Below are 57171 nucleotides of genomic sequence, written 5' to 3'. Positions count from 1 at the left end.
GCGGATCCAGACGGGCTCGCCGTTGACGACGAAGCGGAACGACGTGCCCTCCTCGTCGCGGTCCAGCTGCACCTCGATCGTGCGGAAGCCGATCCGCAGCGTCCGGCCGTCGACGACGGCGCCGCCGACGCGCGCCTCGACGTCCAGCAACGACAGCGGCTGCTCGCCGAAGCCGCGCGGCCACCACAGGGCCGCATCCTCCACGGAGAGCTCGAGCACCGCCGAGCGCTCCCCTACCGGCACGGTGACGGAGGCGGTCACGCCGTCGACGCTCGCCGTCAGCTCCACCTCGTCCTCCGTCGTCCGCTCGAGATCGACGTGCACGGCGACGCGGCCGGTCGTCCCGTCCACCGTCACGACCGGGCGGACCGCGGCGAGCCGCACCTCGCTCCAGGCGTGCAGCGAGACCGGCTTCCACATCCCGACCGAGGCCGCGTCGAGCCCCCAGTCCCAGCCGAAGTTGCAGGCGGCCTTCCGCAGCGCGTTGAAGGGGTGCGAGTAGGTGTGCGGGCGATAGCCGATCTCGAGGCTCGCCCGGTCGGCCTCCGCGATCGGCGAGGCGAAGCGGACGACGAGGTCGTTGTCGCCCTCCACCAGCAGGCCGTCGACGGCGAAGCGGTAGCTGCGGTGCTGGTTGCGGGTGCTCGCGACGACACTCCCGTTCAGCACGATCGTCGCGACCGTGTCCAGGCCCTCGAAGACCAGCTCGTGCCGGTCGTGCCCGTCGGGCGACCAGGCGAAGACGGAGGAGTACTCCCAGTCGGTCTCGCCGATCCAGGTGACCTTCTTCTCGTTCTGGTCGAGGTACGGGTCGGGGATGAGGCCCGCCGCGAGCAGGTCGGTGTGCACGAGTCCGGGGACGGTCGCCGGGACCGTCGCGCCCGCGATCTCCGCGGGGATCGGGCCGCGGAGCGCGCGCACGCTCCAGCCGTCGTGCAGGGGGCGGAGGGTGGCCGAGAGTCGCTCGGTGCTGGTGTGGGTCACTTGGTGGCTCCTGAGGTCAGTCCGTTGTAGATGAAGCGCTGGAGGAAGAGGAAGGCGATGAGCGTCGGGACGATGACGAGGATCGTGCCGGCGGCGATGACCTCCCACTGTGCTCCGAAGGGGCCCATGAAGCGGAAGAGCGAGGTCGAGATGACCCCGAGATCCTGCGAGGGCATGTAGAGGAAGGGGATGTAGAACTCGTTGTAGACCGCGATCCCCTTGATGATCACGACCGTGGCGATCGCCGGCTTCAGCAGCGGCAGCACGATCCGCCAGTAGACGGTGAAGCGGCTGGCGCCGTCGAGCATCGCCGCCTCGTCGAGCGAGACCGGGATCGACTGCATGAACTGCAGGAAGATGTAGATCGCGACGATGTCGGTGCCGGTGAAGAGCAGGATCGCCGACCAGCGGGTGTTGAAGAGGTCGAGGGCGTTGATCACCTGGAAGGTCGCGACCTGGGTCGTCACCGACGGCACGAGGGTCGCGAGCAGGAAGAGGCCCGTCACGAGCCGGCGCCCGCGGAAGCGGAAGCGGTCGATCGCGTAGGCGGCCATGGTGCCGATCAGGATCGTGCCCGCCACCGACACCAGCAGGATGATCCCGGTGTTGAGGAACCCGGTCACCATCCCGCCCTGACTGAAGGCGATCGCGAAGTTCTCGAGGTTGAACCAGTTGCTCGGCGGGACGAGCGGACCGGTGCTGCGGTACTCCGTCGACGTCTTGAAGGCGAGCATGAAGATCGTGACGATCGGCACCAGCGCGAACAGGCAGGCGACGATCAGCGACGTGTACTTGCCGATCGCGCCGAGCATCGAGCCGCGCCGGGGCCGGCGGGAGCCGCGCGGGGCGGGGGTCACGGGCAGGCCGGTGACGGCCTCCGCCCGGGGCTGCGTGGTGGTCATTCCTGGCCCGCCTTCTCGTCGGGGAACACGCGGCGCTGCACCGCGGTGATGATCAGCACGATCGCCAGCAGGACGACGGCCATCGCCGAGGCGAGGCCGACCTTCGAGTAGCGGAAGGCGGTGTCGACGGTCTGGATCACGAAGGTCTCCGACCCGTTGGCGCCGCCGGTCATGATGTACGGCATCTCGAACGCCGACAGGGCGCCCGCGATCGCGAGGATGAAGGACAGCCCGAGGATCCGCCGGATGCTCGGCACGATGATGTAGCGGAACTTGTCGAACGACGTCGCGCCGTCGATGTCCGCGGCCTCGTACTGCTCCTCCGGCACCGACTGGATCGCGCCGAGGAACAGCACGAAGTTCAGCCCCATGTAGCGCCAGACCGAGGTCGCCGCGAGCGAGACGTTGACGACGGACGGGTCGCCGAGCCACTGCGGGGTGTCCTGCACGCCGAAGGCGCCGAGCACCGCGTCCAAGGTGCCGTCGGGGCGGAAGAAGTAGAGGAACATCAGCCCGATCGCGACGCCGTTGATCAGGTACGGGAAGAAGATGACGCCCTTGAAGAAGTTGCGGAACCGGGTCTGGAAGCTGAGCAGCGTCGCGAAGAACAGCGCGAGCCCGAGCTGCGCGACGGCGCCCGCCAGGTAGAAGAGGCTGACGAAGAAGACCTGGAAGATCTCGGGCCGGGTGAAGATCTCGACGTAGTTCTCCAGGCCGACGAACGTCTTGTCCGGATCGAGGCCGTCCCAGTCGGTGACGCTGTACCAGAACATGTTCGCGACCGGGATGTAGGTCAGGACGACGAGGAACGCCAACGGCACGGCGAGGAACAGCCAGGGCGTGCTGCGGCGCCCGGTCAGCCGCTGGCGGCGGCCGGAGGGCCTGTCGCCGCGACGGCCGCCGCCGGCCCGCTTGCTCGCTCCGACCTCGAGGGGCGGAGCGTCGGTGATCGCCATGTCGATCCTTTCGGCATCCCGGGGAATGCGGTCGTGAGGGGGTGGGGAGGGGCGACCCGCGGGGTGGCGGGTCGCCCCCGGAGCGGAGGACCAGGCGGTCGCTACTCCGCGACGTCCGCGCGGGCCGCGGCCCAGCGCGAGTTCAGGTCGTCGAAGAGCGACTGCTTGTCGCCGTCGCCGGCGCCGCGGGCCGCGTCGATCAGCTTCTGGCGGTAGGAGTTGCCGAAGAGGTCGATCTCGGCCTCGTTGGCGATGTCGTTGATGACGGCCTCCTTGCCCACCGGGTCCGGAGCGAGCTCGAGGTAGGTCACGCCGAGCGCGTCGAAGTCGGCGAGGGTGTCGGGCGCCGGGTCCGAGATCACCGGGCTGATCGCGCCCTGGCTGGCGGCGAAGCCGGAGTCCTCGGTGAACCAGTCGATCCAGGCCCGGGCGGTCGCCTTGTTGTCGGAGTTCTTGTTGATCGCGAGGAACTTGTCCGAGGCGGTCACCGAGGTGAACGCGCCGTCCTGCGCCCACGGCATCGGCCAGAAGCCGATCGTGTCGCGCGGCTTCCCGGCCTTCTCGGCGGCGTCCTGCATCTGCGAGACGGCCCAGGAGCCGAGGACCATCGAGCCGATCTCGCCCTGGGCGAGGAGGTCCTTCGACTCCTCCCAGTTCGTGGTGGTCGGGTCGTCCTCGCTGAGGCCGGCGGCCACCGTGTCGTAGAGCAGACCGTCGATGTTGTACTGGTCGTTGCCCTCGGTCCAGGGCGCGTCGTCGGCGATCATCTCGGTGCGGACGTCCTCGCCCTGCACCGTGCCGAGGTTGCCCTCGATGGTCGCGAGCGGCCAGCCGTCCTTGTAGTTCGTGTAATAGGGAGTGACGCCGGTCGCCTTGATCGCCTCGAGGTCGGCCAGGTACTCCTCCTCCGTCTGCGGCGGGTCGGTGACACCGGCCGCGCTCCAGACGTCGCGGTTGAAGACGTAGCCCATCGCGGAGCCGAAGGTCGAGATGCCGTAGGCGGTGCCGTCGAACGAGCCCTCGTTCGTGAAGCGGTACTTCTCGGAGAGCTCGTCGGTCGAGCCGAGCGGCTCGAAGTAGTCCGCGTAGTCGTCCTTGGTGACGTTCGAGCTCGGGATGAGCAGCACGTCGCCGTAGTCCTTCGAGTTCAGGCGGATCTTGGTGTCGCCCTCGTAGTCGGTGAGCGCCTCGAACTTCACGGTGGTGCCGGGGTACTGCTCCTCGAAGGTCGAGGCGTAGTCGGCGAACGTGGTGTCGACGAGGTCGGTGCGGTTGGTCAGCACGGTGATCTCGCCGGCGGGCTCGCCGGAGTCATTGCTCGCGCCGGCGGAGCAGCCGGACAGCACGAGCGAGGCCGAGGCGGCGACGGCGGCGAGGCCGATCAGCGTGCTGCGGCGGGCGGGCGCCGGGCGGCGGGTGGTGGGTCGGTGCACAGGAGTTCTCCTCGGTGGGCCGTCGCCGCCTTCGGCGACGGGAGGTGGTGGTGGGAACGGAGGGGTGGTGCGGGGGTGGTGCGGGCTGCGGCTCGCGGCTAGTGGCGGCCGAGCCACCACTGCCAGAGGCTCGGCAGGTACTTCTTCACCAGCGACTCGAGCCACGAGGGCACGGAGGGCGCGGGGGCCGGAGTGGGCGACGGGGTCGCGGTGGGCGGGGTGGTGGGGGTGGCCGTGGGCGTCGCGGTCGGCGTCGCGGTGGGCGTGGCCGTCGGAGTCGCGGTGGGCGTCGGCGTCGCGGTGGGCGGAGCGGTCGGAGTGGGCGTCGGCGTCGGCGTGGTCCCCTCCGCCACCACGGTCTCCACGTCGTCGAGCACCAGCGAGCCCGCGCCCGAGCCGTTCACGTACAGCGCGTACTGCGTGACCGAGGTGAGGTCGAGGTCGGCCTGCGGCGCCCAGGCGGGCGGCGCGAAGTCCTCGAACGGGATCTCGATCCGCTGCACGCCGTCGGCGGACGGGGTGACCGTCGCCTCCCAGTACGCGCCGTTCGCGACGAACTGCACCGCGAGCGGCACCGCCCGGTCAGCGTCGACCGTGAGCGACAGTCCGGAGTAGCCCCACCAGTTCTGCGCGGCGTCGAAGGTCCGCACCGTTCCGGCGTAACCGGCCGTGCCGGTGTCGTAGTCGAAGCGGGCGGCGTTCGTGTCGTTCGCGGGGCTCGGCACCAGCGTCGGCGTGATGGTGCCGCCGCCGGTGTTCCGGACGTAGGCGGCCTGCAAAGCGGCGTCGGCGGCGTAGCCGTCGAAGTCCTCGACCACGACCGGCTCGGTCGGCAGCGCCGCCGTGCTGAAGGTCCGCGTCGCCGACGCCGTGGCGCCGAGCCCGTTCACCGCGGAGACCTGCCAGTAGTACGTCGTCTCCGGGTCGAGCTCGACCGGGGGCCGGTAGCTCGTGGCCGAGAGCCCGGTGGCGGAGACCAGCGGATCCGCGAGGTCGCTCGAGGTGGAGAGGACGAAGCGGTAGTACGCGGCGTCCGCGGCCGGCTCCCAGGAGAAGGTCGGCGTCGCGGTGACGTCCGCCGTGCCGTCGGCGGGCGCCCCGAGCGCGGGGGCCGCGGGCAGACCGAACGGCGCGGCGTTCGGGGAGGAGAGGCTCACCGATCCGATCTGCGGCGTCCACACCTCGCCCGCGCCCTGCGGCCAGGAGATCCGGAGCCGGTTCACGCCGGTCAGGTCGCGGACCGAGTAGGTGTACTCGCGCCAGTTCCCGGTGCCGCCGCGCGTCTCGACGGCGAGCGGCGTCCAGGTGGTGCCGTCCGCCGATCCCTCGACCGTGAGCGGGACGACCGGCTGGTCGGGCCAGTACCAGGCGGTGATGTCGGCGCCGCTGATGTCGTCGAAGGCGTACTCGAGGCTCGCCGGGTCGGCGCTGTCGCGCTTGACCCGGGAGGCGTCGCCGCCGAAGAGCGCCGGGTTGCCGGTGTCGAAGGAGAGGCTGCCGGTGTGGGCCGCCGTCCGGGAGAAGTCGTCCAGCGGGTCGACGAGCGCGACCTGCGCTGCGGCGCTCGTGATCGTCGCCCGCTGCAGCACGCCGGTGCTCCAGCTGACGCGCACCCGGTCGCCGGAGAGGCCGGTCGCGGCGACGACGCTCGCGCCGTCGCGCTCGGTGGTCGTGGTGGCGGCCTCGGTCCAGGTCGCGCCGTCGCTGCTCGTCGCCACGGTGACCGCGGACGGGTCCGAGACGACGAACTCCGCCGCGCCGATCCCGTCGCGCTGCCAGGTGACGCTCGCGGCGCCGGTCGCGGTGACGACACCGCCGGCGGGAGTCGGGGTGATCTCCGCGTTCTCGTGGCCGGCGGTCAGCAGCCAGCTCTGCAGCGGGTCGACCAGCACGGCACCGCCGGCAGCGGCGGCGACCGCGTCGGAGGCGGGACCGCGCTGGTCGTCGTCGCCCACCGGCACGACGCGGTAGCGCGCGCCGGCCGGGGAGTCGTAGTCGGTGACGGGCGAGGCCGACGCCGAGACGGCTCCGTCCGTGACGTCGCTCCACTCGCCGCCGGTCGAGCGCTGCACCAGGTAGCCGGTGGCGCCCGCGGTGCCGCGCCAGGAGACCTCGTTGATCCCGTAGTCCTGCTCGATCGCGGTGATCAGCGGGGCGCCGAGCTCGAGCTCGCCGGGCGTGCTGCCCGTCGCGGTGCCGTACTGCTCGATCGCGTCGACGCTCTCCTGCTCGCGCGGGGTCTCGCCCGGGTAGTGCAGGGTGAAGCCGTCGTCGTGCGGCACGAAGCCGCCGCGGTCGTTGTTGCCGAAGAGCGACCAGAAGAAGGTGCCCGAGACGTTCGGGTCGGCCGCGGCCGCGCCGAGGAGGTCCTCGCTCGCGGCCGTCGAGGCGTACTCGCCGGCGATGTAGACCTTGTCCGCGCCGGCGACCGTCGCGGCGTCGGCCGAGACGCGCTCGGCGGTCGGCGGGTAGTAGTGCACGTCGACGATGTCGAGGTCGGGCGCCGCGAGGGTGTCCGGGTCGATGTCGAAGCGGCGGCCGGCGGCGACGAGCTGCTCGGGCGCCTGCTCCTTGATGTGGGCGACCTGCGCGTTGATCCAGTCGAGGGTCATCCCCTCGAGCTCGTTGCCCAGCTCCCAGGCCATGATCGTCGGGTCGTCGACGAAGCGCGTCCCGGTGATCGTGTTCGTATGGCCGAGGATCACGTCGACGTAGTCCTGGTACGCGGCGATCGCGGCCGGGTCGGAGTAGAAGTCGGCCGACTCCAGCCCGAGCGGGGTCGTGAAGTCGCGGTGACCGCCGTGGTAGTACGCCCACTCGTCGGTGAGGGGCAGCACCAGGCGGATGCCGAGGGTGCCCGCGTAGGCGACGGCGAAGTCGATGGTGCGGAACGCCTCCTCGTTGTACTCGCCGAGGCGCGGCATCAGGGCCAGCGGGTCCTCGTCGTTCTGGCCGGTCGAGGTCATCATGTGCGAGCGGACGACGGTGACGCCCAGCTGCGCCGCGGTGTCGAGGGCGTCCTTGATCCGGAAGTAGGTGGGGTAGTCGACGCCGCCGACGTTCTCGTCGAGGCCGAGCCAGTAGATGTTGGTGCCGCTCGCGCGGAACCGCTCGCCGTCGAGGGTCAGGGCGCTGCCGTCGCGCTGCACGAACGCGGTGTTCTCACTCGTCCAGTCGGCGGCGGTCGCCGCTGCCGAGGCAGTCGGTACCGCGGCCGGCGCGAGGACGACCAGCGAGCCGGCCGTGACGGCCAGCAGGGCGGCTCCGGCGAGTGAGCGGCGCAGGGGGACCCGCGAGAACGCGGAGGGGGTGCGGTGGGCACGTGTCATGGGTTAGCCAGGCTCCTTCGACCGGTGACGTGTCTCGGCGCCGCAGCTGATCGGGAGTCGATCACCGCGGCGACGTGCCCAGAGTCGCTGATGCTCCTGCCCCGCGTCAAGTACAAAGATTAATAATTTATGTAAAGATCGGGCATGGCGAAACAGCGTCGACGCGACCGTCCCCGAGACTCAGGCTCCGTGGGACCCGGGCTGCGCCGGTGCGCTCGTCGTGCCGCGCGCCACCACCACGACCGGCGGGCTGGCGATCGATCCGCTCGCCGACTCGGCGATCTCGCTCAGCAGCTCCTGGCCGGTCAGCATGCCGATCACCTGCACGTCGTGCGAGACCGCCGAGAGCGGCGGCTCGCTCAGCTGGCACTGCGCGGAGTCGTCCCAGGCCAGCAGCGACGTCGCGCCCGGCACGTCGAGGCCGAGCTGCCGAGCCGCGTCGAGCGCGCCGATCGCCATCAGGTCGCTGTCCAGGATCACCGCGGTCGCCGGCTGCGACTCCTCCGCCAGCGAGCGCAACGCCCGCCCGCCGGATTCGCGCGAGTAGTCGCCCGAGCGCTCGACCGCCTCGAGGCCCCGCTCCGCGCACTCCCGGAGGAAGCACTCGCGCCGGATCCGGGTGTGCAGCAGCTCCTCCGGCCCGCCGACGTGCGCGATCCGCTCGTGGCCGAGGTCGGCGAGGAACTGCACCGCGTCGCGCATCGCGTCGTCGTCGTTCGTCCAGACTGCGCGCAGCTCGCGCGCCGCGGAGGGCGGGCCGACGATCACCGCGGGCAGCCCGAGCTCGCGCACCAGCGCCGGCCGCGGGTCGTCCACCTCGAGGTCGACGAGCACCACGCCGTCGACCTCGCCGTCGCGGGCCCAGCGCCGGTAGGTCTCGATCTCCGCGTCGCGGTCGGGCAGCACGTTGAGCAGCACCGAGTGCCCGGCCGGGCGGACCGCGTGCTCCACCCCCGCGATGAACTCGTGGAAGTACGGCTCGGCGCCCATGATCTCGGTGGCGCGGACGAGGGCGAGCCCGAGGGGCCGCGGCGGTCTCGGATCGGTCATGGCGGCTCTCTCTCGGACGGGCGGTACCAGCGTAGGCGCGGGCGCGGGCCGCGGCGCCCGGTCCCGTACGCTGGCGGTCGAGCGGTGAGGAGCAGGCATGGCGCGTCGTGAGGCGACCCCCGCGGCCCCGGGCAGCCGCGCCCTCGTCGTCGACCTGATCCGCTCCTCCGGGCCGATCAGCCGCGTCGAGCTCACCTCGGCGACCGGCCTGACCCAGCCGTCGATCTCGCTGATCGTGCGGAAGCTGCTGACCGACGGCATCGTCCGCGAGACCGGATCCACGGCCAGCGGCGGCAAGCCGCGGCAGATGCTCGAGATCAACACCCGGGCGCGGATCGGCGTCGGCGTCCAGCTCGGCTTCGAGTCGATCACCTTCGTGGCGACCGACGCCGGCGGCGGCGTGCTCGCGCGCCAGCAGATCCGCGGCGCGGCGCTCGCGGCCCCGGAGGAGGTCACCCGGCGGATCGTCGACGGCTACGCCGCGTTCGTCCGCGGCACCGGACTCGACCGCCGCACCATCGCCGGCGTCGCGGTCGTCGCCCCCGGCCCGATCGACCAGGCCGCCGGCCGCATCCTCGGCCCGCCCACCCTGCAGGGCTGGCGCGACTTCCCGCTGCGCGAGGAGCTCGGCGCCGGCTTCGGCATCCCGATCCTGCTCGACAACGACGCGGCCGCCGCCGCCATCGGCGAGTTCTGGAGCCGCGGCGTCTCGCGCCACGAGACCTTCGGCAGCATCTACATCGGCACCGGGATCGGCGCCGGCATCGTCCTCGACGGCGCGCTCTTCCGCGGCGCGAGCTCCAACGCCGCAGAGATCGGCCACATCACCATCGCGCCGGGCGGCCGCGAGTGCTTCTGCGGCAACATCGGCTGCCTCGAGCGCTACGCGGCGCCCTCCGTCGTGGTCGAGGACGCGGGAGCGCACCGCGGCTCGTTCGCCGACCTCGACCTCACCTTCGAGGTCGAGCAGAACGCCCGCGACTTCGACGTGCTGAGCCTCGCCGCGATCAACGGCCACCCCGCCGCGGAGGCGCTGCTGCAGCGATCCGCCGGGCACCTCGCCGACGGCGCCGTCACCCTCGCCAACCTCTTCGACCTCGACGCGCTCGTCCTCACCGGTCCCGGTGTCGCGATCGCCGGCTCGATCTACACACGGGCGCTGCGCTCCCGGCTGGAGGCCCGTCGCTTCGCCCGCCGCGCGCACCCGATCAGCGTCGAGCTGTCGGCGAACCCGCGCGACGCCGCGGCGATCGGCGCCTCCTCGCTCGTGCTGCAGAGCACGCTCTCGCCCGGCCACGGGCCCGTGCTGCACCAGCCGGCATGACCGAGGTCGTCACTCCGGGCGGTTCGGTGCGCGGCCGGGTGATCGAGACGCCGGACGGCGCGGCGCACTCCTTCCTCGGCGTGCCGTACCTGCGGGTGGCCGAGCGCTTCCGGCCCGGGGTGGCGGTGGAGCCGTGGGCGGGGATGCGTCCGGCTGTCTCGCGCGGGCCGATCGCGCCGCAGCCGTTCACCGACGCGCCCGTCTCCGAGCGGGACTCCCTGCACCTGAACATCTGGACGCCCGATCCCGCCGCCCGCGACCTGCCGGTCTTCGTCTGGGTGCACGGCGGCCTGCACATCGTCGGGTCGAACGCGGAGCCGCTCTCCGACGGCGCGCGCCTCGCCGCCGCAGGCCGGATGGTCGTCGTCTCCGTCAACCACCGCCTCGGCGCCCTCGGCTTCCTGACCCTGGAGCACCTGCTCGGCGCGGAGTACGCCGACTCCGCGAACCTCGCCCTGCTGGATGTCATCGGCGCGCTCCGCTGGGTGCGCTCGGGCATCGCGGCGTTCGGCGGGGACGCGTCGCGGGTGACGCTCGCGGGCCAGTCCGCGGGCGCGGTGCTCGTCTCGGCGCTGCTCGCCGCGCCCGCTGCCGCCGGGCTCTTCCAGCGGGCCGTGCTGCAGAGCGGGAACCCGGAGCGGATCGGCTCGCGGGACTTCGGCGAGGGCGTCACCGCCGAGCTGCTCGCGCTCCTGGGTCTGTCGCACGATCCGTCGCGGCTCCTCACGCTGCCGTGGGAGGACGTGGTCGGCGCCCAGCAGCGGCTGATCGAGCGGCGCTCGGCCGGCCATCCGAACCCGACGCCCGCCTTCCGCCCGAGCCTCGACGGCCGCGTGCTGCCCGCAGCGCCGGTGGATGCGGTCGCCGCCGGAGCCTCCTCGACGGTGGATCTGATCGTCGGCACGAACGTGAACGAGGGCTCCGGCTTCGTCGATCCCGGCGGTCCGGATCCGTCGCCGGACCTCCTCGAGCGCGAACTGACGCTGCTCCTGCCGCACTGGCCCGCGTCCCGCGGCCGCCGGACGGAGGCGTTCGCCGCCGCCCTCCGCGCCGACCTCGGCCGCGAGGTGTCCGGCGCCGAGCTGCTCGAGGCCTGCCTCGCCGAGACGATCTACCGGCAGCCCTGCCAGCGCCTCCTCGACGCCCGCGCCGGCGCGACCGGCTCCACCCGCGCCTACCTCTTCACCTGGGAGCAGCCCGCCGCCGTCGGAACCCGTCGCGCCGGCCACTCCCTCGAGCTGCCGTTCCTCTTCCGCACCCTCGACTCCGAGCCGGCCCGCACCGAGGTCGGCGACGCCGCCCCCGCGTCCCTCCGCGACACCCTCACCCGCTACTGGTCCGCCTTCGCCGCCACCGGCGCACCCGGCCCCGACTGGCCCGAGTACGGCGCCGCCCGCACGACCCTCCTCCTCGCGGAGTCCCCCCGCGTCGCCCACGCCCCCCGCGACGCCGTCCGCCGCCTGGCCGCGTCGTCCCGCCCGCCGACCCCCTGACCCCGCCCCTCCCCGCGCCCACCCTCCAGAAGTCGTCGTACCGGAGCACCCGCCACGACAACTCCTGCGGAGTTGAAGCGCCGCTACTCCACCGTGTCGATCACGTCGATCCGCCAGCGGCCGTCGAAGACGAGGCCGATCCGCACGCGGTGGATCAGATCCTTCTCCTCGGTGCTGCGGAACGTCTCCTTGCCGTTGGCGAGGATGCGGATGCCCGTCGTGTCCAGGAGCGCCCCGACGACGGCGTCGGAGCTCGAGTACGACAGCAGTTCCACCTCGGAGACGACCATGCTCCCGACCTGCCTGACCTTGCCCCGCGAGTACCAGCGCGCATCCGAGTCGAGACCCGGAAGCCCCTTCTCGGTCATCGCGCTCGCCAGCTCCTCCGGAATGCTCCGCGTGTAGCCCCGCTGGGCCCATTCGTCGTAGGCGTTCACGAAGGCCCACACGGCCTCGACCGGTCCGACGTCCTCGGCGCACACAGCTCCGTCCCTCCTCTTCCCCTCCTCGGCGAGGAGACGTGACGAGGGTGCCGCACTCCCAGAACGAGCCGCCGACGCAGGCGCGGAATCCTCGCTGAGGGCTCGGAGCAGAGATCACCTCGTGAGCGGGAAACTCCATGCTGACCAGGAGAGGTCACCTCGTCAGTGCGGGGAACTCCATGTCGACCAGGAAAGGCCACCTCGTCAGAGCGGGGAACTCCATGCTGATCGAGTAGCCCGCACAGCGGGCGTATCGAGATCCACCACCGTCAGAACAGGAGTCTGCAGACCCGCCCTCCTGGCGGCGCCGGGTCTCGATACGCCGCTGAGCGGCTACTCGACCAGCATGCGGCGGGCGGCTGACGGAAGGGCGACGCAGCCTCCGGCTGCTCCCCTCTCCTGCTGATCGAGTAGCCCGCGCAGCGGGCGTATCGAGATCCACGTGCATCAGAACAGGAGTCTGCAGACCCGCCCTGCGGACGACGGCGGGTCTCGATACGCCGCTGCGCGGCTACTCGACCAGCATGAACGGAACGCCGCCGCGCCCCTTGCCTCACATCCATGCTGATCGAGTAGCCCGCGCAGCGGGCGTATCGAGATCCCCGTGCACGAACATGAAGGGGACGCCGCCCCGCGCCTCACGCCAGCCCCGCGCCGCCGATCGCCAGCGACACGATCACCGTGAGCACCGTCGTCCACAGCACGATCGCGACCGCCTGCCAGAGCAGGACGCGGCCCTTCGCGACGCCGGCGCCGGCGAGCATCACCGCGGTGAAGTGGGTCGGCAGCAGCAGCGGGCCGAGCAGGCTCACCCCGGGGACGCCGTAGCGGGTGAACGCGCGCTGGAACTTCTCGCGGCGGGCGGTGGCGCGCTTCCGCGGCTTCCGACCGGTGATCGCCGAGCGGACGCCCGCGCCGAGCAGCACGAGCAGCGCCACGCAGAGGAAGTTGCCCGCGGCGGCCGACACCGCGGCGACGACCGGGTGGATCCCGCCGATGATGCCGATCGTCGCGGCCCCTTCGCCCTCGATGAACGGCACGGCTCCGGCGAGCGCCACCACGAGCGGCTGGACGAGGTCGGGGACGTCCTGGATGAGGCCCTGGAATCCGAGGATCGCGTCGCTGACGATGGTCGACATGGCGGTGTCTCCTTCTAGCTGAGCGGCGAGGCCGCTGCCCCGTCGATCGGGACGAGTCCATCCCAGCCCGCCGCAGGGGGTGCCCGGCAGTGCCCTCCCGTCACCGCCGGTCGGGAGGAACGGCCGCCGGAGGGGTGACAACTGTCATGGTCGTAGCCTGGGCCGCATGCCGACCGCGCTGCTCCCTTCCGCCGAGACGACCGCCGCTCCGCCCTCGGGCAAGGGCGTCGCCGCGACCTGGTGGTACACGCTGCTCTCGGCCGGCTCGTTCGTGCTCGCGGTGCTGTTCGTCTGGCTGGTGCCGCTCCTGGTCGGCGACCCGTCGCCGTGGCGGGTGGTCGGCTACCTCCTCGGCGCCGCGGTCTGGGCGGCGGTCTTCACCGTCTCCGCACAGCGCTACCGCCGGGCCGACCGGGACGCCCCGGCGCGCGTCGGCCCCCGCGCCCTCGGACTCCAGGCCCTCGGCCTGGCCGGCGCCGCGGCGACCGGGCTGGCGGCGGGCAGCACCACCCTGCCGCTCTCGCTCGCCTTCGTGCTCGTCGTGCTGCTGCCGTGGCCGCGCGGGATCCGCTGGCGGGTCACCACGTTCCTCACCGTGCTGCTCGCCGTCAGCGCATGGCTCGAGCACGACCAGGCGATCGGCACCACGCCGCTCTCGCTCGCACCGGGTGCCGCGCCGGTCCTGTTCGCGTTCGCGGCCGCGCTGCCCCTCGCGATCGTCAGCATGCTCTGGTGGTGGGACATCGTCCGCGAGCTCGACCGCGCGCGGGTGGCGGAGGGCCGCCTCGCGGCCGCGCAGGAGCGGCTGATCCTCGCCGGCGACGTGCACGATCTGCAGGGGCACCATCTGCAGGTGATCGCCCTGCAGCTCGAGCTCGCCGAGCGGCTGCTCCGCGACGATCCGGACGGCGCCCTGGAGCAGCTCCGCGCCGCTCAGCGCTCGGTCGACGGCGCCCGCACCGGCACTCGCGAGCTGGCGACCCGCTTCCGCAGCGTCTCGCTCGCCGACGAGCTCGCCAACGCCGCCGACCTGCTCCGCTCGGCGGGTCTGCGGGTCGAGCTGGCCGTCGATCCCGACGCCGACCGCGCCCCTGCCGACGTTCTGGGGCCGGTCGTCCGCGAGAGCACGACCAACATCCTCAAGCACGGCGGCGGCGAGTCGGCCCGGCTGCGGCTGGCGCGCGAGGCGGAGTCGTGGCGGTTCCAGGCCGTGAACGACGTGCCGGAGGGGGCCGAGGCGGAGGGCATCGAGGCCGGCACCGGCTCCGGCGTCCTCGGCATGACCGAGCGGATCGAGCGGGCCGGCGGCACCCTCAGCACCCGCACCGCGCGCCGCTCCTTCGAGCTCGACGCGCGCCTGCCCGGCGGTGCCGCGTGATCCGGGTGCTCCTCGCCGACGACGAGGACATGATCCGCACCGCCCTCGCCGCTCTGCTCCGGCTGGAGCCCGACCTCGAGATCGTCGGCGAGTGCCGCGACGGAGCGGAGGCGGTCGCCGAGGCCGTGCGCCTCGAGCCCGACGTCTGCCTCTTCGACGTCGAGATGCCCGGCATGGACGGCATCGAGGCGGCGGAGCGACTGCGCCGCGTCTCGGCCACCCGCGTCATCGTGGTCACCCGGCACGCCCGGCCCGGCGTGCTGCGCCGCGCGCTGGCCGTCGGGGTCAGCGGCTTCCTGCCCAAGTCGCGGCGGGTCGAGGACGTGGCGGAGGTGATCCGCCAGGTCGCCGCCGGCCGCCGCTACGTGGATCCCGAGATCGCCGCGGACGCCCTCGCGACCACGCGCAGCCCGCTCACCGACCGCGAGCTGGACGTGCTGAGCGCCGGCTCCCGCGGCGAGACCACGGGTGAGATCGGCAGGGCCCTGCACCTGTCCGCCGGCACGGTGCGCAACCACGTCTCGTCGATCCTGCGCAAGCTCGACGTCGACACCCGCCAGCGCGCCGTCATCGAGGCCCGCGAGAACGGCTGGATCTAGTGGGGAGTCCCTGGTGATCGAGCAGCCCGCGAAGCGGTCGTATCGAGCGGAGGGTGCGCCTTCGGCGCCAGCGCAGGGCGGGGAAGAGACCGACGTTCCTGCGGTGGTGGGTCTCGATACGCCCCTGCGGGGCTACTCGACCAGCATGTTCTGCGGGCGTCTCTTCCCAGTAGATCCACCAGCGTCAGAACAAGAGCCTGCAAACCCGCCCTTCTGGTGACGGCGGGTCTCGATACGCCCCTGCGGGCTACTCGACCAGCATGTGTGCGGGCATCCCTTCCCAGTAGACCCACCGGCGTCCAGAGCTGAATCGTCATACCCGCCCTGCTGATGACGGCGGTTCTCCTAGGACGCCTGACCCTGCGGCGGTGAGGAGTCCATGGTGATCGAGTAGCCCTCGCGGAGGGCGTATCGAGATCCCCCAGCGTCAGCAGAGCGAGTCTGCAGACCCGCCCCTCTGGTGGCACCGGGTCTCGATACGCCCCTGCGGGGCTACTCGACCAGCATGAAGGGGCGCGGCGCTACCTCACCCACTCCTCACGAGTTGTCGTACTCGAGCCCCCGCTACGACAACTCCTGCGCACCCGAGGCCGCTCTAGAGCGCGATCACCACGCTCTTCAGCTCGCAGAACGAGCGCAGCGCCTCCTCGCCCAGATCGCGCCCCATCCCGGACTCCCCCACGCCGCCGAACGACAGCGCCGGGTCGAACAGGTTGTAGGTGTTGACCCACACCGTCCCCGCGCGCAGCCGCCGCCCCATCCGGTGCGCCCGCGCCAGGTCGTTCGTCCACACCCCGGCGGCGAGGCCGTAGGTCTGGTCGTTGGCGAGGGCCACCGCCTCGTCCTCGTCCTCGAACGGGATGATGCCGACGACCGGGCCGAAGATCTCCTCGCGCGCGATGGTCATCGTGTTCGTGACGCCGGTGAACAGCGTCGGCTCCACGTAGTAGCCCGGCCGGTCCGGCACGCCGCCGCCCACCGCGACGACCGCGCCCTCCGCCTCGCCCTGCGCGATGTAGCCGAGCACCTGCTGCCGCTGCTCCTCGGACACGAGCGGACCCACGGTCACCCCGCCGGCCAGCCCGTCGCCGAGCGCGACCTTCCGCACCGCCGCGGTCAGCCGCTCCGTCGTCTCCTCGAGGATCGAGCGCTGCACCAGCAGCCGGCTGCCCGCCGTGCACATCTGGCCGGAGTGGCCGAACGACGCGCGCATCGCGGTCAGCACGACGGCGTCCAGGTCCGCGTCCTCGAACACGATGTTCGGGCTCTTGCCGCCCAGTTCCAGAGTCAAGCGGGTGAAGTCCTCGCTCGCGGCGCGCATCACCTTCCGGCCGACCTCGGTGCTGCCGGTGAAGGACACCTTGCTGACCAGCGGGTGCTCGGTGAGCGCCGCGCCGACCCGGCCGTCGCCGGTGAGCACGTTGACGACTCCCGCGGGGACGCCCGCCTCCTCGCAGATCGCCGCGAGGCGCAGCATCGTCAGCGGAGTCTGCTCCGCCGGCTTCACGACCACGGTGCAGCCCGCGGCGAGCGCCGGCGCCAGCTTGAAGCTCGCCGTCATGATCGGGAAGTTCCACGGCAGGATCAGCGCCGCGACTCCGACCGGCTCGAGCGTCGTGTAGACGTGGTGCTGCGCGTCGACGGGCACGACCGTGCCGGTCAGCCGCGAGGGGGCGCCGGCGTAGTAGCGGAAGACGCGGGCCGAGGTCGCGGTGTCGGCGCGCGAGCGCTCGATCGGCTTGCCGTTGTCACGGGTCTCGAGCACCGCGAGCTCCTCGAGGCGCTCCTCGATCAGGTCGGCGATGCGGTTCAGGATGCGACTGCGGTCGTGCGGGCTCATCCCGCTCCAGCGCGCGTCGTCGTGCGCGCGGCGGGCGGCGGTGACGGCCGCCTCGATCTCGGCGGGGCCGGCCTGCGGGACGCGGGTGAGCAGCTCCTCCGTGGCGGGGTCGACGACGTCGAGCAGCTCCGCCCCCTCGGGCGCGAGCCAGGCGCCGTCGACGAGGAAGGGCTCGATCGGCGCGAGGGGGGCGAGCGTGTCTCTCATGGGGTGTGCGTCTCTCTCATCGGGGGCCGGGTCGGGGCCGGAGTCGTCGGGGCCGGAGTGGTCGGTGAGGGCCGGTCGGATCAGGGCCGGGCGGATCAGTGCCGGTCGAGCAGCCGCGCCGGCTCCTCGACGCTCATCCGCCGCAGCACGTCGTCCGCGACGCCGAGCGCGCGGAGCCCCGGCAGGACGCGCGCACCGAGGTGGTCGAAGCCGTGCCCGCCGAAGCGGCGCAGCTGGCCCTTCGTCCAGGTGCTGTGGCCGAGGACCCAGCGGATGGCGGGGTCCGTGCCGAGCAGCTCCAGCAGCGCGTCCAGGCGCTGCGGATCGCTCGCGTTGCGGATCCGGCCGACGTGCGCGCCCTCGTTGCCGAAGCAGAGCTCCAGCACGGCGCCGGCCTCACCGAGGTCGCGGAGGTAGGGCAGGTCGAGGAACTCGTCGACCGTGCTGAACACGACGCGAGAGGGATCCACTCCCTCGGCGACGACGTGCGCGAGCACCTCGAGTCCGTTGCGGGCGTCGGCGGCGAGTCGGACGGTGATCGCCGAGCCGGTCGCGGCGGCCGCGCGGGCCGCGGCGGTGAGGCTGATCCGCTCCTGCTCCCCGTCGGGCGTCCCGAAGGCGCCGGTCGTGCCCATCAGCCCGAGCAGGCCCGCGCGGTAGGTCGTGCCCGGGATCGCCTCCGTCAGCGCCCGGGTGAAGAGCGCGGTGCGGCCGTCGAGGTCGAGCGCGAGGTACCACTCGGGCAGCAGCCGCGGGAGGTAGGCGCCGTAGCCGGCCACGATCGCCACTCCCGCTAGCTCGGACAGGGCGGGAAGGCGCGCGTGGTCGGGACCGAAGCCCAGCGAGCTGAGGTCGACGGCGGCGGTGAGCCCCGCGGACGCTCCCGCGCGCAGCTCGTCGGCGAGCAGCTCGACGTCGTCGAGGCGGAGGTTGTCGGCGAGCGCGAGCTGGCTCCAGCGCAGGGCGGCCGCGAGCTCGGCGGTGACCGGGGCGTCCGGATCGAGCGCCTCGACGCCGGGCCGCTGCAGCGCGCTCGCGTCGGTCAGCAGGTGCTCGTGCATCGACACGACGCCGAGGTCCGCCGCCTCGATCGGGCCGAGGACCGTCTGGATGGCCATGCGCCGCCTCTCGCGCGGCACGCTGCCGCTGGATCCAATATAGAGCCGGATGGATCCAGAAGCGACGTGTCGGTACTCTCCCAGCCTGGCGTGGGCGGTCCCTGAGTAGAATCGCAGACAGCAAGGGGAGTACTCCCGACTGCGGTGAGCCCGTCATTACGGATGCGAGAGCGTGTCCCGGGCCATCGGCTCCGCCACCACCTCCGAGAGGTCGTGGTCGGAGTGGAGGAGACCTTGGTCCGTCATCGACCACCCCTTGGAGCACCCCCGTGCAGATCACACCCGTCATCTGGCTGATCACCATCGCCGTGACGATCGCCTTCTTCGTCTACGAGTTCTTCGCCCACGTGCGGAAGCCGCACGAGCCGACCATCGGCGAGTCCGCCCGCTGGTCCGCCTTCTACATCGGCCTCGCGCTGCTCTTCGGCGTCGGGATCGGCTTCGTCGCCGACTGGCGCTACGGCGGCGAGTACTTCGCCGGCTATCTCACCGAGAAGGCGCTGTCGCTCGACAACCTCTTCCTCTTCCTGATCATCATGACCGGCTTCGCGGTGCCGAAGATCTACCAGCAGAAGGTGCTGATGATCGGCATCGTCATCGCGCTGATCATGCGCGGCGGATTCATCGCGGTCGGCGCGGCCCTGATCGAGAACTTCTCCTGGGTCTTCTACCTCTTCGGCGCCCTGCTCTTCGTGCTGGCCTACCAGCAGATCAAGGGCGACCACGGCGACCCCTCGAACAACGCCTTCATGCGCCTGGTGCGCCGCATCCTCCCCGTCACCGACGAGTACCACGGCGACAAGCTGACCGTGAAGAAGGACGGCCGCCGCTTCGTCACCCCGATGCTGCTGACCATCGTCGCCATCGGCTTCATCGACCTCGTCTTCGCGCTCGACTCGATCCCCGCCATCTACGGACTGACCAACGAGGCCTACATCGTCTTCACCGCGAACGCCTTCGCGCTGATGGGCCTGCGCCAGCTGTTCTTCCTGATCGGCGGCCTGCTCGAGCGCCTCGTCTACCTCAGCCAGGGCCTGGCCGTCATCCTCGGCTTCATCGCCGTGAAGCTCGTCTTCCACGCCCTCCACGTCAACGAGGTCCCGTTCATCAACGGCGGCGAGCCCCTGCTCTGGGTCCCCGAGATCCCGATCTGGTTCTCGCTCACCTTCATCGGCTCGACGATCGCCGTCGCCACGATCGCCAGCCTCCTGAAGACCCGCGGCGACCGCTCCACGTCCGACCGCGCCACCGTCCAGGACGCCCCCCTGGAGACCCCGGCCGACGTCCCCTCCCGCCGCGAGCACTGACCCCCTCCGCGAGATGCCACTTGTGCACCCGACACGCCGCAAAAGGCGCGCACAAGTGGCATCTCGCGGCAGCGCGCCGCGCCGATCGAGCAGCGCCCCTCCTTGCTGATCGAGCAGCCCGCGGAGCGGGCCCTCCTTGCTGATCGAGTAGCCCGCGGAGCGGGCGTATCGAGATCCACCACTGTCAGCACGCAGGTCTGCAGACCCGCTCCGCTGAGGGCGCCGGGTCTCGATACGCCCCTCCGGGGCTACTCGACCAACATGTGCGTCGACGGGCGACGCGAGTGCGCCGCGAGATGCCACTTGTGCGCGCGACACGCCGCGAAAGGCGCGCACAAGTGGCATCTCGCGGCAGGCGCGTCAGAGGGTGGGCGTCCAGATGCGCATCGTGGAGGGGCCACGGTTGGCCCAGCGGTAGTAGGGGCGGAACTCCGCGGTGAAGCGCTCGCCGAGCTCCGGAGGGACGGAGTACGGCCACGCGGACGCCGGGGCGTCGCGGCGCACGAGCGCCACCCGGGCGCCGTCGCCGACAGCGACCGGCGAGACCTCGGCGTCCACCGCGACGTGCTCCGTGTCGAGCCCGTCCGGCAGCTCCAGCGACTCCAGCGCCAGCACGAACGGCCCGCGCTCCACCGCGACCTGGCCGCGCACCGCGTCGATCCGCGGGTGCGGCGTCACGAAGCGCGCCGGCATCGGCAGCGACAGCCGCACCACGTCCCCCGCCGCGAACGCCCGCCGCACCGTCACCGTCGACAGCCCCGCGTCCACCGCCTGCCCGTCCAGCAGCGCCGTCCCGCGCGCGAACGGCGGGACCCGCAGCGTCAGCGCGAACTCCGCGTCCGCCAGGATCCGCACCGCGATCTCGCCGTCCTCCGGATACGCGGTCTCCACCTCGAGCGACACGTCGCCCGTCGTCACCCGGTACGCCCCGTACTGGTGCAGCTGCACCCCGTCGTCCGTCGCCGTCGCGAAGCTCAGCTCCACGCTCGCGAGGGTCCGCGCGGTGTTCGTCGGACAGCAGGACACCCAGAACCACGGCGCCCGCAGGCTCGACTGCGCCCGGTCGGTCTCGACGCTCTCGTCCGGCGCCACGCCGTCGACCCGCTGCTGCAGCGTGTTCGTGTAGAAGAAGGCGCGCCCGTCCTCCCGGGTCGCGGGCAGCACCGCGTTCAGCAGCGTCCGCTCCATCAGATCCGCGTAGGCCGCGTCGTCCGAGCGGAGCAGCAGCCGCCACGACAGCATGTTCGACGCGATCGCCGCGCAGGTCTCGGCGTAGGCGCGGTCCGGCGGCAGCTCGTAGTCGGCGCCGAACGCCTCGTCCTGGTGGTGCGAGCCCATCCCGCCCGTCAGGTATGTGCGGCGCGCGACCGTCGCCGCCCACTGCCGCCCCACGGCGGCCTCGAGCTCCGCGTCGCCCGTCTCCACCGCGACGTCGAGCGCCCCCGCGGAGAGGTACAGCGCCCGCACCGCGTGCCCGCGCAGCACCTCCGCCGAGCGCACCGGCACGTCGTCCTGGAAGTACTCGGGCCCGAAGGCGATCGCCCCGAGCGTCCCCGTGCCGCGCCGCTCGACGAACAGCCGCGCCTGCTCCAGGTACCGCCCGTCGCCGGTGGCCCGCGCGAGCTCGGCGAGCGCCGGCTCGATCTCGGGGTGCCCGCAGACCGCGACGCGTCCCTCCGCCCCGAAGACCTCGGTCACGTGGTCGGCCAGCCGCCGCGCCACGGCCGGCAGCAGGTCGTCGTGCCCGGTGCGCAGCCGCGCCACGGCGGCCTGGATCAGGTGCCCGAAGCAGTACAGCTCGTGCCCCCACTCCAGGTCGGAGTAGCGCGCCCGCTGCCCCGGCCGGCCGAAGCTCGTGTGCAGGTAGCCGTCCTCCTCCTGGGCCCCCGCGACCCGCAGCACCAGCGCCTCGTACTGCGCGGCGAGCTCCGGATCGTCGGAGCGGCCCAGCTCCCAGGCCATCGCCTCGAGCAGCTTGTAGACCTCCGAGTCGACGAACTCGATGCCCGCGTGCTCGTCGCCGCCGACCGCTGAGGAGATCGTCCCCGCCGCCGCGCGGTCGAAGTTGCCGGCCCAGCCGACCCGCTCGATCCAGCTCAGGCAGTGGCCGATCACGGCGTCCGCGCCGAGCCGCTGGTAGTGCTGCCAGAAGCCGCCGGTCAGCCGGATCTCGTCCTGGCGCAGCGGCCGGAGCGCGCCGGCGGTCGGGGCGACGGGGCCGCCGAGGGCGACCGTGGTGGTCAGGGTCACGAGGATCTCCTAGGAGGAAGAGGGTCAGTCCTTGACGGCACCGGCGGTGACACCCGCCGAGACGTACCGCTGGGCGACGACGAGGAGGAGGGCGGCCGGGAGCGAGGCGACCACGGCGGTCGCCATGATCGAGTTCCACTCCTGGTTGTTGTTGCCGATGTACTTGTAGATGCCGAGCGTGATCGGCTGGAGCTTCCCGCCGCTGTCGAGGGTCGACGCGAAGATGAAGTCCGACCAGGCCCAGAGGAACGCGAAGAGCGACACCGTGACGACGGAGTTGCGGCTGATCGGCATGATCACCGAGGTGAAGGTGCGCCAGGCGCTCGCGCCGTCCATCCGCGCGGCCTGGGTCAGCTCGTCCGGGATGCCGGACATGAACGCGGTGAAGATCAGCACGCCGAACGGCACCGCGATGGTCGAGTCGGCCACGATCAGCCCGGGGATCGAGTTCAGCAGCCCCAGGTTGAGGTAGATGGCGTAGAAGCCCATCGCCATGATGATCGCCGGGATCATCTGCGCGATCAGGAGGACGAACGAGAGCCCCTGCCCGCCGCGCGGCCGCAGCTTCGCGAGCGAGTACGCGGCCGGAGCGGCGATCGCCACGGTCAGCAGCACCGTGCCGAGTCCGACGATGAGGCTGGTACCGAGGTACGGCAGCTGCTCGCTCAGCACGGCCTGGTAGCCCGAGAAGGTGGGCGCGAACGGGAACCAGTCCGGCGGATCCTTCCGCATCGATCCGGTCTGCGTGAGCGAGACGTTGATCATCCAGTAGACCGGGAACAGCATGATCGCGGTGAGCAGGACGCCCACGAGGGTCAGCCACCAGGGGCGCCGGGCGCTCATGCGTCGGCCTGCTTCCGCTGGACGCGGATGTAGATCAGGCCGAAGACCAGGGCGAGGATGATCAGCAGGTTGCCGACCGCCGCCGCCGGACCGAAGTCGGGCAGCATCGAGCCGAAGCCGAGCTGATAGGTCCAGGTCGCCAGGGTCGTCGACGAGTCGGCCGGACCGCCCTTCGTCATGATCCAGATGATGTCGAACACCTTCAGCGTGTAGACGAGGCCGAGCAGGATCGTGATCGCCGACACCGGGCGCAGCAGCGGCAGCGTGATCCGCCAGAACTGCTGGGCGCCGGTCGCGCCGTCGAGCGAGGCCGCCTCGTAGAGGTCCTGCGAGATGTTCTGCAGCCCGGAGTAGAGGATCACCAGGTTGAACGGGATGCCGATCCAGATGTTGGCGATCAGCACCGCGATCAGCGAGGTCGACGGCGAGGTCAGCCAGTTGATCTGCCCGATCCCGAACGACTCGAGGAACGCGTTGACGATCCCGGAGTCGCTGTTCAGCATCCACGACCAGGTCGACGCCGAGACGATCAGCGGCAGCAGCCACGGCACCAGGAACAGCGCCCGGAGCGTGCTCGCGAGCGGGAAGCGCCGGTAGAAGAAGACCGCCAGCGCGAGCCCCAGCGTGAACTGGAAGATCAGCGAGACTCCCGTGAACACCGCGGTGTGCAGCAGCGCCGGGCCGAAGGTCGGGTCCTGGAAGACCTGCACGTAGTTGTCGAACCAGACGAACGGGGCGTTGCCCTGGACGAAGGAGCGGACCGTGTAGTCCTTCAGGCTCAGCTCGAGGTTGCGATAGAGCGGGAAGGCGTAGAACACGAGCAGGTAGACGACGAGCGGGGCGAGGAACGCCCACGCCGCGAGCTGCCCGCCCGGCCGCCGCCGCCTGGGCGCCGGGGCCGCGACGGCCGCGACCCCCGGCTCCGCCTCGCGGCGCAGCAGCCGCCCCGTCTCAGTGGCCGTCGTCATGATCCCTCCCGAGTCTGGAGCGCCCCGGCGGGGCCCTGCCTGCTGGTCGAGTAGCCCCGCAGGGGCGTATCGAGACCCACCACCGCAAGAACCTCGGTTCTGCAGACCACCTCTCCGACGCCGGCGGATCTCGATACGCCCGCAGAGCGGGCTACTCGATCAGCAAGGGGCTCCACACCACTCATCACTGCGTCGCGGACGCGGCCGCCGACTGCGCCGCTTTCAGCGCATCCGCCGGCGACTGCGAGCCGCTCAGCGCGGTCTGCACCGCGGACCAGAGCTGCTCGGAGATCTTCGGGTACTTCGTCCCGAGGTCGTCCGAGGTGCGGCCCTTCGCGGCCTGGACGGCCTCGACCCAGGGCTCGAGGTCGGCGTTCCCGGCGACCTGCGCCTCCTGCGCCGCGGCCGTCGGCGCGATGTACGACAGCGTGTCATCGGTCGTCACGAGGTTGTCCGTCGAGGTGAGGCACTCGGCGATCGCGGTCGACGTCTCGTAGCGCGCCTCGTCCTTCTGCACGGGCAGGGTGAGGAACTCGCCGCCGGTCGGTGCGGGGGCCGAGCCGCCGTCCTTCGCCGGGATGGTGAGGATGCCGTAGTCGATGCCCGAGGCCTTCGCGTTGGCGAGCTGCCAGGTGCCGTTCTCGCCGAACGCGTACTCGCCGGTCTCGAACTCCTGCCAGCTGGTGGTCTGCGTGTTGCCGATCACCGAGTTGGGTGCGTAGCCCTTCTCCAGCCAGTCGGTCCAGAGCGAGACCGCGTCCACGGCGTCGGCCGAGTCGAGCTCGGTCAGCTCGGCGCCGGAGCCCCAGAACCAGGGCAGGAACTGGAACGTGCCCTCCTCGGTGCCGATGCCCGAGAACGTGATGCCCTTGCCGCCCGACGCGGTGACCTTCTCGAGCGCGGCGGTGAGGCTCGCCCAGTCGGTGATCGAGGCGACGTCGACGCCGGCCGTGGCCAGCACGGTCTTGTTGTAGTACAGCGCGAGCGTGTTCGCGCCGATCGGGACGCCGAAGGTGTCGCCGCCGACCTCGCCCGCGGCCAGGATGTTCGCGTCGATGTCGCCGGTCTCGAGGCCGTTCTCGGCGGTGGTGGTCAGGATCCCCGACTCGGCGAGCGTGGAGACGACCGGGTTGTCGACGAGCAGGATGTCGGGCGAGCTGCCCTGCTGACCGGCGAGGAGCGCCTTGTTGGTCAGGTCGGTGGTGTCGTAACCCGTGCGCTCGACGGTGACGCCGGCCTCGGTGCCGCAGGAGTCGATGAGCTTCGCCCAGTCGGACGACTCGTCGAACTGGGGGTACGGGTCCCAGAACGTGTAGGTGCCGCCGGCGGCGGAGGAGTCGCCTCCCGAGCCTCCCGCGCAGCCGGTCAGTGCTGCGGCTGCGGTCCCGAGCAGGACGGCGGCGGCGAGGCCCCGAGTGTGCTTCCTCTTCATCGCGGATGTTCCCTTCGTCGTTGACGGGTGATGCTGATCGGACCTCGGCGGTGCGCCGGACCGAAACTACTTTCTGCGGGTTCAAGGTAGACACGGGGGGAAGACCGCGTCAAGAGTTGTCGTGTTTTCGGTGTTTTCGGGGCGCGCGATCCTGTGCGAGGATCGTCCAGGGCGCACCGGGCGTCCCGCGGAAGGAGGACGTCATCGCGCCGCGCAAGCCCACGGGCACCATCACGCTGACCGACGTCGCCCGCGAGGCCGGCGTCTCGATCGCCACCGCCTCCAAGGCACTGAACGGCCGCGACCAGGTCCGCGCCGAGACGCGCCAGAAGGTGCTCGACGCCGCCGCCGCGCTCTCCTTCACCCCGAACCCGTTCGCGCAGGCCCTCAACTCGCGCCGCACCGGCACGATCGGGATGCTCACCAACGACCTCGACAACCGCTTCGTGCTGCCCGTGCTGCTGGGCGCCGAGGACGCGTTCGGCGCCGGCTCGACCTCGGTGTTCCTCTGCGACGCCCGCGGCGACTCGATCCGCGAGCAGCACCACATCAAGAACCTGCTGGCCAAGCGCGTCGACGGGATCGTCGTGCTCGGCCGGACGACCAACCCCCGCCCGTCGATCACCGCGACGATCCCCGTCCCCGTCGTCTACGCCTACGCGCCCTCCGAGGACGAGCGCGACTCCTCGTTCACGCCCGACAACACACTCGCCGGCGTGCTCGCCGCCCGCCACCTGATCGAGCGCGGTCGCACCCGCATCGCGCTGATCAACGGAGAGCCCAGCTACACCGCCGCGCACGACCGGGCCCGCGGCGTCGAGCGGGCGCTGACGGAGGCGGGCCTCCCGCTGGTCGGCGGCGACGTGCTCTACGGGCAGTGGTCGGAGAGCTGGGGCCGCCAGTGCGCCGAGTCGCTGCTGGCCGCGCACCCGGACCTCGACGCGATCCTCTGCGCGAGCGACCAGATCGCCCGCGGCGCCCTCGACCACCTGCGCGAGAGCGGCCATCCGGTGCCCCGCGACGTCGCCGTCGTCGGCTTCGACAACTGGGACCTCCTCGTCGAGGCCGCCCGCCCCCCGCTCACCAGCATCGACATGCAGCTCGAGGCCCTCGGCCGCGCGGCCGCCGAGGAGCTCTCCCACGCGATCCACGGCCGCCCGACGCCGGGCGTCCGCTCCATGCCCGTGCGCCTGGTCCCCCGCGAGTCCTCCGGCTGACCCGGCGTCTCGATACGCCTCTCATGCTGGTCGAACAGGCCCGCCGATGAAGGACGAACAGGTCCTTTCATGCTGGTCGAGTAGCCCCGCAGGGGCGTATCGAGACCCACCGTCATCAGCACGGTGGGTCTGCAGACTCCGCCTTCGACGCTGGTGGATCTCGATACGCCCGCGTCGCGGGCTACTCGATCAGCAGGGACGCCGTCAGCGCTGCGAGACCGGCGAGATCACCAGCTCGTCGATGCGGACGTGGGCCGGGGACTCGATGACGAACTCGACCGCGCGGGCGACGTCGTCCGGCGCGAGCATCCGGGCGCGAGCCTGATCGTCCGGGACCTGGGGCCGGTGGCGGAGGAAGTCCGTCGCGACGTCGCCGGGGCAGAGGTGGCAGGCGCGGATCCCGGCGGCGGCCTCCTGGGCGTTCAGCGTGCGGGCGACCTCGGCCAGCGCCTTCTTGCTCGCGCTGTAGCCGACCCCCGCGATCGGCGCGAACGCCCAGGCCGAGTACGAGGAGACCAGCACGACCGCGCCGGCGTGCTCCCTCAGCTCGGGCAGGGCCGCGTCGATGACGCCCACCGGCCCCAGCAGATTGGTGCGCACGATCTCCTCGAGCTCGCCCATCCGCTGGTCCCCCCAGGTCCGCCGCGGGGAGTTGAGCCCGGCCGACAGGACGAGCGCGTCGATGCGGCCGGTCGCCGCCAGCACCGCGTCGCGAGCGGCACCCACTGCCCGCTGGTCGCCCACGTCCAGGGGGACGACGAGGGCGTCCCCGCCGGCGCTCCCGATCCGCTCGGCGACCGCGTCGAGGCGCTCGCGCGACCTGCCGCTGAGCACCACCGTCCAGCCCGACGCCGCCAGGCGCTCGGCCGACGCGGCTCCGATTCCGGAACCGGCTCCCGTGATCCAGGCGACTCTGCGAGCGACTTCGGTGTCCATCTGGCGTCCCTTCGATGCTACGGTGACGATCGATTAATCATACTAATAGGAGGCTGCCGTGCTCATCGATCTCACCGGTCTGGTCGTCGTGGTCACCGGAGGCGGGCGCGGCATCGGCCGGGCGATCGTCGACCGCTTCACGGCGGAGGGCGCGCGGGTCGCCGCCCTCGACCTGGCCTTCCCGTCCCCTGCCGCGGACGACGTGGAGCAGCTGGTCTGCGACGTCACGGATCCGACCTCGGTGCGGGCCGCGATCGACGCCGTCGTCGAGCGCTTCGGCCACGTCGACGTGCTGGTCAACAACGCCGGCATCAACGTCGAGGGCACCGTCGAGTCCCTCGACCCCGCGCGCTGGGACGCCGCGTTCGACGTGAACGTCCGCGGCACCTTCCTCGTGTCGCAGGCCGTCATCCCCGTCATGAAGGCGCGCGGCCGCGGCCGCATCATCAACGCCGCCTCGTTCGCGGCGATCGTCCCGAGCATCGGCGCCGCCGCCTACGGAGCGTCGAAGGCGGCGGTCGTGCAGTTCACCCGGGTCCTCGCCGGCGAGCTCGGGCCGTGGGGCATCACCGTCAACGCCTACGCGCCGGGGATGATCCCCACCGCGATGAACGGCTTCGCGGACATGCCGGACGCGGCGAAGGCGCGCCTCCTCGACACGCTGAGCCTGCGCCGCTGGGGCACTCCCGACGACATCGCCGACCTGCTCTGCTTCCTCTCCAGTGACGCGGCGGGCTACATCACCGGCACGCTCGTCGACATCAGCGGCGGCAAGCTCGCCACGCAGATCCCCAGCCGCGCGTACGAGGGCCTCGCGAGCCCGGAGTGATCGTCGCCGGACGACGGCATCGCCGATCGTTCCGACTCAGACCGATCCGGCGCTGACCGACGTCGCCCGGATCTCCGCGGCGGAGGCCTGGACGAGCGCGCGCGCCTCGTGCTCCGCGGCATCGGCGTCGCCGGTCGCGATCGCCGCCGCGAGCCGCCGATGCTGGTCGACCGCTCGATCGGTGGCGGCGGTGAAGGTCGGAACGCCGCTGCCGTACCTGCTGTCCAGCGCCGCGGCGATGGTGCCGAGCAGCTGGGTGAGCACCGCGGTGCCCGATCCCTCGACCAGGATCCGGTGGAAGCTCTGGTCGGCAGCCGTGAACCGCGGCAGCGATCGCGCCTCGGCCGCCAGAGCGAGCTCCGCCGCCGCGGCCGACAACTCCTCCCGCTGAGCCGTCCCGCCGCGCGACGCGAAGAGCCGGGCCGCGGCCGGCTCGACGGCCTCGCGCAGCACGAGGAGTTCCTGCAGCTGCGTCTCCGCGGCCGGCCCGGTGGCCCGCCACTGGATGACGTCGGGATCGAGGAGGTTCCAGGAGCTCACCGGCTGGACCTGCGTCCCCGCGCGCGGGCGGGCCCGGATCATCCCTCGCGCCTCGAGAGCGCGGAAGGCCTCGCGCACCACGGTCCGCGACACGTCGTACCGGCGGCCGATCTCCTCGGGCACGATCTGCGAGTCCGCCGGTCGGATCCCCGAGGCGATCTCGCGCCCGAGCCCCTCGGCCACGCGGCGCTGGAGACGGGTCCCGGAGCCGGCGGCCTCGAGCGCGGAGTCGACGGGCATGATGCGGCTCACGATACCGGCGGCACGAGTCCTCGTGACGGCGGATCCATTGCGAGGAGCTCCACAGACCGGACCGGTCCCGCTATGAGCAGGTGATGACCGGCATCGTGACGCGGATGTCGTCGAACCCCAGCCTTTGCGAGCTCCGTTTTCCGGGCACGGTGAAGTGCCAGCGGACGTTGACCGCTCCCGTGGTCTTCGCCACCCACTCGAAGGAGTAGTCGCCCCAGGAGAATTCCTTGCTCAGCTGCACGCCGCCGATCTGGCTCGTATCGGTGCTGTACACGGGTGAGACGACAGCCCCCTCGATTTCGAAGCGAACGGACTGCGGCCCGCGAGCCTCGGGAGGGATACCCCTCGCTTTGTTTCCACCGGCCCGGAACGCGAAGGTGTACGTGGTACCCGTGGTGACCGCCATGTAGGCCCCCAGTGTGACGTCCAAGTCGACTCCCAAGAACCACTTCGCATTGTCCGACCCCTGGCGGAAGAAGACGACGCCGTCCTCCTCCTCGAAGCCGGACGGCCCCTGATTGCCGTTGCCGTTGTCCAGACGTCCCCACTGGTAGGCCTCGGCGACGCTCGGGCACACCGCACGAGAGAGAGATGCTGCTGCGGACGGCGCCGCCGTCGCCATAGCGACGACGGGCAGCGTCCAGACCCCGGTGGCGACGAGCGAGCGCCGTCTGACCGCGCGGTCGTCCGCCGAGGTCGTTGCGGGGATTTCGTCGTGCGTCATGAAGGTGTCTCCTGAGGGTCGAGGTGCGTCCGCCGCCGCGGCTCATATCGGCGCCCGACCGGGTCGAGATCGGATCCGCATCGGCACGCCTGTCGACGAGCGTGGGGCCCTAGCGCCGCACCAGGCGAATTCCGGGCGGCCGAAGCACACCAATGGCGCATTCACGTCACTGTCCGTCCCGATGACCACCGATCGCGGCTTCGCTCCTGACAGCACCTCGCCGGCACCGGATCCGCCGCCCGCCCGCGGGAAGCCGAACGCGATCCGCTCGGACCGGCGCTCCTACGAGCAGGCGATCAGCGGCGACCATGCTGGTCGAGTAGCCCCGCCGCGGCGTATCGAGCGGCGAAGCCGCTTCGCGTCTCGATGGTGAGGGAAAGGACGCGGCGCCGCCGCGCCATGGTGGTCGAGTAGCCCCGCAGGGGCGTATCGCGACCCGCCGTCGCCAGCAGGACGGGTCTGCAGACTCGTGTTCTGACGGTGGTGGATCTACTTGGAAGAGACACCCGCAGACATGCTGGTCGAGTAGCCCCGCAGGGGCGTATCGAGACCCGCCGTCACCATCAGGGCGGGTCTGCAGACTCGTCGTCTGACGACGGTGGATCTCGATACGCCCGCTCCGCGGCCTACTCGATCAGCATGCGGCAGACCCGTCCATGCCGGTCGAGCGGCCCGCGCAGCGGGCCCTTCCACGCGGGCGAGCAGCCCCCTCCGCGGGCCGTTCCCTGCTGGTCGAGTAGACGCCTCCGGCGGCGTATCGAGACCCGCCGCGCCCCTACTCCGGCATCGAGAAGTCGGCGAAGTCGAAGCCCGGCGAGACCAGGCAGCTCACCACCGCGTCCTCCGCCGACGGCAGCGTCCGCTGCCACACGTCCGCCGGCACCAGCGCCTGCACCGGCAGCCCCTCGAACGCCGAGCCGAGCACCACCGTCTCGCCGTCCTCCGGCTCCTCGCTGAGGCCGCCGTACTGCAGCGCCACCCGCCCGGGCCCGTTCCAGATCCACGTCTCCGCCGACGACACCCGGTGCCACGCCGACGCCTCGCCCGCCGGCAGCAGGAACACGATCAGCGTCGCCGCCGGCCGCTCCCGCACCGAGCCGTCGACGCCGACGAGCGTCAGCCGCTCCGGCGACTCCCACGTCCGCCGGTACCAGCCGCCCTCGGGATGCGGCTCGAGCCCCAGCGACTCGGCGAGCGCCGGCCGCCGCACCCGCTCGAGCACCCGCCCGTCGACGCTCAGCCGGTCGACGAACCCGCTCAGATCTGCGCCTGCCATCGGACCTCCCCGGAGATGATCGTGGCGAGAGCGGTCCCCTCGCCGGCCTCGACGACCGCGGCGAGCACGTCGTCGGAAGAAGAGCCGGACACCGCCAGTACAGCGAGATCGGCGAGCGCTCCGGGCACCAGCGTGCCGAACGACTCCGCCGCCCCCATCGCCACCGCGCCGCCGAGCGTCGCCGCCGCGAGCAGCCGCGCGTGCAGATCCCGGCCCGCGTACCCCTGCGCCCGCGCGATCCGGCACAGCTCGGCCACGTCCCCGAGCAGGTCGAGCGACGGCGTCGACGACAGCGAGTCCGTCCCCACCGCGATCGCGTTCCCCTCGCGGAGGTAGTCGGCGACCGGCGCCTCGTCGAGCCCGATCACCGCGTTCGAGCGCGGACACAGCGCGACGGAGGTGCCCGTGCGTCGGAGCGTCGCCCGATCGTCCGCGTCCACGTAGATCCCGTGCGCGATGTGCACGTCGTCGCCGAGCGCGCCGATCGTCTCCGCGTATGCCACCGGCCGCAGCGCGCTGCCGCCGTTGCGCAGCAGGTGGAAGCCGTCGTAGCCCCAGCGGCGCCACTGCTCCGCCAGATCGCCGCGGCCGTGCATCGTGTACTCCGCCTCCCAGGCCGACTCGGCCAGGTGCAGGTGCCGGCGCACGCCGAGCTCCTGCGAGAGCCCGGTCAGGTCGCTCAGCACCGGGGTGTCCAGCGAGTACGGCGCGTGCGGCGAGAGCCCGATCCGCGTGACGCCGGAGGTGCGCACCAGCTCCGCCGTGATCGCGCGCCCGCTGCCGCGCCAGTCGTCCTCGAGGAGGCTCATCAGCTCCCAGTAGGCGATCCCGTGCACGCGGCCGTCCTCGAGCACGCGCAGTGCATCGAGGTCGGTGACGATGTCGGCGATCGCCGTCGTGCCGGTCGAGACCGCGATCTCGAGCCCGGCGGCGGCGGACGCACCCCAGTCGTGCGGCTGCTCGTACACCTCCTGGAACGCGCGCGACCAATCCTCGAAGCCGGTGTACCGACCCCGGCCGACCGCGGACATGCAGGTGTACTGCAGGTGCGAGTGCGCGTTGACGAGCCCCGGCACGATCACACCCGGCCACTCCCGCACCGCGGGCGACTCGTCACGGAGCGAGGCGAGCACGGCATCCCGCGGACCGACCGCGACGATCCGCTCACCGCGCACGGCGACCGCCCCGTCGCGCACCGGCTCGCCCGCGACGGGCAGCACCCACGCGGCACTGTGCACGGTGAGCAGCGACGTGGCGCTCCCGGCGCCCTCCCGCCCGAGCGAGACGGCGCCGGCCACCGGATCCGCGGCGCTCACGGGATCCACGCCGACGGCATCAGCCCGCTGAGGCTCGCCGTGGTCGCGGCGACCGCCAGCAGCAGCGCCGCGCCCGTGACCGTCCAGTCGACCGGGGTGTAGCGGATCTCGCGCAGCCAGGTGCGCTTGCGCGTCCCGAAGCCGCGCAGATCGAGCGCGTCGACCGTGTCCTCCGCGTCGACGAACGACGAGATGGTGACCGGCACCATCAGCGGCGCGACCTCGCGCAGGCGCCGGATCGGATTCCGGGTCTGCGCGCGCTCGTAGCCGCGCAGGCGCTGGGCCGCGGCCGTCTCCTGCAGGTTCGACGCCGCGCTGGGCAGGAACTTGAAGGTCAGATCGATCCCGTAGGCGAAGCGCGCCGGCACGCCGAGCCGCGCGAAGGCGACGGCGAGGTCCCCCGGGCGGATCGCGAACGCGAGCGGGAACCCGACCGCGACCAGCGTAAGGAAGCGCAGCAGCAGATTGACCGCGTAGGAGACCGCCCCCTCCGTGATCGCCAGGCCCACGACCGGCACGGTGAACAGCGTCGCGCCGGCCTCGGGGTCGCCGTTGCCGGTCGCGCCGACGATGAGCCCGTTGATGCCCGCGAAGACCAGCACGAACACGGCCACGACGGCCCAGTTCGAGCGGACCTCGCGGAACGGGATCCGCGCGCTGAAGTAGTACGCGAACGCCACGACGGCGAGCGCCGCCATCCAGCGCAGGTCGCGGACCTGGCTGGCGGTGATGACGAACATCACCGGCACCAGGATGAGCACGCGCGGATCCCGACGGCCGAGGAAGGAGTCACCGCCGAGATACCGAGGTGATACCTCCATCTCGCGCGCCCGTCAGCGTCCGGCGAGGTTCTGGAGCGGCTTCCAGACCCGGTCGAGCACGGGCACCAGGATCACCGCGGTGATTCCGGTCGCGAGGATCGCCAGGAGGTAGGAGCCGAAGAACCAGTACTGGAAGGTCTGACCGAGGAACAGGAAGTCGGTGGCGGTGAAGAGCAGCCCGACGACGACCGCGGCGACCGCGATCGCGGCGGCCCAGACGAGCTGGCGGCCGGTGGTGCGCGGCTCCTTCGCGTAGTAGCCGATCAGTCCGGCGAGCAGGCCGACCAGGCCGTTCGCGATGCTCCAGTTCCAGTAGGTGAGGAAGCCGTAGCCCATGATCTGGTCGACGATCGCGTTGCCGACGGCGCCGGTGAAGAAGCCGGCGACCGGACCGAAGCGCAGGCCGACGAAGGGGATGATCGCGATCGCGGGGCGGATCGAGATCATCGTCCCGGGGATCACGAAGCTCAGGGCGCCGAGTGCGCCGTAGAGGGCGGCGCCGACGGCGCCGAAGACGATCGTGCGGGAGGAAACGGCCCAGGGGCCGGTCTTCGCGGCGGTGGAGGTGGTGGCGGTCACGGGTGTGTCCTTTCGAGGGGGGCGGAGGAGCGGGGGTCGGCGGTGCTGGCGTCGGGGGTGCTGCCGGGGCCTTGCTGCGCGCGGCGGAGGCGCCGGGCAAGGTCGAGCGGGCGCGGAAGGCGGCCGCTCGCGGGTCCGTGGCGCCGGGCGGCGCGCACGAAGTCGGTCTCGCGCAGCACCGCGCGGGAGGAGCCGGGGTCGACGCCCGGGCCGTGCCAGAGCGCCGTGTCGTGCACGACCTCGGCGGGGCTGGCGTCGGCGACGATCCCGCCGCCGTCGACGACGACCACGCGGTCGGCGCGGGCGAGCGCCATGTCGACGTCGTGGGTGATGAAGTACACGCTGTCGATCCCGTCGATCGCCCAGACCGCGTCGAGGAAGTGACGGGAGGAGCGCTCGTCCTGCCCCGCCGTCGGCTCATCGAGGATCAGCGTCCGCGGCCGCAGGGTCAGCGCGAGCGCAACCGCGAGCCGGCGCTGCTGCCCGAACGAGAGCGTGCGCGGCGGCCGCTGCAGGATCCCCGGGACGTCGTCGAGCGACACGGCGCGCAGCGCGGCATCGGCGATCGCGGGGATCTCCTCCGCCGGCACCCCGAGATTGCGCGGCCCGAAGGCCAGCTCCGCCTCGACCGTCTCGCTGAAGAGCGCCTGGCCCGGGTTCTGGAAGAGGTAGCCGCAGGTCGAGACGAGCTCGGCCGCGGTCAGCTCGTGCACCGGCCGGTCGTCCAGCAGGACGCGTCCGCGAGTCGGCGCGACCAGCCCGACCGCCGCGCGCATCAGCGTCGACTTGCCGGCGCCGTTCCGGCCGAGGATCGCGACCCGCTCGCCCGCGTGGAAGCGGCGGTCGACGGCGGCGACGATCGTCCGCGCGCCGTAGCCGAGCTCGGCGCCGTCGAAGTGCAGGCGGGCGGTACCGGCCGTCACCGGCCGCGCCTCCTCTTCAGGTGACTCCTCCCCCGCGGCGCCGGCGAGCAGCGCCTCGAACGGCAGCTTCACCGACTCCGGCGACGCGACCTCGAGGAATCCGGCGACGTCTCCGGAGAAGACGACCCGTCCCTCCTCCAGGTAGACCACGCGGTCCGGCTGCAGCGCGAGCACCTCGTCGACGCGGTGCTCGACGATCACGGCCGCCCCGCCGCCGTCGACGTAGGCGCGCACCGCCCGCAGCAGCACGTCCGCCGCGTCGGGATCGAGGTTGGCCAGCGGCTCGTCGATGACGATCACCCGCGGATCGAGCACGAGGATCCCGGCGAAGGCGACGAGCTGCAGCTGCCCGCCGGAGAGCTCGTGCGGCGGCGTCGCGAGCAGCGCGGTCAGCCCGAGCCGCTCGGCGACCCGGTGCGCGCGCTCGCGGATCTCGGCGGGAGGCGTCCCGCGGTTCTCCAGCCCGAACGCGATCTCGGCGAGCACGCTGTGCCCGACGACCTGCTTGCCCGGGTCCTGCAGCAGCGTGCCGACCACCTCCGAGATGTCGCGCAGCGCGAGCGGAACCGCGTCGCGGCCCTCGACCTCGATCCGCCCGGTCACCTCGGCGCGATACGAGCGCGGTACGAGCCCGTTCAGCACCCGCAGCAGCGTGCTCTTGCCGCAGCCGGACGGCCCCGCGACCAGCACGACCTCGCCGCTCGACACCGAGAAGCTCGCGTCGACCAGCGACGGCTGCTCCGCGTTGCGGTAGGTCACGGAGACGCCCTCGAGGCGCAGCAGCTCGGTCACGAGCGCGCCCCGTCCCGCTGCGGCGCGGCCCGACGACCGGTCGACGTCCAGCTGCCGAGGAAGTCGCGCTGGGCGCTGCTCGGCGCGTCGATCCGCAGCCCGAGCGCGTCGAGCTTGGCGCGCGCGACCCGGTCGTCGACCTCGGGCGGGAGCAGGTGCACGGCCGGTGCGAGGCTCCCCGCCTCCCGCGCGAGCAGGTCGACGGCGGCCACCTGGACGCCGAAGGACAGGTCCATGATCTCGATCGGGTTCCCCTCACCGGCGGTGCAGTTGATGCAGCCGCCGTCGTCGAGCACGACGATCGAGCGGCCGTTGGGCAGCGTGAAGCTCTCCAGCGCGTGGCCGATGCTCTGCCGGGTCGCGCCCGCGGCGAGCGCCGCGTCGATCGCGATCTCCTGCGCGACGCCGCCCGAGACGGCCACGGCCGCCCCCTCCGGCAGGGCGAGCAGGTGCTCCACGTCGATGGTGTGCGCGATGCCGGTCGCCGAGATCAGCAGGTCGGCGCTGGCCGCCGCCGACTGCAGCGCGTCGACGTCGTAGCCGGCGAAGACCGCCTCGAGCGCGCGGACCGGGTCGACCTCCGCGATCGTCACGCGGGCGCCGAGCGCCCGGGCGTGCTGGGCGACCCCGCGGCCGACCGGCCCGAAGCCCGCGACGACCACGTGCGCGCGGTCGAGCGGAGTCGCGAGCAGGTCGAGCATCGTCAGGAGCGTCGACTGCCCCGTGCCGTGCCGGTTGTCGAAGAGGGTCTTGCAGCGCGCGTCGTTGACGGCGAGCACCGGGATCCGCAGCGCGCCCTCGCGCTCCATCACCCTCAGCGGCCGCAGCCCACTGGTGGTCTCCTCCGTCGCGCCGCGCAGGGTCTCGAAGACCGCGGGCCGGTCGGTGTGCGCGAGCCGGGTGACCGACGAGCCGTCGTCGACCAGGATGTCCGGGCGCCGGTCGAGCAGCCCGAGCGCGAACGCCCGGTCGTCGGCGGCACTCGCGTCCGAGCGGGCGAAGACCGCGATCCCCGCGTGCTGCAGGGCGGCCGCGGTGTCGTCGTGGGTGTTGGAGGCGCCGCACATCACGCTGACGTCGGCGCCGGCCGCCGCCAGCTCGAGCGCGAGCGTCGCCGTCTTCGGCTCGAGGACGAGCACCAGCCCGATCCGCAGGCCCCGCACGGTGCCGCTCTCGCGCAGCTGCCCGGCGATCCCGCGGGTCACCGGCATGAAGCGCGCGGCCCAGTCGATCTTGTCCTGCCCCTGCCGCCAGAGCGAGGCGTCCCGGATCGGCGCGGTCATCGGAGCAGCTCCAGCGCGAGGGCCCGGTCGGCGTGGTCGTGCAGGTCGTCGGGAGAGGGATCCTGCTCCCGGGCGGCGTCGACCGCAGCCGCGAAGCGCGCGGACAGCTGCTCGCGGGTGCGGCGGGCCGAGCCGTCGGCGACGTCGCGCGCCACCAGGAGGAAGAGCTCGCGCTCGGCGTCCACGATCCGGTCGATCCCGGGGCGGCCGGAGGACGGGTCGGTGACCGCGGTGACGGCCGGGAGCTCCTCCGCCGCATCGACCAGGAGCAGCGGACCGCCGCCGCCGAGCAGCGCCGGCACGACCGGCTCCGGGCGCTCGCCCGTCGCGAACGCGATCGTCGCATCCCGCAATTCGGCAGACTCCGCCGTCTGCACCGTGACTCCGAGCTGAGCGATCTCGACCAACGCGACCGGGTCGTCGCCGACGACGACCACGCGTGCGCCCATCGCCGCAGTCCTGGTCGCCAGCTCGACGGCCAGCGGTCCGGTCCCGAGCACGGCGACCCGGGTGTGCGCGAAGGAGAGGTTGGAGGCCGCGGCGACCGCGCGGAGCACGGCCTGCGCCCAGGCGGTGCGGCTCAGCGCGCGGACGACCCGCGAGTCGCCGGTCGCATCGGCCGCCGTCGCGGGCGGCACCGCGCGACGCAGCGGAGTGAGGGTGGCGTGCATGACACTCCAGGGGAGTCGGCGGTTCTAAGCGGTTAGCGCGACCATAGTCGCGCCTCGTTTCCCCCACCCGCTCGTTTATTACGCCCATGTGAAACATTCGCCGGCTGGACCGATCATGCCGACCGGGCACCCCGCGCGGATCATGCTGATCGAGTAGCCCGCGCAGCGGGCGTATCGAGATCCCCCTGCTGCAAACCACGGTCTCGATACGCGCTCCTCGCTACTCGACCACCAAGGACGCTCCGCCCCCCAGGCCGACCGAGCCTCCAACCCCCTCATGCCGACCGAGCATCCCGCGCACATCATGCTCGAGCAGCCCGCCCCGTCATCCCGACGGAGCCTCGCGCGCACATCATGCTGATCGAGTAGCCCGCGGAGCGGGCGTATCGAGATCCCCGTCCCCACCCCCCTCCCTTAAGCTGACCGGATGCCAGCCCGCTCCCGGCGCCCCACCCTCGCCGATGTGGCGCGTTCGGCCGGCACCTCCGCGACGGTCGTCAGCTATGTCGTGAACAACGGCCCCCGCCCCGTCTCCCCCGAGCTCCGCGCCCGCGTCGAGACCGCCATCACCGAGCTCGGCTTCCGCCGCAACTCCCTCGCCGAGGCGCTCAGCGTCGGCCGCTCGAACCTCGTCGGCCTGCTCGTCCCCGACTCCTCGAACGCCTTCTTCGGCGAGCTGGCGCGCGAGATCGAGCACGAGGCCCGCCGCCGCTCGCTCCTGACCCTCCTCGGCAACACCGAGTACGACCCCGAGGTGGAGCGCGGCTACGAGCGCACCTTCGCCGACCTCCGCACCGCCGGCATCCTCCTCATCACCATCGACCCGGCCAGCACCGCCGACACCGCTCCCCGCGTCTTCCTGCACTCCGCGGCCCCCACCTACGCCGAGCCGAGCGTCGTCTTCGACGACGAGCAGGGCGTCCGGGCCGCCGTCGAGCACCTGCTCGCCCACGGCCACGACGACGTGCACTGCGTGACCGGCCCCGACGACTTCGGCCCCTCCGGCCTCCGCGCCCGCTTCTGGGCCGAGGCGATGGGAGGCGCCGCCGGCCGCCTGCACCGCGTGCCGATGGACCGCGTCTCGGCCGAGGCCGCCCTCCGCACCATCCTGCGCACCGAGCGCCCACGCGCCGTCTTCGCCACCACCGACGAGCACGCCCTCGCCCTCCTCCGCGCCGCCTCCCAGGAGGGGATCCGCGTCCCGGCCGAGCTCGCGATCGTCGGCTTCGACGGCATCCGCGAGGCCCTCCTCGGCGGCGTCCGCGTCACCACCGTCGCCGTCCCCGTCCGCGAGATGGCCCGCATCGCCTTCGAGCTCCTCGACGAGACCCTCGCCGACGCCCCCGTCCGCCACGTCCGCCTGCCGACCACCCTCGTCCTCGGCGAGACCTGCGGCTGCACCCCGACCCCCTGACGCCGGATGCCGAGTAGCCCTGCTGGGCTCCTCCATGCTGGTCCAGTAGCCCCGCAGCGCCTCATCATGCTGGTCCAGTAGACCCGCAGCGCCTCATCATGCTGGTCGAGTAGCCCCGCAGGGGCGTATCGAGACCCGCCACCACCAGCAGGGCGGGTCCGAAGACTCGCGTTCTGACGGTGGTGGATCTCGATACGCCCGCTCCGCGGGCTACTCGATCAGCATGCGGCGCCCCTCCATGCCGGTCGACCAGCCGCGAAGCGCCCCTTCCATGCTGGTCGAGTAGCCGCGCCAGCGGCGTATCGAGACCCGCCCGCCCTCAGCCGATCGCCGCCAGCCGCCCCACGACGCCCTCGCCCAACCGCGCCACGTACCCCTCCGGGTCCGGCCCCTGCGGCGCGAGCTCGACCAGCGAGATCCCCAGCGCCGCGTACTCCTCCATCGCCCGCACGAACCCGTCCGGGTCGCCGACCGGGTCCCCGCCGCCGATGATCGTCTTCGTGATCGCGTCGTAGTCGCGCCCCAGCTCGTCGCAGTGCCGGCGCAGCACGTCGAGCTTGTGCGCGACACCCTCCGCCCCGATCGCGAACAGATTGCAGGCGTCGCCGTACTCCGCGACGAGCCGCAGCGTCTTCTTCTCCCCGCTGCCCCCGATCAGGATCGGCGGCCCGGGCCGCTGAATCGGCTCCGGGTGGTTCAGCGTCTCGGCCAGCTGGAAGTGCTTCCCCGAGTACGGCCCGTCGTCCTCGCTCCACATCTGCTTGCAGATCTGCAGCGTCTCCTCGAGCCGCTCGAACCGCTCCTTCAGCGCCGGGTACGGCACGCCGAGCCCCAGGTGCTCCCGCTCGTACCAGGCCGCCCCGATGCCGAGCATCGCCCGCCCGCCCGACAGCACGTCGAGAGTCGTCACGATCTTCGCCAGCAGCCCCGGGTGCCGGTAGGTCACGCCCGTCACGAGCAGCCCCAGCCGCAGCCGCTCCGTCCGTCCCGCGACGAACCCGAGCGAGGTGTAGCCCTCGAGCATCGGATCCTCGCTCGTCGCGAACTGCTCCATCTGGAAGTAGTGGTCCATCAGCGTGAACCACTCGCAGCCGATGTCCTCCGCCGTCCGCGCCGTCGCCCCGAGGATCGGCGCGATCCCGGCACTGCCCCCCGGCAGCGTGAAGTTCATGAAATGAATGCCGACCTGCATGGTGCGCTCCTGACGTCAGTGTCCACCGAGCCTGACACGCAGCGCCGACCCGGTCACGCGCCCTGAGCGCTTTCACCGCTCACTGCGCTGCGTGCTTCAGGATGATGGCGTCCGCCACAGTCACGGATGCGTCACCGCGACGCGTACCGCATCAGCACCGCGCCCTCCGGCAGCTGCTCGCAGTCGAGGAACCGCAGCCTCGGCTGGAACCCCGCCGCGAAGTACGGCGTCCCGCTCCCCAGCACGAACGGCTGCACGTAGAGCCGGTACTCGTCGATCAGCCCGGCCGCCCCGAGCGACGCGGCCAGCGCCGGCCCGCTCACCTCGATCGCCCCGTCGGTCTCGGCCGTGATCCGGCGGAACGCGTCGACCGCATCGGAGGCGATCAGCGTCACACCCGCGGGCACCTCCGTCACCGTCGACGAGAAGACGACCTTCGGAGTCTCGACCCACGCCCGCGCGAAGTCCTCCGCGACCTCGTCCCACTCCGGATCCTGCCGGCCCCAGTACGCCATCATCCGCCACATCCGGCTGCCGTAGACCGACAGCGCGGCCGCCCGCTGCCCGTCGTTGAAGACCCGGTGCAGCTCGGGCCCGGGGGCGGGGAACCCGGAGATGTCCCCGTCCGCAGCCGCGACGAACCCGTCGATCGACACGAGCATCCCGTAGCTGACGAACCCCATCGGAGCCTCCTGATCGGCACGACTCCGGCGTCGCACGCCCTGATGCTAGCCACGCACCCGCGGCACCCGGAAGAGGAGACGTCCGAACGAGCCCTACGCCCCGACGCGGAACCGGCGCCCGCCGAACTCCACGACGTCGCCGACCGCCAGCTGCCGCCCGCGCCTCCGGTCCACCTCGCCGTTCACGCTGACGAAGCCGTCCGCGACGGCCTCCTTCACCTCGCCCCCGGAGTCGAGGATCCCCGCGAACTTCAGGAACTGCCCGAGCCGGATGCTCTCCCCGTCGAGCGGAACCTCCTCGACCGGATCCTGTGCAGCCACGAGCGTCAGACCGCCGGGATGTCCGCGAAGCGGGAGAAGTGGCCGTGGAAGCCCACGGTGACCGTGCGGGTCGGGCCGTTGCGGTGCTTGGCGACGATCAGGTCGGCCTCGCCCGCGCGCGGGTTGTCCTTCTCGTAGGCGCTCTCGCGGTGCAGCAGGATCACCATGTCGGCGTCCTGCTCGATCGAGCCGGACTCGCGGAGGTCGGAGATCGCGGGCAGCTTGTCGGCGCGCTGCTCCGGTCCACGGTTCAGCTGCGACAGCGCGATGACCGGCACCTGCAGCTCCTTCGCCAGCAGCTTCAACGCACGGGAGAACTCGGAGACCTCCTGCTGGCGGCTCTCGACCTTCTTGCCCGAGGTCATCAGCTGGAGGTAATCGATGACGACCATCTTCAGGCCGATGCGCTGCTTGAGCCGGCGGCACTTCGCGCGGATCTCGACGAGGGTGAGGTTCGGCGAGTCGTCGATGTAGAGCGGGGCGTCGTTGATGCGGCCGCGGGTGGAGGCGATGGTCGTCCAGTCGCGCTGGTCGACCGTGCCCTTGCGCATGTGCTGCAGCGGCACGGACGCCTCGGCCGAGAGCAGGCGCATCGCGATCTCGCTGCGCCCCATCTCGAGCGAGAAGAAGATCGTCGCCATGTTGTGCTTGATCGCGGCGGCCCGGGCGAAGTCGAGCGCGAGCGTCGACTTTCCGAGCGCGGGTCGCGCCGCGACGATGATCATCTGGCCGGGGTGGAACCCGTTGGTGAGGTCGTCGAGGTCGGCGAAGCCGGTGGGCACGCCGGTGAAGGCGCCGTCCTTGTGCGCGGCCGCCTCGATCTCGTCGATGGCGACGGTCACCGCGTCGGTCAGCGGGACGTAGTCCTCCGCCGTCTCGGACCCGGTGACGTTGTAGATCTCGGCCTGCGCCGTGTTGACGAGGTCGAGCACCTCGCCCTCGCCCTGGTAGCCCATCTGCGCGATGCGGGTGCCCGCCTCGACCAGCCGGCGCAGCAAGGCGCGCTCGGCGACGATCGACGCGTAGTAGCCCGCGTTCGCCGCCGTCGGCACCATCGCGGTGAGCGAGTGCAGGTAGTCGGCACCGCCGGCGCGCTGGAGCTCGCCCTGCTTGGTCAGCTCGTCGGTCACGGCGATGACGTCGGTCGGCTCGCCGTGCGAGTAGAGCGCCAGGATCGCTTCGAAGACGATCTCGTGCTTGGGGATGTAGAAGTCGGTCGCCTTGACGCTCTCGACGACGTCCGCGACGGCGTCCTTCGAGAGCAGCATGCCGCCGAGTGCCGACTGCTCCGCGAGCAGGTCGTGCGGGGGCGTGCGCTCGTTGCTGCGCGGGGAGTCCCCTCGGGAGTCCCGCCCGTCTCGTCCGTCCGAGCCGGGAACCGCCAGGTGCGCGATCGTCATGCCTTCGCCTCCTCCTGTCGGGTGCCTCGCGGAACGGGTGGCGACACGGTCGAGCCGTCTGTCGCGAGTGCCGGACACAGGTCTACGCCCGACCTCCGACAGCGGGCGCTCGGCGCCCACCCCACTCCCCTCGCGGGGCGCTGCGCCACACTACGGACCGGCCGCCGCCGGGGTCAAACCACCCTGTGGAGAGAACTGTGGAGAACGAGCGGGAAACGCCGCACCCACTGTGGGCAACATGTGGACAACCCTGTGGGAACTCGACTGTCGGACAAGTTTTTTCAACCGTCTGACCTGGCTTTTCCCTGTTTCCACAGCTGTGTGGGGAAAAGAGTCTCCAGACCACATTGAAGGTTGCCCTCCCGGGAGGGTGTATGTGGATGGAGCTGTGGACAACGGGAACGACGAAGGGCGGTGCGAGGGACCGTGAAGTCCCGTCGCACCGCCCTCCGCGGCGTTCTCGCGGCCTTACTTGGCCGCGACCACCTGCAGCTTCACGGTGGCCTGGATGTCGTCGCGCAGACGCACCACGGCCTCGTGCTCGCCGATGTTCTTGATCGCGTTCGAGATCACGATCTTGCGCTTGTCGAGCTCGCCGTAGCCGGCCGCCGCCACCGCAGTCGCGATGTCGGAGGTCTTGACGGAGCCGAAGAGGCGCCCGTCCTTGCCGGCCTTGACGGTCAGCTTCACGCGGTTGGCCTCGAGGACCTGCTTCGTGTGCTGAGCCTCTTCGATGGTCTTGTGCTCACGAGCGGCTCGCGCCGACTTGATCTGCTCGACCTGCTTCTCGCCACCGCGGGTCCACGCGACGCCGAAGCCCTGCGGGATGAGGTAGTTGCGGGCGTACCCGTTCTTGACGTCGACGACGTCACCGGCGGAGCCGAGACCGTCGACCTCGTGGGTCAGGATGACCTTGGACATCGTCTACCTACCTTCCGCTGCCGGCGTAGGGCAGGAGCGCCATCTCGCGGGCGTTCTTGACGGCACGGGCGATGAGGCGCTGCTCCTGGACGGAGACGCCGGTGATGCGACGGGCACGGATCTTCCCGCGCTCGGAGATGAACTTGCGAAGGGTCGGGACGTCCTTGTAGTCGATGACGCCCACGCGGACCGACTTCGCGGGGGCCGCGTTCTTCGCGCCCTTGCCGCGGATCGGCTTGCGGCGGTCGCCGCTGCTCTTTCCAGCCATAGTGGTTTCCTTAGATTCTGGTTCGCGTCCGTCGGCACCCCTCTCGGGGCGGGGACGCGTGATTCAGGTGAGGGCGCGCTCGAGCCGGAGGCTCAGAACGGCGTCTCGTCGTTGTAGCTGCCCGGCGTGCTCCACACGTCGCCACCGGCCGGAGCGCTGGGCGCCCACGGCTCCTCGGCCTGGCCGCCACCGCGGTTGCCGCCGCCGTTTCCGCCGGAGCCCCCCTGGTTGCCGCCGTTGCCGCCGCCGAAGCCGCCCTGGCTCGCGCCCTGGTTGCCACCGCCGCCGCCGCCGACCTGACCGCGTCCACCGCCGCCACCGGCAGCGCGCGTGACCTGAGCGGTCGCGTAGCGCAGCGAGGGGCCGATCTCGTCGATCTCGAGCTCGATGCTGGTGCGCTTCTCGCCTTCCTTCGTCTCGTAGGAGCGCTGCTTCAGGCGGCCGGTCGCGACGACACGGCTTCCCTTGGTCAGCGTCCCCGCGACGTTCTCGGCGAACTCGCGCCAGACGGAGGCCCGGAGGAACAGCGCTTCGCCGTCCTTCCAGTCGTTCGCCTGACGGTCGAAGGTGCGCGGCGTGGAGGCGATGGTGAAGTTCGCGACCGCGAGCCCGCCCTGCGTGTAGCGCAGCTCGGGGTCGGCGGTGAGGTTCCCCACCACGGTGATGATCGTCTCGCCGGCCATCAGCGTTACGCCTTGGGAGCGGCCGGAGCCTTGGCAGCCTTGCGGGCGGCCTTCTCGTCGGCGAGCTTCTTGGCGGCGGCGACCTGGGCGATGCCCTCTTCGGCGCGGAGCACCTTGGTGCGCATGACGGCCTCCGACAGCTTCAGCTGACGGTCGAGCTCGTTCGCGGCGGCCGAGGTCGACGTGAAGTCGACGATGGCGTAGATGCCCTCGGACTTCTTGTTGATCTCGTACGCCAGACGACGGCGGCCCCAGACGTCGACCTTGTCGATGGATCCACCATCGGTGCGGATGACGTTGAGGAACTTGTCGAGACTCGGAGCGACGGTGCGCTCATCGATCTCGGGATCCAGGATGACCATGAGTTCGTACTGATGCGTCACTAACCCACCTCCTTCGGACTGAACGGCCACGGTATTTCCGTGACAGGAGGGTATGTAGCATCTGCCCACTCCCGCGGACGCGAGTGCGTCTGGTCATGGACAACCTGACGATCCTACCATCCGCAGGCCTCCGCGCCCAGGGCCGATCTCAGTGCCGGCGCGACGGACGGCGCCTCAGCGCGCCGCCCACCACTCCTTCAGCCGCCGGGCGGCCTCCTCCTCGCCGAGCGGCCCCTCCTCGAGCCGGAGCTCGAGCAGGAACCTGTACGCCAGCCCCACCTCGCGCCCCGGCGGCAGCTCCAGGATCGCCATGATCTGCGTGCCGTCGAGGTCGGGCCGCTTCGAGGCGAGCTCCTCCTTCTCGGCGAGCTCCGCGATCCGCTGCTCCAGGTCGTCGTAGGCGTGCGCCAGGCGGTCGGCCTTGCGGGTGTTGCGGGTCGTGACGTCGGCGCGGGTGAGGATGTGCAGGCGCTCCAGCAGCGGACCGGCGTCGGTCACGTAGCGGCGGACGGCCGAGTCGGTCCAGGCGCCCTCGGTGTAGCCGAAGAAGCGCAGGTGCAGCTCGATCAGCCGGGCCACGTCGGTGATCGTCTGCTTGTCGAACTTCAGCGAGCGCAGCCGCTTGATCGCGAGTTTCGAGCCGACGAGGTCGTGGTGGTAGAAGCTGACCGCTCCACCCGGCTCCAGGCGCCGCGTGGCCGGCTTGCCGATGTCGTGCAGCAACGCGGCGATGCGGAGCGTGACGTCCGGCGCGGCACCGGGGTGCCGCTCCCCCTCGAGCGCGATCGCCTGCTCCAGCACCGTGAGGCTGTGCACGTAGACGTCCTTGTGGTGGTGGTGCTCGTCCTGCTCCAGGCGCAGGGCGGGCAGCTCGGGGAGGAAGTAACCGGCCAGACCGGTGTCGACCAGCAGCTCGAGCCCGGCCCGCGGCGAGGCCGTCGCCAGGAGCTTCCGCAGCTCCTCCTGCACGCGCTCCGCCGAGACGTCCTCGATGCGCGGAGCCAGCTCGGCCATCGCCCACTCGACCTCGTCGGTCGTGCGGAAGCCCAGCTGCGAGGTGAACCGCGCGGCGCGCAGCATCCGCAGCGGGTCGTCGCCGAAGGAGAGGTCGGCGGCGGCAGGCGTGCGCAGCCGGCCTGCGAGCAGGTCCTCCACGCCCCCGGCCGGGTCGACGAGCACGATCTCGGGCAGCCGCAGCGCCATCGCGTTGACGGTGAAGTCGCGGCGCACGAGGTCGCCCTCGAGGCTGTCGCCGAACTCGACCTCGGGCTTGCGGCTGACGCCGTCGTAGCTGTCGCTGCGGTAGGTCGTGATCTCGACCGTCTCGCCCGCGATCCGCGCACCGATCGTGCCGAACGCCCGGCCGATGTCCCAGTGCGCCTCGGCGATCGGAGCGACGATCCGCACGATGTCGTCCGGCCGCGCCGAGGTCGTGAAGTCGAGGTCGTGCACGCCGTGGCCCAGGAAGGCGTCGCGGACCGGGCCGCCGACCAGCGCGAGCTCGTGGCCCTGCGCCGCGAACGCCTCCGCGAGCCGGGCCACCGTCGGCGTCGCCGCGAGAGCGCGGAGGGTCTCGAGTGCGGTCTGGACGCTGTGCATCCGGCAGATCCTACCGGGGAGGTGTGGCCGCGACGGGGTGCGCGCCACGGTGAGCGCCGCCCCGCAACCGCCTCGACCGGTTACTGCGCCTGAGCGACTCCGCAGCCCGTCCCGCGGCCCGGCAGCCGGCCCCCGGGAGGCCTGCCCGTAGAATCACCCGCATGGAGGCCGAGTGAGTTCGATGCGTCGGCGCGACCTCACCCCCTTCGATCGTCCTCGCCCCCGGCGCGCGGTCCCGCAGCTGCTCCGCTCCGTCGGCGCCGCTGCGCTCTCGATCGCGCTCCTCGGCGGTGCGCTCCCCGCCGCCGCGCACGCCGCTGAGCGCACGGCCCTCGAGTCCGGGCAGGCCACTGTCACCGCGACGGTGGGCGCGGCGAACGACGGCGTCCTCCTCCCCGGCGAGGACCTCCAGCTCGCGATCTCCGTCCGCAACGGCACCACCGAGTCGATCGACGGCGCCCGCGTCGAGGTCGCGATCGACGAGGACACCCTCGACTCGCGGGCCGAGCTGGCCGAGTGGCTCGACGGCGAGTCCGACGACGAGGGCACGAGCACCGGCGACGGCGCCGACGTCCGCCTGCTCCCCTCCAGCTCGGCCCAGGTCGGCGTGACCGTGCCCTCGGCGGCCCTCCCCTTCTCCACCGACTTCGGCCGCGACCCCGAGGCCTTCGGCACGCACACCGTCTCGGTGACCGTCACCAGCGCCGGCGGCACCGTCGCGACCGCCAGGGGCGTCGTCGAGCTCTCGACCGGCCTCCCGAGCGAGCAGGAGACCGGCGTCAGCGTCCTCGTGCCGCTCACGGTCCCGGACACCGCCGAGGGCCTGCTCTCCGCGGACACGCTGCAGGACTACACCCAGACCACCGGCACGCTCTCCCGTCAACTCGACAGCGTCGACGGCCGCGCCGTCACCATCGGGGTGGATCCGCGCATCCTCGCGTCGATCCGGGTCCTCGGCGACGCGGCACCGGAGTCGGCGACCGCCTGGCTGGACCGGCTGGAGTCGGTGCCGAACGAGGTCTTCGCCCTGCCCTACGCCGACGCGGACGTGGCCGCACAGGCCCAGTCCGGTCTCTCCACGCTCCTGGCACCGACCTCGTTCGAGTACGCGCTCGATCCCACGCTCTTCGCGCCGACGAGCACGGCGACGCCGACCCCGACGGCCGTCCCCGACGACTCCACCGACCTGCCCGACCGTCCGACGGCCGAGTCGCTCCTCGCCTTCGACTGGTCGCCGACGGTCGGCAGCATCGCCTGGCCCGACGACGGCACCGTCCGCGCGGCCGATCTCGGCGTCTATGCCACGACCGGCATGAGCCGCACCGTCGTCTCCTCCGCCAACCTCGCGCTGCCCGACGGCGTCACGACCACCACCCGGGCCACCATCGACGACCGCGACGTCGTCGTCGCCGACAGCGCCCTCTCGACCGCCTTCGACCGGGCCGTCAGCGCGAGCACCGACTCGGAGTGGCGCGCGAGCATGGCCGACCTCACCGCCGACCTGGCGCAGGTCCAGCGCGAGGACGAGTCGCCCTCCGTCGTCCTGGCGCTCGACCGCGGCGCCGCGATCGACGGCGTCCGCCTCGCGCAGACCCTCCAGGCCGTCGACGCACTGCCCTGGGCGGAGGGGAGCTCGCTCGCCGCCGCGCTCACCTCGCCCCCGACCGAGGACGCGACCGTCGTCGACAGCCCGGAGTCGGAGCAGCGCCTCGAGGGCGTCTCGGACCTGCTCACCGCGGCCGCCCGCGTCGAGTCCTTCTCGGCCGTCCTCACCGACCCGGAGCTGCTCAGCGGCAAGCGCCGCAACGACCTCCTCGCTCTGCTCGCCGTGACCTGGCGCGAGGACGCGACGGGCTGGCAGGAGGCGGTCACCGCCAGCCGCGAGCAGGCCGACGCGACACTCTCCTCGGTCGCCATCGAGAGCTCCGACAGCGTCACGCAGCTCTCCCGCGACTCGAGCATCCCCGTCTACGTCCGCAACGACCTGCCCTGGCCCGTCACCGTCCGCATCCAGGCCTCGACCTCCAACGCCGTCCTCGACATCGACGAGTCCTCGGTCGAGCCGACCGCGATCGACGCCCGCTCGCAGGGCCGCGTCCTCATCCCGGTGAAGGCCCGCGTCGGCAACGGCGAGACCGAGCTGCGCCTGCAGCTGACGTCCCAGGACGGCACGCCCATCGGCGCTCCGACCGGGATCGTCACCAACGTCCGCGCCGACTGGGAGACCGTCGGCACCCTCGGCGTCGGCATCCTCCTCGTCCTCGTCTTCGGCGCGGGCATCCTCCGCAACATCCGCCGGCGCCGCCGCGGCGACACCCCCGAGGAGGACGAGGAGGACCCGAACGCCCCGCTCGCCGTCCAGCCGGGCCTCGACGACGACCGAACGGATCCCCGTGGCTAGCTTCTCCCTCGGTCGCGCGAGCGCCGTCCTCGCCTCCGGCACGATGGTCTCGCGGGTCCTCGGCTTCGTGATGTCGATCGTCCTGGCGCAGACGATCGGCGCCGCTGTCGCACCCGGCGCCGACGCCTTCACCGTCGCGAACCTGCTGCCCAACACGATCTACACGATCATCGCGGGCGGTGCGCTCAACGCGGTCCTCGTCCCGCAGATCGTCCGGGCGGGCCTCCACGCCGACGGTGGCCGCGGCTACATCAACAGTCTCCTCACCCTGACACTCGGGCTGCTGGTGGTGACGACCGTCATCGGCACCCTCCTGGCTCCCGTGCTCATCCGCTTGTACGCACCGGCCTACGGCCCGGAGCAGTACGACCTGGCGGTGTCGTTCGCCTACTGGTGCATTCCCCAGGTCTTCTTCTACGGGCTCTTCACGATCCTCGGCGAGGTCCTCAACGCGCGCGGATCGTTCGGCCCCTTCACCTGGGCTCCCGTGCTCAACAACATCGTGGCCCTGGGTGGCCTGGTCGCCTTCAACATCCTGTTCGGCTCGGATCCGAGCGGCGACCGCCCGGTCGACTCGTGGTCGCCCGGCATGGTCGCGCTCCTGGCGGGAAGCGCGACCCTGGGCATCGTCGCCCAGTCGACCTTCCTCATCTTCTTCTGGCGGAGGGTCGGTCTCAGCTACCGTCCCGCGCTGAATCTCCGTGGCCTCGGGCTCGGCACCGCGGGCCGGATGTCGCTCTGGTCTTTCGCGACCGTCCTGCTGACGATCGGAGCCGGGCTCGTGGAGAGCCGGGTCGCCTCCCCCGCCTCGGGAGAGGGCGCCTCCGCAGCAGCCCTGCAGAAGGGCTGGCTGATCTTCATGCTGCCGCACTCCGTCATCGCCATCTCGATCGCCGTGGCGTACTTCACCAAGATGAGCGGCCACTCCGCTCGAGGCGAGATGAAGGAGTTCCGCTCCGACATCTCGACCTCCCTGCGGCTCGTCCTGATGATGCTGGTCTTCTCGAGCGCGGCGATCGTCGTCGTGTCGGTCCCCTTCGGTTCGGTCTTCACCGACACCTTCGCGGACGCCCAGGCCATCGGAGCGATCGCCGTCGCCTACGTCGTCGCGCTCCCGCTCTTCTCCTCCATCGCGATCATGCAGCGGGCGTTCTACGCCCTGAGCGACGGAGCACGACCGTTCCTCTTCACCCTGGTCCAGGTCGTGATCGCCGTCATCGGCTACCAGCTCGTCCGGCAGCTGCCGCCGGAGCAGACGGCGATCGGCATCGCCGCCTCGACATCGGCCGGCATCATCGTCCAGGCCCTCGTAGCGGCCTTCCTCCTGCGCCGGAAGCTCGGCGGCACCGGCGGCGCGAGGATCCTCCGCCGACTCAGCCAGTACGCCCTGGCGGCCGTCCCCTCGGCCGCTGCGGGGTTCGGGGTCCTGGTTCTCCTCGGCGGCACGAGGCCCGGCGGATTCGCCGTCACGAACTTCGTCGAGCCGCTCGTCTCCATGGCTGCCATCGGCACCGTGATGGCACTCGTCTACTTCGGCGTCCTCTGGGTCCTCCGCGTCCCCGAGCTGCGCGCGATGGCCGCTCCGTTCCTCCGCCGCCTGGGGCGCTGACGCCGCACGCCGCACCGCGACGTTCCTGAGAGCCGCCGTCGCGACACTGGGACGTCACCGGACCGGTGGTGCGCCCTCGGGCGCGACGTGGAAGGGTGGGGGCGTCCTCCGGCAGAGCCGCCTCCCCACCACCCTCCCGCCGACCCGGAAGGCGCGATGCGCTCCACCTTCGTCCTCCTCCGCGTGCTCGTCGCGGCCGCCGTCCTCACCGCGACCACGGTGAGCTTCCTCGACTCCCACGCCTTCTGGGTCGAGGCCCGCTTCCGCGACCGCGCCACCCTCGCCGCCAACTTCTTCAGCTACATCACCGTCGAGGTCTGCCTGCTCGCGGTGGTCGTCCTGCTGATCGGCGCCGTCGTCCTCGCGCGCGGCGCGCTCCCGGAACCGCGCTGGTTCGCCTGGCTGCGGGCCGGAGTCGTCACCTACATGGTCGTGATCGGAGTGGTCTACAACCTGCTCCTGCGCGGCACGGTGGTCACCGGCGCCGGGGCCGGCCAGGACTGGACCAACGAGGTCATGCACGTCGTGGCGCCGCTCGCCCTGATCCTGGACTGGCTCTTCGCGCCCGGCCGGCGCCGCCTCTCCTGGGCTGTCGTCCCCGCGCTGCTCGCCTTCCCGGTCGCCTGGTTCGTCTACACGATCATCCGGGCGCCCCTCGTCTACGACCAGATGAAGCACGAGCAGGTCTGGTACCCGTACCCGTTCCTCGATCCGCGCCTGGCCGACCCGCCGATCGTCCCCGGCGGGATGATCGCGGTGGTCTTCTACGTCGCCGCGATGACCGCGGTCTTCGCCTCGGCCGGCTGGCTGACGGTCCTGATCTCGCGGCGGTCGATCGGGCAGCGCGGCGATCCGGCGACCTCCGTCGAGAAAGACCCGGTCAGCACTACTTTATCGACGCCTCCCCGTCGCTCCGCACCGCGACCCTGACCGCGGGCCGAGTGCCCCCGGCGCCGCGGAATAGGCCCCGCCTAGGATGTGTTGTAGCCCCTGGAGCCCGGAACGATCGAGCGAGCGGGTCCGGCTCCGCGGAACACCGCAGACCACAGAAACCACCCCCGCTCAGCACAGACCTCGAGGAGTTGCCGTGCGCGACATCGTCATCATCGGATCCGGCCCCGCAGGCTGGACGGCCGCCATCTACGCGGCGCGCGCCGATCTGCACCCCGTCGTCGTCGCCTCGTCCGTCGAGATCGGCGGCGACCTGATGAACACCACCGACGTCGAGAACTTCCCCGGCTTCCCCGACGGCGTCCTCGGCCCCGAGCTGATGACCGCCATGCAGAAGCAGGCCGAGAAGTTCGGCGCCGAGACCTTCTACGACGACGTCGTCTCCCTCGACCTCGAGGGCGAGACCAAGACGATCCACCTCGGCTCCGGCGAGAGCATCGAGGCGAAGACCGTCGTCGTCGCCACCGGCTCCGCCTACCGCAAGCTCGGTCTGCACGACGAGGAGCGCCTGTCGGGACACGGTGTCTCATGGTGCGCCACCTGCGACGGCTTCTTCTTCAAGGGCAAGACCATCGCCGTCGTCGGCGGCGGCGACTCCGCGATGGAGGAGGCGACCTTCCTCACCAAGTTCGCCGAGAAGGTCTACGTCATCCACCGCAAGGACTCGCTCCGCGCCTCCAAGGTGATGCAGAAGCGCGCGTACGACAACGAGAAGATCGAGTTCGTCTGGAACACCGAGGTCACCGGCATCACCGGTGAGAGCCACGTCAACGGTGTCAAGCTGCGCGACACGGTCGACGGCACCGAGTCGAAGCTCGAGCTCGACGGCCTGTTCATCGCGATCGGCAACGACCCGCGCACCCACATCGTGCACGGCAAGCTCGACCTGACGAGCGACGGCACCATCGCCGTGACCGGCCGCTCCTCGCAGACCTCCGTGGCGGGCGTCTTCGCCGCCGGCGACGTGATCGACCCGACCTACCGTCAGGCCGTCACCGCCGCCGCGTCGGGCACCGTCGCCGCCCTCGACGCCGAGCACTACCTCGCCGCCCTCACCGATGGCATCGCCAGCACCGAGGGCACCCCGGCCGCCGAGCTCCTCACCCTCTAGTCCTCCCACCACAATCGCAGTCGAGTCGGCGCCGCCGGCTCATGAAGGAGAAAATCGCATGTCCACCGCGAAGAGCGTCACCGACGCATCGTTCCAGGCCGACGTCCTCGATTCCGAGAAGACCGTCCTGGTCGACTTCTGGGCCGAGTGGTGCGGCCCCTGCCGCATGGTCGCCCCGATCCTCGACCAGATCTCGGCCGAGCACGGCGACAAGATCGAGATCGTCAAGCTGAACGTCGACGAGAACCCGCAGATCGCCGCGAAGTACCAGATCACCTCGATCCCGGCCCTGAAGGTCTACCAGAAGGGCGAGGTCGTCAAGACCGTCATCGGCGCCAAGCCGAAGCCCGCTCTCGAGGCCGACCTCGCCGCGTTCCTCTGAGTTCGACTCCCGGCGGTCCGACCGTCTGACGAAGCCCCTGCGCCCCTGTGGCGCGGGGGCTTCGTCGTTCCCGACCGCTCCACATGTTTCACGTGAAACGGCCGCAGGAGCCAGTCCACGGGCCGCGCAGTGGCGTCCCTCTCCCCCGGCTTCCGTGAGGGCCCCCGAGTAGTCTGGATCGATCCGGTCGAAAGCCGGAGATCCCCGTCCATCGAGCGAAGCGACACCATCGTGATCAACGCCGGCACCAATCTCGACCCCTGGTACGACTCCTACGCGGAGCGCACGGCAGGCCTCGCGGCCAGCGAGGTCCGTGCCCTGTTCGCCGTCGCCTCCCGCCCCGAGGTCGTCTCGCTCGCCGGCGGCATGCCGTTCGTCTCCGCCCTCCCCCAGGACCTGGTCACCGACGCGATGGCGACCGTGATGCGCGAGCAGGGACCGGTCGCGCTGCAGTACGGCTCCGGTCAGGGCGTGCCGGTGCTGCGCGAGCAGATCCTCGAGGTCATGGCGCTCGAGGGCATCTCGGCCAGCGCCGACGACGTCGTCGTCACCACCGGCTCGCAGCACGCTCTCGAGCTGGTGTCGAAGCTGTTCCTGGATCCGGGCGACGTCGTCCTGTCCGAGGGGCCGAGCTACGTCACCGCGATGGTGATCTTCCGCTCGTACCAGGCCGAGATCGAGCACGTCGCGATGGACGAGCACGGGCTGATCCCCGAGGCGCTGCGCGAGCACATCGCCCACGTCCGGGCCGCCGGGAAGCGGATCAAGTTCCTCTACACGATCCCCACCTTCCACAACCCGGCCGGCGTCACGCTGAGCTGGGAGCGACGGGTCGAGATCCTGGAGATCTGCAAGAGCGAGGGGATCCTCGTCCTCGAGGACAATCCGTACGGCCTGCTCTACTTCGAGGACGTGCCGCCGAAGGCGATGCGCTCGCTCGAGGAGGACGGCGTGATCTACCTCGGGACGTTCTCGAAGACCCTCGCCCCCGGTTTCCGGATCGGCTGGGCCCTCGCCCCGCACGCCATCCGCGAGCGCCTGATCCTGGCGAACGAGGCGGCCGTGCTCAGCCCGTCGTCCTTCAGCCAGCTCGTCATCTCCCAGTACCTCGCGACCGCGGACTGGCGGGCACAGATCGACACCTTTCGCGGCGTCTACCGCGAGCGCAAGGAGGCGATGATCCGCGGCCTGCAAACCCACCTCCCCGACCTGACCTGGACCAACCCGAACGGCGGCTTCTACATCTGGGTCACGCTGCCCGAGGAGCTCGACTCCAAGGCGATGCTCCCCCGCGCCGTCAAGGAGCTCGTCGCTTACACCCCGGGCACCGCCTTCTTCGGCAACGGCGACGGACGCCGGAACATCCGGTTGTCGTTCTGCTACCCGACTCCCGAGCGCATCGGCGACGGCATCCGCCGCCTCGCGACGGTGATCAACGGCGAGCTCGATCTGCTGTCCACCTTCGCGGGCACCGGAGTGCGCACGAGCGCCGCCGTCGATCAGCGCGACGCCGTCCTTCCGCCCCAGATCTCCTGACTCCGTGATCCTCGAACGACAGAAGGCCCGGTCATGACCGATTTCTCCACCCTCGACCACCCCCTCGACATCGTGGTGATCAGCGGAGGCATCAGCCACGAGCGGGATGTCTCGCTGCGCTCCGGCCGCCGCGTCGCCGACCGGCTCTCCGCGATGGGTCACCGCATCACCCACCGCGAGCCCGACGCCGGACTGCTGGCCGCACTGCTGGAGCAACGTCCCGACGTCATCTGGCCCGCCGTGCACGGTGCCAGCGGCGAGGACGGCGCTCTCCTCGGCCTGCTCGAGGCCGCGGGCTTCGCCTACGTGGGCTCCCGGACGGAGGCGGCCCGGCTCGCCTGGTTCAAGCCGACCGCGAAGACGCTGGTCTCCCGGGCGGGCTTCGCCACCCCGCGCTCGATCACCCTCCCCCGTGAGACGTTCCGTGAGCTCGGCGCAGCAGGCATCCTCGACCGGGTTCGCGCGCACCTCCCCGGACCGCTCGTCGTGAAGCCGGCGCAGGGCGGCTCCGCCCAGGGCGTCAGCATCGTCGGCGAGGCCGCCGAACTGCCGCGCGCCATGGTCGACGCCTACACCTACGGGGAGGTCGCGCTGATCGAGCAGCAGATCCAGGGCACGGAGGTGTCTGTAGGAGTGCTCGACCTCGGCGACGGTGCCTTCGCCCTCCCCCCGGTCGAGATCGCGCCGGTGGCCGGCCGCTACACCTTCGAGGCCCGCTACAACGCCGGCGAGACTCGCTTCTACACGCCGGCCCGACTCCCGGAGGAGACGCTCGCCGAGGTCTCCCGCGTCGCCGTCGCCGTCCATGAGCTGCTCGGCCTCCGCCACCTCTCCCGCATCGACTTCATCGTCGACCCCGACGGCCTCCCCTGGTTCTTCGACGCCAACGTCCTCCCCGGCATGACCGAGACCTCCCTCATCCCCCAGGCCATCGAGGCCTCCGGCCGCTACCTCGGCGACGTCTACTCCACCCTCGCCCGCCTGGCACTCCACCCCTGACCCCGTTTCACGTGAAACACTTCGGACGCGCCGACCGTTTCACGTGAAACACACCCGACCTCCCCGGATAGCCCCCCCCGGCGGAACGACGGCCGAGCCTCCCCCTCTCGGTGGTCGTGCAGCGCGCGTCGGCGCCTCCCGCGCATGCTGGTCGAGTAGCCCCGCAAGGGTGTATCGAGCGCGAAAGCGGCTTCGTGTCTCGGTGGTGAGGGAAGGACACGGCTGCGCCGGGTCATGCTGGTCGAGTAGCCCCGCAGGGGCGTATCGAGATCCGCCGTCACCAGCAGGACCGGTCTGCAGAGTCGACCTGCTTACGGTGGTGGATCTCGATACGCCCGCTCCGCGGGCTACTCGATCAGCATGACGACGCCCGCACTGCATGACGAGGCCCGCACTGCATGACGGCACCCGCACGGCGCCTCAACGCGTGCCACCACATGCTGGTCGAGTAGCGCGAAGCGCGTATCGAGACCCGCCGTCGCCAGCAGGGCGGGTCTGGAGCCTCAGGTTCTGACGCTGGCGGATCTCGATGCGCCCGCTCCGCGGGCTACTCGATCAGCATGCTGGCACTACAAGCCACGACGGAATCCGCCCGCAATGACGCCCCCGCCCAGCATCACGGGGCTCGCGGCGCCTCAGCGCATCCCACCGCATACTGCCCTCAGCGCATGCCACCGCATGCTGGTCGAGTAGCGCGAAGCGCGTATCGAGACCCCCGTGGCCAGACGCACCAGCGCTCAACTGGGAAAGCGCCATTGCCCCGCACTATCCAACGACACATGCTGGTCGAGTAGCCGCCCTCGGCGGCGTATCGAGACCCGCCGCATCCCCTCCGTTTCACGTGAAACGGAGCAGACTCTACGGCGCCAGCGTTACCTCGGTCGGCTCACCGATCTCCGCGAGGATGCGGTTCAGGTCGTGGATCGTCGCGAAGTCGATGACCACCTGGCCCTTCCGAGCCCCCAGCGTCACCTTCACCCGCGTGTTCAACCGATCGCCGAGGTGATCCGCCACCGTGCTGAGGTGCCCGGCGTGGCCGCCCTGCTCCTCCTCGGGCTCGCGCGCGGTGGTCTTCGGCGCCTTCATCTGCGCGGCAGCAGCCTCGGCCGCCCGCACGGACAGGTCCTCGTTCACGATCTTGTCCGCGAGCCGGCGCATCAGCTCCGGCGTCTCCACCGACAGCACCGCACGCGCGTGCCCGGCGCTGAGCACACCGGCCGCCACCCGCGCCTGCACATCGGCGGGCAGACGCAGCAGGCGCAGCGTGTTCGAGATCTGCGGACGCGAGCGTCCCAGCCGCGTCGCGAGCGCCTCCTGCGTGATGCCGAAGTCGCTCAGAAGCTGCTGGTATGCCGAGGCCTCCTCCAGAGGATTCAGCTCGGCCCGGTGCAGATTCTCCAGGAGCGCGTCCCGCAGCATGTTCTCGTCGGCCGTGTCCTTGACGACCGCGGGGATCGTCTTCAGCCCGGCAGCCTTCGACGCGCGGAACCGCCGCTCCCCCATGACGAGCTCGTACTTCGCGCCCTTGCGCCCGGTGACCGGCCGCACGACGATCGGCTGCAGCACGCCGAACTCGCGGATGCTGTGCACCAGCTCCGCCAGCTCATCCTGATCGAAGACCGAGCGCGGCTGAGCCGCGTTCGGCACGATCTCCGAGAGCGACAGCTGAGCGAGCCGAGCACCGGGAACCTGCAGCAGCTCGTCCTCGGCGTTCGCCGCACCGACCTGGTCCGGGAAGAAGACGTCGACGGGCCGCGAGCGGGTGTCATCGCTGACCGGGATCAGGGCACCGATGCCCCGGCCGAGTCCTGTGCGCTTGGTCGCCATCAGCGGTCCTCTCCATCAGTGGGTGCAGCAGGGGTCTTCGGCACGCCGCGGCGCGCGATCTCCGCCGCCGCCTCGAGGTACGCGAGCGAGCCGGAGGACTGCGGGTCATAGCTGATCACGCTCTGGCCATAGGACGGCGCCTCGGATATCCGCACGTTGCGCGGGATCACCGCGCGCAGCACTTCCTTCGGGAAGTGCTCGCGGACATCCGCCGCCACCTGGTTCGACAGATTGGTCCGTCCATCGAACATCGTCAGCAGGATGGTCGACACCGCCAGATTCGGGTTGAGATGCCGCT

Annotated in this window: 50 protein-coding genes (2 of these 50 only partly in view); 15 read left to right on the top strand and 35 right to left on the bottom strand. The window is 71.5% G+C overall.

The genetic code is table 11. From position 1 onward, the window contains the following. From HQQ86_RS14865 to HQQ86_RS14840, 6 genes are all read right to left on the bottom strand, one after another. Positions 1-984 carry the start of a glycoside hydrolase family 2 protein gene (locus HQQ86_RS14865; protein WP_173289035.1) on the bottom strand. It extends 1491 nt beyond the left edge of the window, so 984 of the gene's 2475 nt are visible here — the first part of the coding sequence; the start codon lies at positions 982-984; its stop codon lies beyond the left edge, outside the window. After that, positions 981-1796: a carbohydrate ABC transporter permease gene (locus HQQ86_RS14860; protein ID WP_208544897.1), complete on the bottom strand. Its 816-nt coding sequence runs from the start codon at positions 1794-1796 to the stop codon at positions 981-983. Before HQQ86_RS14860 ends, HQQ86_RS14865 begins: the two co-directional genes overlap by 4 nt. A gap of 86 nt (positions 1797-1882) precedes the next feature. Beyond that, positions 1883-2842 carry a carbohydrate ABC transporter permease gene (locus HQQ86_RS14855; protein WP_123731482.1) on the bottom strand — a complete coding sequence of 320 codons (960 nt, stop codon included), beginning with the start codon at positions 2840-2842 and terminating at the stop codon, positions 1883-1885. A gap of 101 nt (positions 2843-2943) precedes the next feature. Continuing rightward, positions 2944-4275, bottom strand: coding sequence for an ABC transporter substrate-binding protein (locus HQQ86_RS14850; RefSeq protein WP_367948671.1), 1332 nt, complete (start codon positions 4273-4275; stop codon positions 2944-2946). 98 nt (positions 4276-4373) lie between these two features. Beyond that, positions 4374-7604: a carbohydrate binding domain-containing protein gene (locus HQQ86_RS14845; protein ID WP_173289033.1), complete on the bottom strand. Its 3231-nt coding sequence runs from the start codon at positions 7602-7604 to the stop codon at positions 4374-4376. 180 nt (positions 7605-7784) lie between these two features. After that, positions 7785-8654, bottom strand: coding sequence for a LacI family DNA-binding transcriptional regulator (locus HQQ86_RS14840; protein WP_173289032.1), 870 nt, complete (start codon positions 8652-8654; stop codon positions 7785-7787). Between the two features lie 97 nt (positions 8655-8751). On the opposite strand from HQQ86_RS14840, the gene HQQ86_RS14835 reads away from it, so the two are divergent. Together HQQ86_RS14835 and HQQ86_RS14830 are read left to right on the top strand one after the other, a co-directional pair. After that, positions 8752-9978 carry an ROK family transcriptional regulator gene (locus tag HQQ86_RS14835; protein ID WP_173289031.1) on the top strand — a complete coding sequence of 409 codons (1227 nt, stop codon included), beginning with the start codon at positions 8752-8754 and terminating at the stop codon, positions 9976-9978. Then, complete coding sequence (locus HQQ86_RS14830; protein WP_173289030.1) at positions 9975-11471, top strand: carboxylesterase/lipase family protein; 1497 nt, start codon at positions 9975-9977, stop codon at positions 11469-11471. Before HQQ86_RS14835 ends, HQQ86_RS14830 begins: the two co-directional genes overlap by 4 nt. Before the next feature lie 83 nt (positions 11472-11554). Here the strand turns inward: HQQ86_RS14830 and HQQ86_RS14825 are convergent, their stop codons facing one another. Both HQQ86_RS14825 and HQQ86_RS14820 read right to left on the bottom strand, forming a co-directional pair. Continuing rightward, the gene (locus HQQ86_RS14825; protein ID WP_173289029.1) at positions 11555-11953 is read right to left on the bottom strand and encodes a hypothetical protein; all 399 of its coding nucleotides are present in this window, start codon (positions 11951-11953) and stop codon (positions 11555-11557) included. 638 nt (positions 11954-12591) lie between these two features. Next, positions 12592-13092, bottom strand: a complete 501-nt coding sequence (locus tag HQQ86_RS14820) for a small multidrug efflux protein (protein ID WP_173289028.1) — start codon at positions 13090-13092, stop codon at positions 12592-12594. A 166-nt stretch (positions 13093-13258) separates the two neighbouring features. Here HQQ86_RS14820 and HQQ86_RS20960 point away from each other — a divergent pair, with 166 nt between their 5' ends. Both HQQ86_RS20960 and HQQ86_RS14810 read left to right on the top strand, forming a co-directional pair. After that, on the top strand, positions 13259-14470 hold the full coding sequence (locus tag HQQ86_RS20960; protein ID WP_216845551.1) for a sensor histidine kinase: 1212 nt from the start codon (positions 13259-13261) through the stop codon (positions 14468-14470). After that, positions 14467-15069, top strand: a complete 603-nt coding sequence (locus HQQ86_RS14810) for a response regulator transcription factor (protein ID WP_173289027.1) — start codon at positions 14467-14469, stop codon at positions 15067-15069. The genes HQQ86_RS20960 and HQQ86_RS14810 overlap by 4 nt, the downstream gene beginning before the upstream one ends. 595 nt (positions 15070-15664) lie before the next feature. Here the strand turns inward: HQQ86_RS14810 and HQQ86_RS14805 are convergent. Both HQQ86_RS14805 and HQQ86_RS14800 read right to left on the bottom strand, forming a co-directional pair. Further along, positions 15665-17116, bottom strand: a complete 1452-nt coding sequence (locus HQQ86_RS14805; protein WP_173289026.1) for an aldehyde dehydrogenase — start codon at positions 17114-17116, stop codon at positions 15665-15667. A gap of 95 nt (positions 17117-17211) precedes the next feature. Next, entirely contained in the window at positions 17212-18234 is a 1023-nt protein-coding gene (locus HQQ86_RS14800) for a phosphotriesterase (RefSeq protein ID WP_173289025.1), read from the bottom strand. 269 nt (positions 18235-18503) lie between these two features. Between HQQ86_RS14800 and HQQ86_RS14795 the strand changes: the two genes are divergently transcribed. Further along, positions 18504-19541: a TerC family protein gene (locus HQQ86_RS14795; protein ID WP_173289024.1), complete on the top strand. Its 1038-nt coding sequence runs from the start codon at positions 18504-18506 to the stop codon at positions 19539-19541. 360 nt (positions 19542-19901) lie between these two features. Here the strand turns inward: HQQ86_RS14795 and HQQ86_RS14790 are convergent, their stop codons facing one another. The 4 genes from HQQ86_RS14790 to HQQ86_RS14775 form a co-directional block, all read right to left on the bottom strand. Beyond that, positions 19902-21791: a beta-L-arabinofuranosidase domain-containing protein gene (locus HQQ86_RS14790; RefSeq protein ID WP_173289023.1), complete on the bottom strand. Its 1890-nt coding sequence runs from the start codon at positions 21789-21791 to the stop codon at positions 19902-19904. A 24-nt stretch (positions 21792-21815) separates the two neighbouring features. After that, on the bottom strand, positions 21816-22634 hold the full coding sequence (locus HQQ86_RS14785; RefSeq protein WP_159423915.1) for a carbohydrate ABC transporter permease: 819 nt from the start codon (positions 22632-22634) through the stop codon (positions 21816-21818). Then, positions 22631-23602 carry a carbohydrate ABC transporter permease gene (locus HQQ86_RS14780; protein ID WP_173289022.1) on the bottom strand — a complete coding sequence of 324 codons (972 nt, stop codon included), beginning with the start codon at positions 23600-23602 and terminating at the stop codon, positions 22631-22633. The genes HQQ86_RS14785 and HQQ86_RS14780 overlap by 4 nt, the downstream gene beginning before the upstream one ends. 184 nt (positions 23603-23786) lie before the next feature. Next, positions 23787-25034, bottom strand: a complete 1248-nt coding sequence (locus HQQ86_RS14775) for an extracellular solute-binding protein (protein WP_173289021.1) — start codon at positions 25032-25034, stop codon at positions 23787-23789. Positions 25035-25150: 116 nt separating this feature from the next. Here HQQ86_RS14775 and HQQ86_RS14770 point away from each other — a divergent pair, with 116 nt between their 5' ends. Then, positions 25151-26251 carry a LacI family DNA-binding transcriptional regulator gene (locus HQQ86_RS14770; protein ID WP_254072133.1) on the top strand — a complete coding sequence of 367 codons (1101 nt, stop codon included), beginning with the start codon at positions 25151-25153 and terminating at the stop codon, positions 26249-26251. A 204-nt stretch (positions 26252-26455) separates the two neighbouring features. Here HQQ86_RS14770 and HQQ86_RS14765 read toward each other — a convergent pair whose 3' ends face one another. Next, positions 26456-27187 (bottom strand): SDR family oxidoreductase, encoded by a 732-nt coding sequence (locus tag HQQ86_RS14765; protein ID WP_173289019.1) that lies wholly within the window; start codon positions 27185-27187, stop codon positions 26456-26458. 58 nt (positions 27188-27245) lie between these two features. Between HQQ86_RS14765 and HQQ86_RS14760 the strand changes: the two genes are divergently transcribed. Continuing rightward, a complete protein-coding gene (locus HQQ86_RS14760) occupies positions 27246-28016 on the top strand; it encodes an SDR family NAD(P)-dependent oxidoreductase (protein WP_173289018.1) in 771 nt (256 codons plus the stop codon). A gap of 36 nt (positions 28017-28052) precedes the next feature. Here HQQ86_RS14760 and HQQ86_RS14755 read toward each other — a convergent pair whose 3' ends face one another. From HQQ86_RS14755 to HQQ86_RS14715, 9 genes are all read right to left on the bottom strand, one after another. Beyond that, positions 28053-28796 carry a FadR/GntR family transcriptional regulator gene (locus HQQ86_RS14755; protein WP_173289017.1) on the bottom strand — a complete coding sequence of 248 codons (744 nt, stop codon included), beginning with the start codon at positions 28794-28796 and terminating at the stop codon, positions 28053-28055. Between the two features lie 82 nt (positions 28797-28878). After that, on the bottom strand, positions 28879-29532 hold the full coding sequence (locus HQQ86_RS14750; RefSeq protein ID WP_173289016.1) for a hypothetical protein: 654 nt from the start codon (positions 29530-29532) through the stop codon (positions 28879-28881). 775 nt (positions 29533-30307) lie between these two features. After that, the gene (locus tag HQQ86_RS14745; protein WP_173289015.1) at positions 30308-30808 is read right to left on the bottom strand and encodes a cupin domain-containing protein; all 501 of its coding nucleotides are present in this window, start codon (positions 30806-30808) and stop codon (positions 30308-30310) included. Further along, positions 30790-32124: an amidohydrolase family protein gene (locus HQQ86_RS14740; protein ID WP_367948670.1), complete on the bottom strand. Its 1335-nt coding sequence runs from the start codon at positions 32122-32124 to the stop codon at positions 30790-30792. Before HQQ86_RS14740 ends, HQQ86_RS14745 begins: the two co-directional genes overlap by 19 nt. Further along, on the bottom strand, positions 32121-32885 hold the full coding sequence (locus HQQ86_RS14735) for an energy-coupling factor transporter transmembrane component T (protein WP_173289014.1): 765 nt from the start codon (positions 32883-32885) through the stop codon (positions 32121-32123). Before HQQ86_RS14735 ends, HQQ86_RS14740 begins: the two co-directional genes overlap by 4 nt. 72 nt (positions 32886-32957) lie before the next feature. Continuing rightward, the gene (locus tag HQQ86_RS14730; RefSeq protein ID WP_123447291.1) at positions 32958-33524 is read right to left on the bottom strand and encodes an ECF transporter S component; all 567 of its coding nucleotides are present in this window, start codon (positions 33522-33524) and stop codon (positions 32958-32960) included. Then, positions 33521-35239, bottom strand: a complete 1719-nt coding sequence (locus tag HQQ86_RS14725; protein ID WP_173289013.1) for an ABC transporter ATP-binding protein — start codon at positions 35237-35239, stop codon at positions 33521-33523. The genes HQQ86_RS14730 and HQQ86_RS14725 overlap by 4 nt, the downstream gene beginning before the upstream one ends. Continuing rightward, the gene (locus HQQ86_RS14720) at positions 35236-36522 is read right to left on the bottom strand and encodes an adenosylhomocysteinase (RefSeq protein WP_173289012.1); all 1287 of its coding nucleotides are present in this window, start codon (positions 36520-36522) and stop codon (positions 35236-35238) included. The genes HQQ86_RS14725 and HQQ86_RS14720 overlap by 4 nt, the downstream gene beginning before the upstream one ends. Continuing rightward, positions 36519-37193 (bottom strand): NAD-binding protein, encoded by a 675-nt coding sequence (locus HQQ86_RS14715; protein WP_173289011.1) that lies wholly within the window; start codon positions 37191-37193, stop codon positions 36519-36521. Before HQQ86_RS14715 ends, HQQ86_RS14720 begins: the two co-directional genes overlap by 4 nt. A gap of 427 nt (positions 37194-37620) precedes the next feature. Here HQQ86_RS14715 and HQQ86_RS14710 point away from each other — a divergent pair, with 427 nt between their 5' ends. Further along, positions 37621-38607, top strand: a complete 987-nt coding sequence (locus HQQ86_RS14710) for a LacI family DNA-binding transcriptional regulator (RefSeq protein WP_173289010.1) — start codon at positions 37621-37623, stop codon at positions 38605-38607. 319 nt (positions 38608-38926) lie between these two features. On the opposite strand, the gene HQQ86_RS14705 is transcribed toward HQQ86_RS14710, so the two are convergent. From HQQ86_RS14705 to HQQ86_RS14665, 9 genes are all read right to left on the bottom strand, one after another. Then, the gene (locus HQQ86_RS14705) at positions 38927-39799 is read right to left on the bottom strand and encodes an LLM class F420-dependent oxidoreductase (RefSeq protein ID WP_173289009.1); all 873 of its coding nucleotides are present in this window, start codon (positions 39797-39799) and stop codon (positions 38927-38929) included. A gap of 131 nt (positions 39800-39930) precedes the next feature. Further along, a complete protein-coding gene (locus tag HQQ86_RS14700; protein WP_173289008.1) occupies positions 39931-40482 on the bottom strand; it encodes a dihydrofolate reductase family protein in 552 nt (183 codons plus the stop codon). 93 nt (positions 40483-40575) lie between these two features. Continuing rightward, positions 40576-40803, bottom strand: a complete 228-nt coding sequence (locus HQQ86_RS14695; RefSeq protein WP_173289007.1) for an RNA-binding S4 domain-containing protein — start codon at positions 40801-40803, stop codon at positions 40576-40578. A 5-nt stretch (positions 40804-40808) separates the two neighbouring features. Next, a complete protein-coding gene (gene dnaB, locus HQQ86_RS14690) occupies positions 40809-42203 on the bottom strand; it encodes a replicative DNA helicase (protein WP_123447283.1) in 1395 nt (464 codons plus the stop codon). A 468-nt stretch (positions 42204-42671) separates the two neighbouring features. Beyond that, on the bottom strand, positions 42672-43124 hold the full coding sequence (gene rplI / locus HQQ86_RS14685) for a 50S ribosomal protein L9 (protein WP_160086161.1): 453 nt from the start codon (positions 43122-43124) through the stop codon (positions 42672-42674). Positions 43125-43131: 7 nt separating this feature from the next. Beyond that, complete coding sequence (gene rpsR / locus HQQ86_RS14680) at positions 43132-43392, bottom strand: 30S ribosomal protein S18 (RefSeq protein ID WP_056039813.1); 261 nt, start codon at positions 43390-43392, stop codon at positions 43132-43134. Between the two features lie 92 nt (positions 43393-43484). Next, positions 43485-44075, bottom strand: coding sequence for a single-stranded DNA-binding protein (locus HQQ86_RS14675; RefSeq protein WP_123447280.1), 591 nt, complete (start codon positions 44073-44075; stop codon positions 43485-43487). Positions 44076-44080: 5 nt separating this feature from the next. Beyond that, positions 44081-44458, bottom strand: a complete 378-nt coding sequence (gene rpsF, locus HQQ86_RS14670) for a 30S ribosomal protein S6 (RefSeq protein WP_123447279.1) — start codon at positions 44456-44458, stop codon at positions 44081-44083. 174 nt (positions 44459-44632) lie between these two features. Beyond that, positions 44633-46057: a CCA tRNA nucleotidyltransferase gene (locus HQQ86_RS14665; protein ID WP_173289006.1), complete on the bottom strand. Its 1425-nt coding sequence runs from the start codon at positions 46055-46057 to the stop codon at positions 44633-44635. 181 nt (positions 46058-46238) lie between these two features. Between HQQ86_RS14665 and HQQ86_RS14660 the strand changes: the two genes are divergently transcribed. From HQQ86_RS14660 to HQQ86_RS14630, 7 genes are all read left to right on the top strand, one after another. Next, a complete protein-coding gene (locus tag HQQ86_RS14660; protein WP_254072162.1) occupies positions 46239-48458 on the top strand; it encodes a DUF6049 family protein in 2220 nt (739 codons plus the stop codon). After that, a complete protein-coding gene (gene murJ / locus HQQ86_RS14655) occupies positions 48451-50067 on the top strand; it encodes a murein biosynthesis integral membrane protein MurJ (protein WP_173289004.1) in 1617 nt (538 codons plus the stop codon). The genes HQQ86_RS14660 and murJ overlap by 8 nt, the downstream gene beginning before the upstream one ends. A gap of 156 nt (positions 50068-50223) precedes the next feature. Beyond that, positions 50224-50997, top strand: a complete 774-nt coding sequence (locus HQQ86_RS14650) for a Pr6Pr family membrane protein (RefSeq protein ID WP_173289003.1) — start codon at positions 50224-50226, stop codon at positions 50995-50997. A 157-nt stretch (positions 50998-51154) separates the two neighbouring features. Further along, entirely contained in the window at positions 51155-52129 is a 975-nt protein-coding gene (gene trxB, locus HQQ86_RS14645) for a thioredoxin-disulfide reductase (RefSeq protein ID WP_173289002.1), read from the top strand. 58 nt (positions 52130-52187) lie between these two features. Further along, entirely contained in the window at positions 52188-52511 is a 324-nt protein-coding gene (gene trxA, locus HQQ86_RS14640; RefSeq protein WP_159986545.1) for a thioredoxin, read from the top strand. A gap of 234 nt (positions 52512-52745) precedes the next feature. Beyond that, complete coding sequence (locus tag HQQ86_RS14635; protein WP_173289399.1) at positions 52746-54047, top strand: PLP-dependent aminotransferase family protein; 1302 nt, start codon at positions 52746-52748, stop codon at positions 54045-54047. A gap of 33 nt (positions 54048-54080) precedes the next feature. Continuing rightward, positions 54081-55046: a D-alanine--D-alanine ligase gene (locus tag HQQ86_RS14630; protein ID WP_173289001.1), complete on the top strand. Its 966-nt coding sequence runs from the start codon at positions 54081-54083 to the stop codon at positions 55044-55046. Positions 55047-55904: 858 nt separating this feature from the next. On the opposite strand, the gene HQQ86_RS14625 is transcribed toward HQQ86_RS14630, so the two are convergent. Next, entirely contained in the window at positions 55905-56873 is a 969-nt protein-coding gene (locus tag HQQ86_RS14625; RefSeq protein ID WP_173289000.1) for a ParB/RepB/Spo0J family partition protein, read from the bottom strand. Further along, positions 56873-57171: the 3' portion of a ParA family protein gene (locus HQQ86_RS14620; RefSeq protein ID WP_133961567.1), read on the bottom strand. Its footprint extends 571 nt past the window's final position; the window shows 299 of its 870 coding nt (coding positions 572-870); the start codon falls outside the window, past its right edge; it ends in the stop codon at positions 56873-56875. The genes HQQ86_RS14625 and HQQ86_RS14620 overlap by 1 nt, the downstream gene beginning before the upstream one ends.

This window comes from Rathayibacter sp. VKM Ac-2857 (assembly GCF_013205025.1).
GTDB lineage: Bacteria > Actinomycetota > Actinomycetes > Actinomycetales > Microbacteriaceae > Rathayibacter.
This window is presented reverse-complemented; position numbering and strand designations above follow the sequence as displayed.

What these genes read in the sequence shown, in the direction of transcription:
- HQQ86_RS14860 (WP_208544897.1), bottom strand. Translation starts at nt 1,796, where the DNA reads ATGCTCGGCGCGATCGGCAAGTACACGTCGCTGATCGTCGCCTGCCTG.
- HQQ86_RS14855 (WP_123731482.1), bottom strand. Translation starts at nt 2,842, where the DNA reads ATGGCGATCACCGACGCTCCGCCCCTCGAGGTCGGAGCGAGCAAGCGG.
- HQQ86_RS14845 (WP_173289033.1), bottom strand. Translation starts at nt 7,604, where the DNA reads ATGACACGTGCCCACCGCACCCCCTCCGCGTTCTCGCGGGTCCCCCTG.
- HQQ86_RS14840 (WP_173289032.1), bottom strand. Translation starts at nt 8,654, where the DNA reads ATGACCGATCCGAGACCGCCGCGGCCCCTCGGGCTCGCCCTCGTCCGC.
- HQQ86_RS14835 (WP_173289031.1), top strand. Translation starts at nt 8,752, where the DNA reads ATGGCGCGTCGTGAGGCGACCCCCGCGGCCCCGGGCAGCCGCGCCCTC.
- HQQ86_RS14830 (WP_173289030.1), top strand. Translation starts at nt 9,975, where the DNA reads ATGACCGAGGTCGTCACTCCGGGCGGTTCGGTGCGCGGCCGGGTGATC.
- HQQ86_RS14820 (WP_173289028.1), bottom strand. Translation starts at nt 13,092, where the DNA reads ATGTCGACCATCGTCAGCGACGCGATCCTCGGATTCCAGGGCCTCATC.
- HQQ86_RS20960 (WP_216845551.1), top strand. Translation starts at nt 13,259, where the DNA reads ATGCCGACCGCGCTGCTCCCTTCCGCCGAGACGACCGCCGCTCCGCCC.
- HQQ86_RS14805 (WP_173289026.1), bottom strand. Translation starts at nt 17,116, where the DNA reads ATGAGAGACACGCTCGCCCCCCTCGCGCCGATCGAGCCCTTCCTCGTC.
- HQQ86_RS14800 (WP_173289025.1), bottom strand. Translation starts at nt 18,234, where the DNA reads ATGGCCATCCAGACGGTCCTCGGCCCGATCGAGGCGGCGGACCTCGGC.
- HQQ86_RS14785 (WP_159423915.1), bottom strand. Translation starts at nt 22,634, where the DNA reads ATGAGCGCCCGGCGCCCCTGGTGGCTGACCCTCGTGGGCGTCCTGCTC.
- HQQ86_RS14780 (WP_173289022.1), bottom strand. Translation starts at nt 23,602, where the DNA reads ATGACGACGGCCACTGAGACGGGGCGGCTGCTGCGCCGCGAGGCGGAG.
- HQQ86_RS14775 (WP_173289021.1), bottom strand. Translation starts at nt 25,034, where the DNA reads ATGAAGAGGAAGCACACTCGGGGCCTCGCCGCCGCCGTCCTGCTCGGG.
- HQQ86_RS14765 (WP_173289019.1), bottom strand. Translation starts at nt 27,187, where the DNA reads ATGGACACCGAAGTCGCTCGCAGAGTCGCCTGGATCACGGGAGCCGGT.
- HQQ86_RS14755 (WP_173289017.1), bottom strand. Translation starts at nt 28,796, where the DNA reads ATGCCCGTCGACTCCGCGCTCGAGGCCGCCGGCTCCGGGACCCGTCTC.
- HQQ86_RS14750 (WP_173289016.1), bottom strand. Translation starts at nt 29,532, where the DNA reads ATGACGCACGACGAAATCCCCGCAACGACCTCGGCGGACGACCGCGCG.
- HQQ86_RS14745 (WP_173289015.1), bottom strand. Translation starts at nt 30,808, where the DNA reads ATGGCAGGCGCAGATCTGAGCGGGTTCGTCGACCGGCTGAGCGTCGAC.
- HQQ86_RS14720 (WP_173289012.1), bottom strand. Translation starts at nt 36,522, where the DNA reads ATGACCGCGCCGATCCGGGACGCCTCGCTCTGGCGGCAGGGGCAGGAC.
- HQQ86_RS14715 (WP_173289011.1), bottom strand. Translation starts at nt 37,193, where the DNA reads ATGCACGCCACCCTCACTCCGCTGCGTCGCGCGGTGCCGCCCGCGACG.
- HQQ86_RS14710 (WP_173289010.1), top strand. Translation starts at nt 37,621, where the DNA reads ATGCCAGCCCGCTCCCGGCGCCCCACCCTCGCCGATGTGGCGCGTTCG.
- HQQ86_RS14705 (WP_173289009.1), bottom strand. Translation starts at nt 39,799, where the DNA reads ATGCAGGTCGGCATTCATTTCATGAACTTCACGCTGCCGGGGGGCAGT.
- HQQ86_RS14700 (WP_173289008.1), bottom strand. Translation starts at nt 40,482, where the DNA reads ATGGGGTTCGTCAGCTACGGGATGCTCGTGTCGATCGACGGGTTCGTC.
- dnaB (WP_123447283.1), bottom strand. Translation starts at nt 42,203, where the DNA reads ATGACGATCGCGCACCTGGCGGTTCCCGGCTCGGACGGACGAGACGGG.
- rplI (WP_160086161.1), bottom strand. Translation starts at nt 43,124, where the DNA reads ATGTCCAAGGTCATCCTGACCCACGAGGTCGACGGTCTCGGCTCCGCC.
- rpsR (WP_056039813.1), bottom strand. Translation starts at nt 43,392, where the DNA reads ATGGCTGGAAAGAGCAGCGGCGACCGCCGCAAGCCGATCCGCGGCAAG.
- HQQ86_RS14675 (WP_123447280.1), bottom strand. Translation starts at nt 44,075, where the DNA reads ATGGCCGGCGAGACGATCATCACCGTGGTGGGGAACCTCACCGCCGAC.
- HQQ86_RS14665 (WP_173289006.1), bottom strand. Translation starts at nt 46,057, where the DNA reads ATGCACAGCGTCCAGACCGCACTCGAGACCCTCCGCGCTCTCGCGGCG.
- HQQ86_RS14660 (WP_254072162.1), top strand. Translation starts at nt 46,239, where the DNA reads ATGCGTCGGCGCGACCTCACCCCCTTCGATCGTCCTCGCCCCCGGCGC.
- HQQ86_RS14650 (WP_173289003.1), top strand. Translation starts at nt 50,224, where the DNA reads ATGCGCTCCACCTTCGTCCTCCTCCGCGTGCTCGTCGCGGCCGCCGTC.
- trxA (WP_159986545.1), top strand. Translation starts at nt 52,188, where the DNA reads ATGTCCACCGCGAAGAGCGTCACCGACGCATCGTTCCAGGCCGACGTC.
- HQQ86_RS14630 (WP_173289001.1), top strand. Translation starts at nt 54,081, where the DNA reads ATGACCGATTTCTCCACCCTCGACCACCCCCTCGACATCGTGGTGATC.
- HQQ86_RS14625 (WP_173289000.1), bottom strand. Translation starts at nt 56,873, where the DNA reads ATGGCGACCAAGCGCACAGGACTCGGCCGGGGCATCGGTGCCCTGATC.